This window comes from Mycoplasma sp. E35C (assembly GCF_019873825.1).
GTDB lineage: Bacteria > Bacillota_I > Bacilli_A > Mycoplasmatales > Mycoplasmoidaceae > Mycoplasmoides.
The window spans coordinates 749,730-807,400 of the sequence record NZ_CP068418.1; the positions used below are offsets into that span (position 1 = coordinate 749,730).

Consider the following 57,671-nt stretch of genomic DNA (forward strand, 5'->3'; position numbering starts at 1 on the left):
ATGTAGTAATGTTAAATCTTCTCTTGAAGCTAAATATTTTTCAATCTTTTTAAATAATTGGACATCTAGATTACTTAATGCTTCATCTAGAATTAAGAATTTATAGTTTTTATATAAATATCTAGCTAAATTGATTCGTTGTTGTTGACCGGTTGAAACACCCTTTTCATCACTACCTAAAATTTGATCATCATCGAGTGATTCTAATTCCAATAATTCAATGATTTCTTTATATCGTTTTTCATCAAAATTACCGTGATTTAATCAAATATTGTTCTTTAATGAATCGTTTAAAACAATTGAATTATTATCAACATAACCAATCGAATTATAGAACGTTTTTTTATCAACTCATTGATCATTAATTTTTAACATTTGATTATCTGTTGATAAATGATTTGATAAGATTTTTGTTAAAGTGCTTTTACCAGCACCAGACGGACCAGTGATTAAATATTTTTTATTAATTTCAAAATCATAATTAACATCTTTAAACAACACTTCTTCACGATCAGTTTGATAATTTAAATTAATCAAGCTTAATGATTTAATTAGATCTGAATTATAGACAACCTTATTTTGTTCATCAATTTTAACTAAATTATTTATCTTCTTCATTATTGCAGAAGCTGATTTAATATCACCTGTTGTGTCAAATAATGTAAATGATTCTCTAAAAAAGTTATTTGCTAATGAAGATACACTTAAAATAATTCCAGGAAGATTGCCAAACATCAATTGATTATTCTTATATAAATAACCTGATAAAAAGATTAAAATACTTTCAGAAATTACTAATGCAAAGCCATAAAAAATTAATCTTGATTTTTGATATTTTGCATATCTAACATTTGCTTTATAAATATCATGATTTGGTTTCTTTAATAACTTGTTTACAAACAAATCAATTTTGTTTGCAAAAAACAATGTATTTAATGCTTCTAAATGTTTTTTAGTTGTTCCTATATAATTAGCAGATGCTTGATTATATTCAAGTGTTTTTTTAACAACCATTTTGTTAAAAAATATTGAAATTACCGTAAATAATGCAAAAAAACCTAAACCAACTAATCCAATAATGTAATTAAATAAAAATAAAACAGTTCCCATTAAAACAATTGAAAAAATTGATTTAATTAATGATTGAATTTGTTCAAAACCTTTACTTTGAATTATTGATAAATCATTAATAAATAATGATTCTAAATTGTATTCATCACTTAGTATTTGTTGGTATTTTAATGATGAAATTTTATTAGTAATCAAAACCTTTAATTGGAATGAAATTTTGTTGTAAAGAATTTGGCTTATATAGTTAGTTCATATTGATAATAAAACCGCACTAACAATTGCTACTAAAATTGTTCCCGTTCAAATAAAGATTCAAGCAATATCTCCTTTTAGTGCTGCTTGAAATACGAACAATCCAGCAAAGAACGAATAAGTTGTGCTTGCTGAAACAATAAAAGTTAAAACAAGCACTAATGTTGTTAAGAACTTATGTTTAAAAAGACACTTTAACATATTGCAGCTCCTGTTAATTCATTAAAATTAATTACTTCATCATATTTTTTGATCTGTTCTTTATCAATATGGTGTGAAATATGAATAAATGTCAAATTAGGATTTTTTAATATTTGATTTTCAATTTCATTAGCATTGGTTTTATCTAAATGTGATAATGCTTCATCAAAAATTAATAATGGTTTAGGGTTATAGAAATGTCTAGCAATGGCAATTCTTTGTTGCTGTCCTGATGAAAAATTGTTTTCTAAATCAATTTGTTGATCATAATCATTAATGAAATCAAGTTTAGCCAACTCTTTTAATTCACCTAGTTTATTATCATCAACATTTTCTTTGAAATACGTAATGTTATCTTTAACTGTTCCTAAAAATAAATAAGGGTTAGATTGTAAGTAATTTAAGGTATTAAATATTTCTTTTTGATTAATATCTTTAATATCATTTTCATCCCATTTAATTTGACCTTCATAATCAGCATAATTACCCATTAATAAGTTAATTAACGTTGATTTACCAGAACCACTAGCACCAATAATTAAATACTTTTTATTAGCTTGGAATTGGTAATTAAAATTCGTTAAAATATCTTTTTCTTCGAATTTAAAATTTACATTTTCAAAACTAATTGCATTAAAATTCAACATCTTTGTGCTTGTTGGATCAAACTTAGTTTGTTTGGTTTCATTCAAGTTGGTTTTAATAATTTTCTTAGCAACAGATAACTTATTAACACCCTGATAAATACCACCAAAACTACCATACATATTACCAGCTAAACTAGTAACTGAAAACACTGCTGAAATGCCAAAATCATTCGGAATTATCGGATTATTTGCATATAATACTGCAAACATTAAAGCAAAAGTGATTAAGAGAATTTGCGAAAACGAACTAACTATACTAATGCAAAAAGCAAACAATGATTGCTTTTTTAAATAAATTAATTCTTCTTTTTGAAACCATGCAGAATTATCTTGCATCTTTTGGATCAATAGATCTAAACGATTTAAAAAGAATAGATTACTAACACCCTTATTTAATTTATTAATAGTTTGAATGTGTTTTTGATTAGCTTCACCATAATTTGATGAAATCTTTCTTAAGTATTTATTAAATGCAATCGGCACTAAGAATGAAAGAATTAAAAAGCCAATTGCTATCAAAGCAATCATCCAGTTTAAATATATTAAGAAACTTAATGAATAAATTGCCGTGAATGATAAATCAATCATGCTAAAAATAACACTCAATCCATATCGATCAAAATTATTAAGGTCATTATTAATCTGGTTATGTAAGATTGAGCTATCATTCTTCAAGATTTCTTGATAAGAATAAACATTAATCTGAGTTAAGAAGATAAAACGATATTCATTAAAACATGATTGAATGTATTTTTGCTTAACAATATGGTTTAAATAGTTAGTAAAATAACCAAACAATTCAGCCAATATCGTTCCCAAAATGAAATAACCAAATAATGCAAAATCATCTTTTAGCAATGAACTAATTGCATACGTTGGTAAAAAAGTTCCACCTACTAAAAGCAAGTTACCTAAAAATGACAAGAAAACGACCAGTAAAAACTTCGCAATATGTTTTTTAAAAAAGAAGTATTTCATATTAAACATTTATAAAAAAACTTAGTTATCTATTTATTATTGATTAATAAGTAGATAACTAAGTTGTCAGGGATTTAATTTAAAAATTAATTTAAGGTTAATTTATATAAGCACTTTATAATGGTTTTTAATGAATTCAACCCTATAATCTAACACTTGGTTATAACTAAAAATATTAATCTTATCACTATCATTTTGGATAACCCTATCCAAGATATTTTTAGTTCTAACGATTAATTGATTATTAAAATTATCTAATTGATTCTTGATAATGTTAATGTTCATTTTAAAGTGCTATATAACATTAGGTTTAATGTTATATGATTTATTTTAGCATACAAACCATATATAGAAAATTAAAATTTCAGAATATTGGTTTTAGATTTAAACGATTATTAATAATAAACATCATAAAGATACAACCCACTAGCAGGAGCCTTGGTGATTGCACTTCCTTTTTTAGGATTATCTAGCAACTTTTTTAAGTGATCTAGATCATATTTTTTAATCCCGATGTTATATAGCGCTCCGACGATCATACGCACCATGGAACGTAAAAAACCATCGCCAGTTACATAGATATAAATCTTATCTTCTTTGATTTGTAAATCAATTTTTTTGATCGTTCTTAATCCTTTATCTTCATTAGCTGTTGAGAACGATCAAAAATTATGAGTCCCTTCCAGGATTTTGATTGCTTGTTTAATGCGATCAAAATCTAACTTAAAATTAACAATTCAAGCGTGGTCATAAAATAACGGATTATTTGAACAATAATCAATTAAATAAAGATAGGTTTTTTCTTTAGCACTAAAGCGAGCATGAAATTTTTTATCAACTGGTTTAATCCATTTGATATGCCATTGATTAAGTCCATATCGGTTTAAGATTTCTTGTAGCTTTTCTAAACTAATTCTATCATCAATTCTAAAACTGATATATTGATTAATGGCATGAACACCCTTATCAGTGCGACCGCTGGCATTAATAATGATCTTTTTTTCATAAATCCATTCTAATGCATCTTGCAATTTAGATTGGACGGTTACATAATCTTTTTGAATCGCATAACCATGGAACTTATTTCCATGGTATGAGATGTTCATTAAAACATTAAGCTCGAATTTGGCCGACATTGTTTCCTAGACCAATTGTCATTCATTCAGGTGAACCAAAAACACCAAAAAAGACGCGACTAGCAGCTAAGAAGATGAAGAATCCTAAGATCATCATTAAGATTGCGTATAAAACTAAATCAAAGGTATGAATTTTGAAAATTCGATATCTAGTTCTGGCAAATCTTGGGTTATAACTTCTAGCATCCATTGCGTTAGCCAATTCACCTGCATTTCTGAATGCAATTGATACCATCGGGATAATTAATGACACCAAAGCACGCATTCTTTCGATGAAATTACCATTCTTAAAGTCAATTCCTCTAGAAGCTTGGGCATTTAGAATTCTTTGTGATTCTAATAACAATGAAGGCACAAATCGGATTGAAATACTAATCGTCATTGCTAATGAACTTACTGGAATTTTGAATAACTTTAATGGTGATAATAATTGTTCAATTCCAAAGGTTAATTCAATTGAAGTGCTGGTTGATGTTAAAATTGTTGCCAATAAGACCATCATGAAAATCTTAAAGACAATTGATAAGGTAATGAAGAATGTTTTAAAACTTAATGCGTATGGTTGAAAGAAGTATTGTGGTGTTAAGGTTAATAGGTTTTTATCAAAAACAAAACTTCTTAATTCAGCCCCTGCTACTTTTGGCACTGATAGTTCAAAGAAGTATTTATAATTACCATTTTGGATTAATGATGCAAACTTATCATCTTGGGATAATTTATCTTTTAAATCTTCTAGAACTTGATTAAAGCTAATTGGATTGTTCTTATTAAGTTTATCTAAGATGTTAATTTCAGGGTGGTTGATGAACCAATCATAATCATAAAGATTAGAAACATGTCGATCTTCAAAGTTACCAATAATAATGTAATTATGTTGGTGCGAAAACTCTGAGACATTTAAAAATCCAGGGTTACGATAAGTAAACCAGTTAATTAAAAACAAGAATAAAAACATTATTATTATTGTTTTTAAGGACGATCAATAAATTCTAAACGGTAGTTTAGAAATAAAAAAGATTATTGAGATGATTGAAAATACAATTAATTGAAATACCAATCCTGTCGGTAAAAAAACGATGATTACAAAAGCAATAAACATCATCAATTTGATTGATGGGTTGGTTTTATGAACAATTGAATTGCTTAAGATATATCCATTAATTGCGTTTTTCATGTTCTTTAATTACCGTATTAATTGCGTTGGCTAGTTCTTTGATATTTCGGGGTTTGTAATCATAAAGTTTTTTGAATATTGGATTTTTTAATGATAAATCATTAATCACTTGAATAACTTGCGGTAAAGCTATTGAGGTGTTTTTAATCACATCAGGATTGGTAAAGATTTCGTATGGTTCACCTGATGTTAAAATCTTACCATCATTTAATAAGATAATTTCATCAGCAATCTCTAAAACTTTTTCCATCTGGTGAGTAATGACGATTACGGTCTTATTTTCTTTTTTGGATTCTAAGATTAAATCAACCATTTCAGCTTCACCCTTAGGATCTAATCCAGCTGTTGGTTCGTCAAAAATGATGATTTCAGATTGGATGGCTAAAATTCCAGCAATCGCAACACGGCGTTTTTGACCACCTGATAATTCAAAAGGACTGACATCTAAATAAGAAGAATCTAGTCCCATTTTATTAAGATAAAATTTTGCTAACTTTGCAGCTTCTTCTTTATTAACACCAAGAGCAACAGGACCAAACATGATGTCTTTTTGGATCGTGTCTTTAAACAATTGGTATTCAGGAAACTGAAAGACCATGGAAATAATTTTTCTTAAGCGTTTAAAGTTTTTAATCTTCTTGGTTGAAGAAGAAATAACAATATCATTGTTATTCTTAAAATCACGGATTGATAAATTTCCGTATTTAGAAACTAACAAACCATTAAAGTGGGTTACTAATGTTGATTTACCACTACCTGAGTTACCAATAATGCAATAAATTTTGTTCTTTTCAAAAGTGCAATCTATTCCCTTAAGAGCTCAGAACTCTTCAGGAGAATTTTCATCAAATACGCACTTTAAACCTTGTGCTCTTAGCACTTGGTTATCAACTAACGGAGTAATATTGTGCTTTAATCTTTTTGATCAACTCTTGAACATATATTATCGATTAACTCATTATATTTTAATGTAGTATTGATTTTAGCATCCATCTCATTTAGTTGCATGGCTAAATCTAAACTAAAGGGAATATCTAAATTAATTTCTTTTAAAAACTCACGATCTTTGAATATTTCATTAGGATCACCTTGTTTGATTAAATTACCATGATCCATAACTAAAACACGGTCGCAATTAACCACTTCTTCCATATCGTGGGTGATTGAAATCACGGTTTTACCTTGATTTCTTAATTGCAACATGAAGTTTTTAATATCCTTTTTACCCTTAGGATCTAGCATTGATGTTGATTCATCAAATAAGATAATGTTAGGATTAATCGCTAAAACAGAAGCAATTGCCACTCTTTGTTTTTGTCCACCTGAAAGTTTGTGTGGTTCAAATTTTAAGATATTTGTAATACCCACTTGTTCAGCAACACTGTCAATAATACGTTTGATTTCACTTCTTGGGATCTTACGATTTTCTAAACCAAAAGCAATATCATCCTCAGCAGTAATCCCGATAAATTGATTATCGGGGTTTTGGAAAATAATCCCAACATTATCTCGTAAAAATTTAATATTTTCACGAGAAATCGCATAACCAAATAAGTAAATGGTGCCTGATAATGGTTTTAAGATTCCAGTAAGCAACTTAGACATTGTTGATTTGCCAGAACCATTATGTCCAATGATACAAACATATTCTTTTTCATATATTTCATATGAAACATTTTTTAAAACCTGCTTCTTACTGTTATATGAAAACGAAACATTTTCAAATTTAATTACGCAATTTTTATTATTCATTGATTAAATTTTAAACTAAATTAATGGTTCTTGGTCCATTTCAGCAGGAATTTCTACACCAATGTATTTCAAGATTGTTGGAGCAACGTTGGCTAGAATTCCAGTTTTCTTAAATTTAACCGATTTATCAGTAATACTAAATGGCACAACATTAGTTGTATGTTTGGTTACTTTTTGATTGTTTTCATCAATCATCTCTTCAGCATTACCATGGTCAGCTGTGAAGAATACAGTTACGTTATTTTTATTAGCATCTTCTAGTAATCTGCCGATTTCAACATCAAGAGCTTCTAGACCTTTAACTGTTGCTTCGTAATTTCCAGTGTGACCAACCATATCTGGGTTAGCAAAGTTTAAGATCGTTACATCATATTTAAGATAAACTTTTAATAATTCATCAACAATTGCTTTAGCTGACATTTCAGGAGCTAAATCGTAAGTTTTAACATCTTTTCTTGATGGCACTAAAACTTTATCTTCGTTTTTATAATCAACTTCCACACCACCATCAAAGAAGAAAGTAACGTGGGCATATTTTTCAGTTTCAGCAATTCTTAATTGGGTTTTGTTGGCATTTGCTAAAACTTCACCTAGTGTGTTTTTTTCAATTTTTGGTGGATAACAAACAGAACTTGGCACAATTCCTTCGTATTGCATCATTGTTACGAAGTATAAATTGTTTCTTCTAGTTTCTGGGTGGTCTTTGTAATAATCTGAATTGAAAATATAGTGACTTAATTGTCTAGCGCGGTCTGGTCTGAAGTTTGCAAACACAACTGCATCATTATCTTGGATGGTAATTTCTTCAGTTTTATAGTTCTTATTAAATCCAGGCACGATGAATTCATCAGTTATATTTTCATCATAAGATTTTTGAACATACTCACGAATGCATTCATAACTAACACCCTTATTAAATAATAAGTTTTGATAAGCTAAATCGATACGATCCCATCTTTGGTCACGGTCCATGGCATAAAATCTACCTGCAACACTACCAATTTTCGTATTAGTTTTTTTAGAACGATCAATTAATTCATCTAGGTATGAAGCTAAGCTTTTTGGCGGAACATCACGACCATCACCAAACACATGTAATACGGTTGAAATATTGTGCTTATTAGCCAATTCCATGATTGCATAAATGTGATTAATGTGAGCATGCACCCCACCTGGTGATACTAAACCTAGAATGTGTAATTTTGAATTATGCTTTTTAGCATGATCAATCGCATTTAATAATGCTTGGTTTTCAAAGAATTTTTTAGTTTCAATTTCTTTATTAATTAAAGATAAACCTGTATAAATAATTCTTCCAGCACCGATATTTAAGTGTCCAACTTCTGAGTTACCAATTTGATTTTTTGGTAATCCTACGTGTTCTCCACTAGCACCCAACATTACTGTTGGATTGTTTTTAATTAAATTATCTAAGTTTGGAGTGTGTGCGTTTTTTACCGCATTACCGTGGGTGTTGTCACTAATTCCATACCCATCTAAAATCATTAATAAAGCTTTTTTCATAACCACTTTTTCAATCCTTATTTTTATTTATTTAGCTTAATTTTATTTAGCTTCAATTAGCTTAATAAATTTAGTTGCATCTAATGAAGCACCACCAACTAATGCACCGTTGATGTCTTTTTGTGCTAATAATTCTGAAATATTATCAGGTGTTACTGAACCACCATATAAGATTGGCACATTGCTAGCAATCTCAGTTGAACTGATTTCAGCTAGAACTTTTCTTACAAAAGCAATTGCTTCTTGAGCCGTTTGACTTGATGCAGTTTTACCAGTTCCGATTGCTCATACTGGTTCATAAGCAACAATTAAATTAACGAACAATTCTTTGTTAATATCTTTAAGATCTTTTAATAATTGTTCTTTTAAAACATCATTAGTTTTATTTGCTTCGTATTGTTCTAATGTTTCACCAATACATAAAACAACAGTCATATTATTTTCTAATAAAACCTTAGTTTTTTGATTGATTAATTCATCAGTTTCATGGAATAAAGTTCTTCGTTCAGAATGACCAATAATCACATGATTAATGCCCATGTCTTTTAGTTGTTCATAACTAACTGTCCCTGTGTTGGCACCAGATTTAATGTAGTTAGCATCCTGAGCTAAGATAATGCATTCTGGTTTTTTTAATTGATTTGCTAAATCTAAATGTAAGAAAACAGGAGCAACTCCAAAACTAACATTTGATTGTTGTGATAAATCAGTTGCATTTAAAGTATTAAAGAATGCTTGAACTTCTTTAATTGTTTTATTTGTTTTTCAGTTACCAAAAATATATTTTTTCATCTTATTCTAAACCAATATATTGTTTAAGCGTTTTTGTAATTTGATCAGCTTCTTGTTTTAATTTATTAAGCGAGCTTCCATAAAAATTATAATAAAATTTAAACTTTGGCTCAGTGCCAGATAATCTGAATCTAATTCAACTATCGTTTTCTAAAATTCAATCTAAACAATCACCTTTGTTATTTCATTCAACTTTAACAATCTTACGATCACAAATTCTATCGGCTGTATAGTTAGCTAATTGATCACGTCAATTGATTGCTTTTTGTTTTCAATTTAGATCTTCAATTTTAATCGTAATCGTGTCATTGTGAATATAACCAAATTGTGGATAGATTTCTCGTTCTAAGAAATCAACCATAGTAATACCACGTTTTAGACAACTATCATGAATTTCTAATGCTAACGCAGCAGCTTGAAAACTATCTTTATCTAATGAAATTGTTGAAGTTAAAGCACCAATTGCTTCTTCAAATCCCACAATGAAATCTTGGTTGTCTTTATGCTTATTAATTTCATTACCAATCCATTTAAAACCAGTGCCAACGCGATAAACTACACCATTGTATTTATCAATAATTCGATCAATTAAATTCGTTGATACATATGTTGAAACAATGTAAGGAGTTTTATGTAATTTCTTGTGTTTTAAGATGTAATAAGAAAAGATAATTCCCATCTCATTACCATTTAGATATCTAAATTCGTTTTTATGTCTAACAGCAACCGCCAAACGATCAGCATCAGGGTCAGTTGCTAACATGATGTCAGCATTAAAGTGATTAGCGTATTTTAATGATAGTTCTCATGATTCAATTGCTTCTGGATTTGGTGATTTGGTAAAACTAAAGTTTTCATCATAATTACATTGTTCTTTAACAGGAATAACATTGTAATTAAAACGTCTTAACATCTCAGGTAATCAGTAAGAAGAAGCACCGTGTTGACCTGTAAAGATTATTGGAAAATCTTTATAAACATTTTTATCAGTTTTGTATAAATTACGATAAACACTCGTAAAATATGCATCATAAATTTCTTCTGAAATGAATTTAACAAGTCTATCGTTTGGTTGATATTCTAAGTTTAAGATTTCATAACTTTTTGGCATGAAATCAATTACTTTTTGACCATCTTCTTGTAATAATTGCGCACCTTTTTCGTTATATGCTTTAAACCCATTATCCGTTTTTGGATTATGTGATGCTGTGACATTAATACCACCATCAGCATGACATCTTGGAATTGCATAAGATAGCATTGGTGTTGATGTTACTTTGTTGCAATCAAATAAGAAAACTTCAATGCCCATTGAAGTTAATACATCTGTGATTACTTTGGCAAAATGAGCACCATCTTTTCTATTATCATGAGCAATTACACAGCGTGGTGAGTATCCAAATTTATCAATTAAAAAACGACCATAACCAAATGCCATTTGCGCATAAGTAAAATCATTTAAGTATTGGAATCCAGGACCCATTTTTTGACGAATTCCTGCTGTTCCGAATGCTAATGGTTTATCAGCAAAAGCATATTCTAATTCTTCTGCTGACATTTGTAGGATTTGTTGTTTTAATTCTTCACTTACTCTTGGATGAGCTAATCAGTATTTTACGCTATTCATAATGTTCTTATTGTTATTTAACGATTAATGTGTGGTTGGTATAATTACTTTTTATTATCTGCTATTTAGTGCTTTGTAATTAAAACCTAAGGGAATTAATTGTTTGAATTGATAGGTTTTTTTCGTATTATTTTTTGAATAAATTGTGATCAAAGTGTTATCATCACTAAATTCTCATAGTGCTTGACGACACATTCCACATGGTGATGAATTTTCATCAATCGAATCAGTCATTACATAAATATGACTTAATAAGGGAATTTCACCTGTTGAATCAACAATCATTCTGCCGATCGCATTACGTTCTGCACATAATGTAACTGGATATGATGCATTTTCAACATTAACTCCTTGATATTCGTTGTTATTCGTATCAACTAAGATACAAGCACAAGCGAAGTTTGAATAAATACAATAAGCTTTGTTTAGTAATTCAATTAGTTGGTTATATCGCATAAATTATTGTTGCATGAGCCTTTTTGATAATTGTTTCATCAATTGGTTTTGATGAATATAAAGTCATGATTAGTTCGTTGTTTTTCACTTCATCATAACTTTTTTTGTTTAAATAAATTCCAGCTTGAAAATCAATTGCTTCACCTTTGATTTTTCTACCAGCACCTAGTTCTAATGAAACAAGGGCTAAGTCAACTGGTGAAGTGTATTTGATTTTTGATGTTTGTGTTGCTTTAATTTCATGCTTGTATTTAGGCATAAAATATTGGTCATTAACAACTGCTTGTCAATCACCTTTCTGAGCTTTAATTCAACTTACTAACTGTTCAAATGGTTTGTTGGTTTTTAATAAATCATCGATAGCTATTTTTGCTTGTTTTTTATCGTTAAATTTGCTAGTTTCTACTAAAATTTCAACTAACAAATTATCCATTAAAACTTTGAATGAATTATTGTTGTCTAATTCATTTTTTAAATAAGCAACTGCTTCTTTAACTTCAATTGCATTACCAATACTATTACCCAACACTTCATTCATATCATTTAGTTCACAAACTAGATGACGTTTAAAGCGTTTAGCTAAATTTAGCATCAGTTGTTTTAATTGATTAGCTTGTTCAATGGTTTTACAAAAAGCACCTAAACCATATTTGATGTCAATAAAAATATGATCAGAATTAACAGCAAACTTCTTTGAAATAATTGAAGCTGCAATTAATTCCAAGCAATCGGTTGTGGCCGTAACATCTCTTAATTCATACAAAATTTTATCAGCCACAACAAGGTCTTTGGTTTGAGCCATAATGAACATATCATTTTGATCTAAGATCTTTTTAGCTTCATCTAGTTCAATGAAACAATCAACACCAATTGATTCTAGTTTGTCAATTGTTCCACCAGTATGACCTAAACCACGACCTGACATTTTAGAAATCTTGAAATCAAAACAAGTTAATACAGGAGCCAGAGCAATTGATACCTTATCACCAACTCCACCAGTTGAATGCTTATCAATTGATTTTTTATTGTTGGTATCAAAGCTTAATGTTTTACCTGATTTGATCATGAAATCAGTTAGATAATATAATTCATCTTCATTCATGCCATTAAATCAGATTGCCATTAACAACGCACTAATTTGATAATCAGGTATTGTTTTATCAACGCATCCATTAATAAAAAAACCGATTTCATCTTGATTTAATGCTTGTTTGGTTTTTTTCTTTTCAATGATTTCTACAATGTTCATAATTAATGATTAAGCTAGATTAATTGTCTTTAATTCTTGCATTAATTTAACAGATCTAGAAGTGCCAATTCGATCAGCACCTGCTTTAACAAATTCCACTAAATCTCTAGCATTACTAATCCCACCACTGGCTTTAATTAAGATCTTGTCTTTAGCTGCTTCTTTCATAATGTTGATGTCATTAAGTGAAGCACCACGAGTTGAAAAACCAGTTGAAGTTTTAATAAAATCAGCACCACCATCAATACATGCTAATGTTGCTTTTTGAATTTGTTCATCAGTTAATAAGGCAGTTTCAACAATTACTTTTAATACTCTTTCACCACAAACTTTTTTGATCTGGCGAATTTCATCAATCACACAAGCACAGCTGTTAATTAATTCAGGGATATTAATCACCATATCAATTTCATCAGCACCTGCTTTGATTGATGTTTTTGCTTCATAAACTTTTTGTTCAGTAAACGTTTGACCTAACGGAAAACCAACTACTGTGCAAACTTTAACATCAGTTTTTTCTAAGATTTTTTTAGCAGTTTTAATATATGCTGGATTAACACAGACACTAAAGAAATCATATTCGATTGCTTCATGACAAAGTCGTTCAATTTCTTCGTATGTTGCGTTGGGTTTTAGTAATGTGTGATCAATTAGTTTATTAAATTTCAGAATACTCATAAATTAAAGTTTAATAGCCACATTAAGTGCTAATTCAATCATGTCCTTGAATGAAGTTTGACGTTTTTCTGGACTCATTTCTTCGTGGGTAACTAATGAATCTGATACTGTTAAAATCGTCATTGAATTTTTCTTAGCTTTTTGTGCATTAGCATTTAAAGCAAAACCTTCCATCTCAACAGCAATTGCTTTTCAATTTTCATATGCTTGTTTTGGTGTGTATAAGGTTTGATAAAAAGCATCTTCACAAATCACTAAACCTTCGTGGTATTTGATGTTTAGTTCTTTAGCTGTTTGTCTTGATAGTTCTAAGATTTTTTCTGAAGGATAATTGGTTTTGTTTTTAACTTCCACACCAATTAATTTTGCATATGGTGATTCACTGAATGCTTCACTTTCTAAAATCACATCACCTAACTTAATGCCTTCAACTAAAGCACCACAAGATCCAACCCGAATAATGTTATCAACATCATAAACATTGTAAAGTTCATGTGAATAAATTCCGATTGACGGATTACCCATACCATGACCCATTACTGTAATTGGTTTATTTTTATATGTGCCAGTAAATGCATACATATTTCTTACTTCGTTTACTAGTTTTGGATTTTCTAGAAATGTTTCAGCAATTCATTTAGCACGTAATGGATCACCTGGCATTAATACTGTTTTAGCAATATCTTCTTTTTTTGCTTTAATGTGTGGAGTCATGTTTTAATATTCCCTTCTGTGAGTTGTATATATTCTTATCTTATAACTAAATAAAAACTAAATAACTAAAAATTTTTTAAATGTAATTTAACGCAATCCTTTATCAAAATGGTTCCCTGCATTTTTAGGTCCAATCGAGAAATTACCTAATAAAACCATCGTTAATAAAGTTAATGCGTATGGAATGATTCTTAATAAATAACTTGTTGAGTTGTCTGCTAATGTTGATGTTGAATAAATCAATAAAGCACTGAATACTAAACCGATGATTGTGATTGGTAATAATTTTCAACCACTAACAATTAAGATAGCAAGAGCAATAAACCCAACACCATCAACATCACCAGCAAATGAACGTCCAGATTGGTAATAAGCAAACAAGCCACCGCCTAATCCAGCAATTGCAGTTGCTATAAGAATTCCAATTCATTGGTATAAAGTTACATTAATTCCTTGTGAATCAACTGCGTTAGGATTTTCACCAATTGCACGGTATCTTAAACCAACTCTTGAGAAATTCATGATTAGATAAATTATTGCAAACAATAAGATAAACCCAACCATAACAACAATTGCTTGTGTGCTTACTTGATTATCAGTTGTTGTTCTGATGTAAATATTTCTTAAACTAGTTTCGCCAAATAGAACAGATGAACGGTTTGATAAAATTTGACCAAATCCTGTTGCTAATAAATTAATTCCTGTTCCTGCAATTACATGATCAGCTTTTAATTTAATGGTTGCTAAACCAAATAATGCTCCGATCGGAACTGATAATAATGTCGAAATTAATAATGAAACAACAAATGTTCATTGGTATGCTGTGCTGGTTGATTGCGAATTAAACACCTTATTAAAGATATTTGAAAACAACACAAAAAACGTTGCACCAAATGTCATGGCACCGTTGATTCCAATATTAACAATCCCAACTCGTTCACTTAAATAACCACTAAAAACTCCAAGAATTAAAGCAGGAGCTAGGATTAATCACATGTCTAATTGTGATATGCTAAACATTATTTAACTCCTTTCAATAAATTTAATTCTTTTAGTTTAGTTTGAATATTAGCAATATGATTATCAACTTGTGGTTTTAATTCATCTTGCAATGAAACAACTAATCGTTTAATTAATTTTTCATTTTTATCCCATTTATTTAGTGATAATAAAAGTTTGCTATTTCTTGAGTGTTCATATTCTCTAATATTAGTTTCAGTTTCAAGAATGATATCAAACACACAAGCATGATAGAATTCATTAACATTTTCAATACGATCATTGATGTATTTTTTCTTATACTCAACGATTGAATTTTTATATTCATCTAACCATCAAACTTTAAATCATCCAGCAAATTTAGCTCAATGTTTTTGTTTGCTATTTTCACTTAATTTAGATATTAAATCTTTTCTTAACTTCTTGACTTTAAAGATGTAATTTTCATTTAAAGCCGCCATGTTATTCTCGAGGTTTTGGTAATTGGTAATGTTGTTTTTACCATATAAAAACATCATTAGTCAGCGTCATGGTTTTAAGTATGCAACTAATCCGAAGATTGAAATCATATACATTAAGATACCTAATGTTAATGATAATGTTTGAGGGTTTGGTAGGTTAGCTGATAATTGACCAACTTGAATTAATGAGAATAAGATTGAAATAACACCAATTGCTCAAGGATTGTTTAGAGCGATCAATGAAACTGCAATTCCATTAAATCCTTCAGATGGCACAGCACTTAAATTGAAATCACCAAGTGAAGTAAAGCTGATTGCTCTCACATATCCACTTGTATAAACAACCACACCTAAAATTCCTGCAATAGCACCTGAAATTGCAAATGATGATAGTTGTAATAAGTTTTTGTTATACCCAAAATATTCAGCAGAAGTTGAAGATAAACCAGTTGTTTTTAGTTTGTGACCAAATACAGTAAATCTTAATAATATTCAAACAACAATCACACAAACAAGTGTTATTGCAATTGATCAAACTCATCCAGTGTTACTTGTAAAAGAAGAAGATCCTCTACTTACATAAAATGAATATTCTTCTGCAAACGGTATTGATGAAAATTGCCCGTTTCTTCTAGCGTTAGCATCTATGAACATCGGGGTGTTAATCATAATCGCCCCAAGAATTAATAAGATAATTCAGTTTAATAAAATTGCTGATACAACTTCATTAACTTTTAAGTAGATTTTTAATACCCCAGTAAATACCGAAACAAACGCAGCAGCAAACATTGCTAAAAGAATAGTAATAATTTGACCACCTTGTTTTGGAGCAAATCCTGCTTTTTGTAAATAATATGTAATAAAGAAAGCAAACGATGCACCTGCAAGCATTTGTCCTGATATTCCAATATTAAAGATTTTTACTTGCATAGCAAACCCAAAAGATAGACCTGCTAAAGTAAAGATTGCGATGTTGGTAATAAAATCTTTTTGTTGTTGTTGACCTTTTAGTCCTTGACTGAATAATGATCAAAACGCATTAGCTCTTACTTGTGTTGCTAATAAAAGCAAGAAAGTAATAAAGATAGCAATAATTACTAAAAAGATTACACTTAGTGATCTTCTTAAATTATTTTGATTTTCTTTTCTATAAAAAAGTCGATCAAAAAAGATTAAAAAACCTGGGCTGTTCTTAAATCTGTTCATTCAATGACTCCCCTGCTAGTAATTGACCGATTCTAGATCTTGTCATTTCTTCTTTTGGTCCAATTCCGATAATATTATTTCTATTAATGACAGCAATCGTATCAGCTAGCGCCATGATTTCATCAAGTTCGTAAGATACTAATAAAATTGCCTTGCCACGCTTCTTTTCTTCAATGATTTGGTTATGAATGTATTGAATAGCACCAACATCTAAACCACGAGTTGGTTGGGCTAAAATTAATAACTCATGATCTTTTGTCATTTCTCTTCCAATAATCAACTTTTGTTGATTACCACCAGATAATGAACGAGAGTTGGTTGTTCCATTAGCCGTTCCACGCACATCAAATTGATCAATAATTTTTTGAGCATAACTAGCTATTTCAAATGGCACAACCATTCCCATAGATGAAAACGGTTTTTTATCAATTAAATTATTAACTGAATTCAAACGCACACTTTGATCTAAGGTTAAACCATGTTTGTGACGATCTTCTGGAACAAAAGACATCCCCATTTTTGCTCTTGTTTTAATTGATTTATTTGATACATCAACTAAACCGTTTTTATCTCTAAATAAGATGGTGTTTGGAAATGATTTTTTTAATCCCGAAATTAATTCAATTAATTTCGATTGTCCATTACCTTCAACCCCTGCAATTGCAAAAATTTCACCTTTTCTGATATTAAAATTAATGTTAGAGTGTGATTTAGTTTTTGATAAGTTTTTATAAACATTTTTAGCAGCATTAATCCCTTTTGTTACTGCTGTTTTTGCTCAAGCGCCAGCTTTATTAACTAATTCATCATATTGTTCTTGAGCGTTTTTGGTATTTAAATTGAGATTTTTAACAGACAAAACAACATCATCACTAGTTATAGGATTATTGTTAATCGAAGGAACCACAGTGCGACCAACCATCAATTCTGCCATTTCTTCAATCGATTTATCTTTTACATCAAAACTAGCAATATATTCACCTTTTCTGATAACAGTAGCACTATCTGCTACAGCTTTAATTTCATGAAGTTTGTGAGTAATAATTAAGATCGTTTTATTCTTAGCTTTAAATTCTTTCAGAATTTCTAAAAAGCTTTCAATCTCATTATCTGACAATACTGCTGTTGGTTCATCAAAGATTAATAAATCTGCATCTCGATATAAAACTTTTAAGATTTCAACTTTTTGTTGTTCACCAACTGTTAATGAAGAAACTTTAGCATTTAAATCAATTTTGAAATTATATTCATTGATTAGTTTTTTCAGTTTATCAGCAGCTTTTTTATAAAAGATAATCCCACCTTTTGTCGGTTCATTACCTAGGATGATGTTGTCAATTACTTTAAAATTTTCAATCAACTTAAAGTGTTGGTGCACCATACCAATTTTGGCTTTTGATGCATCTTTTGAAGACTTAAAATTTACTTCTCTATCCCAAACAAATATTTGTCCTTTATCTTGTTGATATAAACCAAACAAGATTGACATTAAAGTAGATTTTCCAGCTCCATTTTCACCAATAATGGCATGAATTTCATTTCTTTTAACATTCAAATTAATTCCAACATTGGCCTTAATCTGTCCGTTATTAAATGACTTATGGATATCTACCATCCTAAGGGCGTATCCTTGATCTTCCAATTTTTTGCCTCCTTTTTATTTAGTTAGTTGGTTTTAAATTATAAAAAGAAAAATAACGGGCTGTTATTTTTCTTTTTAGGGTTTTATTTATTATGCTCTTTTAAATTCAAACGGTAATGTGCTTTGGTTCAGTAATTCACCTTTTGCTTTTTTGTATGATTTACCGTCTTTAAAGATTGCAGAAGCGTGGCTTCATTGTTGTAAATCTTCATCCGTTGCGTTAGCAGGTTTTAGAAGAGGGATTAACTTAGCATCTCCATTTACTTTTGTTGCGAACGTGTATAACTCTGTTCCTTTAATGTGTCAGCGAGTTTTTTCATTTTCTTCTGCAAAGAATGGTGATTTACCAGCTAAAATTTGGATGTATTGTTCGATAATTGATTTTCTGCTTGCTTCTTCTTTTGCAGTTTTTAAATTAGCAATTTCAATTGTTTTAGAACTTGTTCCGTATTTAACATTTAGACCTTTGTCTGCTGGTGCTGTTTCTGTTGATGCTTCAGTTTGCTTATCTTCAGTCATCTTAGAACCTTGTTGTTCTTTAGGTTGTTCTTCAGATCCTTCTTTAGTTTGAGTGAATAAATCGTTTAAGTCTGGTAAGTATTCTAATCCTGGATTTGATAATGAAACCCCACCGTTAGATAAAGTCGCTCAGTTATTTCATCCATAACCATAAAAACCGTTAAATTCTTTACCAGTTTCAATCGCTTTAAGAACTGAATATACAGCTGTATCAAGAGCTTTAACTGTTGAGAAAGCAATTGTCTTATTACCTGGGGCACCTTCTAATCTTTCAGTAGATGATAGATCTTCTTGAGCAGTATCAACACCAATGATTTGAACGTGCTTGTCTTTTTTAGCAAGAATTGAAGCTTGAGTTAAGCTTGTTTGTGGTCCTGCTACTGGATAAATTAATGATGCACCATTATCAATTAAAGTATCAGTTATAGTTCTAGCTCTTTGTTCAGTATCTTTGAATGATCCAGAAACGTCAGGAACTAAAGTATCACGACTTCCTTTATTGCTATCATCAGAAACAATTCATGAAAGTTTTTTAGCATCTTTAATTCTTGGTTGAATGTATTCGTTAAAGAAAATAGCACCTAATCTAAATCCGTTTAAGAAATTAGTTGTTGAAGGTAAAGCTAAACCAACATATCCAGAAATACCGAATGTGTCTTTTTCATCAACTTTAACAGTATGGTATCAATCTTTGTGTTTATTAAGAAGAACACCTGATGCAATACCTGTTAAGAATGCAGCACTTTCAGTTTCAAAAGTAACTGAAGAAATGTTAGTTCCGTTTTCAGCAGATTCAATTAAACCATCAACAAAAATGAAACCAAAGTTTTTGAATTCATTATAAAGAATTTCGTCCTTTAAAATTGTGTTTAGCGCATTATCTTGATTAAAACCAGTAGCTACTGCAACCTGAGAGCCATCTGTCATAATTTGTCTATAAGAGTTAATTCGATCTTGGTCTGATTTTCCAGGACGTTTTCATAATCCGTTGTTTTCAGAAATGCTGTTATCACTAGCTTCTGGAACACTATAACCTTTATCACTAAAGAATTTTCTAATTCCGTTAAATGTGCTTTCAGAGAATGATTGGTCAGCTAATGTTGATCCAGCATCTGAAACAACTAATTGAACTGAAGATTGGAATGCCAATGAACTTCCACAAGAAGCTAGAGTAGCACTTACGATTGATAATGCTCCTGCTAGTCCTATGCTTTTTGTTATTTTTTTAGCTCTCGATTTAGATTTCATGTTTAATTGCTAATTTCCTCAAAAATTATATGTATCTAACTATATTATATTATGAAAGCTATAAAAGAAAATTATTAAAAATTTTTATAAATCTGGCTAACAAGATTTTATTTCTTAGACTTTATGATTGTTTTGTTATCAAAAGCACCCTTCAAACTGAATGCATCAGCATAATCAATTGAAGAATTATACGGCAATCCCATACCCAGTCTGTAGATTTCGACATCATGATCTGCTAATAATAATTGGATGTAATTAGCAGTAGTTTGTCCATCTTGGGTAAAGTTGGTAGCAATAATTATTTTTTTAATCTTTTCTTTATTAATACGATGGATTAATAAATCAAAATTAATTTCATCAATAATTTTTTTATTCTTACGTGATATTTCGTTGTTAAGAATAAAATATTTACCATTGTAAACTTTAGCTTCTTCAATGACATGTAAATCATCATAAAAGCTAACTATACAAAGCTCATCACTGTTTCTTGATTCGTCTAAACAAAGATTACAAACTGATCCCTTTGATCAACCCTGACAAAGCTCACAAACTCTGATGGCAAACTTTGCCCGTTTGATTGTTTCAATCAATTCATAAACATAACGATCAGATTTCATTAATAAATGTTGGGCAATCTTTTTAGCATGCTTAGCACTTATTTTAGGCAGATCGCTAATTTGTTCGACTAGACTATTAAACTCATTCAGATCTCAATCTGACGACATATTATTTAAGCTAAACTAATTAAAATCCTGGAAAAGGCATTGGTGGGGTAATTGAAGATGTTAAACCATCTTTTTGTTTTTCAACATCAGCTACTGCTTCATTGATTGCTTCTGCCACCATTTCTTGTAAAGTAGTTGGATCTTCTGGATCAATTAGATCTTTATTGATTTCAATCTTAACAATCTTTAAATTACCTTTGATTGTTGTGCTGATTAGTTTTTTGTAATCGTAATTAAATTCTTTTTCTTCAAATTCTGCAAGCTTCTTTTCCATTTCGCGTTGCATTTTTTTCATTTGGTTAGCTAAATTTTGGAAGTTCATAATTAGTATTATTTAGTCTTTTTTAGTAATAAATCTTTAAGATTTTCAGCTTGTGTTTTTTGTTTCTTAATCTTTTTTAAGATCTTTACATCAAGCGAATCATACAGATTCTTATAATAATTTATTTTATCTAAATCTTTTTTATCTGTTGGTTTTAGTTGTTGGACTTTTTTGAATTTCGGACCTAAAATTTCTTTGGTTGTAGCAAAGACATAGATTTCACGATTAAAGATGTAATTAATCGTATGAACTTTGTTATTGTCATAATCATGAGCATTGATGATGGCTGCATCTTGTTCATCGTCCTTAATTAAAATTGCAGCTTTATTCGTGATTGCAAATGGTTTAGCATTTGTCAGGTATGAGTCTGAATTTTTGTATAATGCCATTTCTTTATCATTACCTTGTTGGAACTTTTTTTGCATGGCATTAAAACGCTCCGTGCCATCTTTAAGCATTAAGCTTTTATCATTAAATACGCAATAAACAATTGCATCTAAATATTCATCAATTTGTTCATCACTAAATGCTTTAAACTTATCAACAGCATTAATTTCAGCCGTGCTAAATTCTTCAGTTAGTTCTTGGGTATTATTTTCAACAATAGGTTGTTCAATCAATTCGGGTTCAGATGGTTTTTTAGTTTTTGATGCTCTGGTTTTTTTAGTTATTTGTTCTTGTTGTTCTGATTGAATAAAATCTTGTTTAATTGGTTGATCTACTTGTTTAATTAATTCAACGTTAGGTGATTTAATTGGTTGAATAAGATCTTGTTTAATCTGTTGATTAATCTCTTGTTTTTTAATCTCAACAATAGGTTTAATTTCTTGTTGTTTATCAACTTTATTAGTTCTTGTTTGATTAGATATATTTTCTTGTAATGCTAGATAATCATATCTAAAATTATTGTATTCATCAAAGTATTCAAAAACTAATAAAATTAAACTTTCTTTTAGGTTATTATGAAATGTTTTTGTTGCTAATAAATTGTTAATTTTTTCGCATAAATTTGATAAATTAACACCTCTGTAATTAATCTTTCTAACTTGATTTAAATCCAAAACTTTTAATAAGTTTTCTTTGCGGGTTCGATCAAAAATATATAGGTCTAATAAGATAGCAAAAAAGTCTTGAATAAATAAAGCAAAATTAATTCCTTTAGTTTCTACTTCATTTAATAAATTAACAATCCCTTCATAATCTTTTTTATTAATTAAATCTAAAAAACTTAGCTTGATTTCTAAATTAATTAAACCAAAAGTTTCATTAATTTTATCAAGCGTTATTTCATTGTTTTTATCATAAGCTAATTGTTGCAAAATACTTAATGAATCGCGAGCTGAACCAGAAGCTAAAACAGCAATCTTACTAATTGCTTCTGATTGGATTTTTAATTCTTCATTCTTAACAACATTATTTAAAACATCAATAATTTCTTGAAGTTCTAATTTCTTAAAATTAAAGCTTTGGCATCGTGAAACTACGGTTAAAGGGATCTTATGAAATTCAGTGGTGGCAAAAATAAAAGCAACGTGTTTTGGTGGATCTTCTAAGGTTTTTAATAAAGCATTTCAAGCACCCGTGCTTAACATATGAGCTTCATCAAGAATATAAACCTTAGTTTTTAAATTCATTGGAGAATAATTGATGGTATCAATTATCTTTCTAATTTCATCAACCCCGTTGTTGGTAGCTGCGTCAAGTTCATAAACATCTTGTGACTTGTTTTCATCAATCAATTTACAAGCAGAACATTGGTTGCAAACATCACCATTTTTTTTATCAAGACAGTTATATGCTTTGGCTAAAATTTTGGAAATCGAAGTTTTTCCAATCCCTCTTGATCCTTGAAAAATATAAGCATTAGCCAACTGATCATTAGCACTGGCTTTTAATAAAATCTTAGTAACATGAGATTGTCCAATGATTGTTGATAAATTTCTTGGACGGTATTTTTGATAAAAATTAATCATATTAATTTTTAAGATCCTTTAAGTGTTTTTGCACTAAGCAATAAGCGTTCAATAAACTGGTTAAATAAATTTCTTTGTTCTTAAACAAGATGTCTTCGACTTCAGATTGAGTCATTCATTTATTAATTGAAACCGATTCAAAAAGTGTTCCATCTGTTTTTGGTTCTTCTTGTTCTAAATTAGTTACATCAAAAATAAAACAATAAACAATCTCATTCATCTGGGTTGAAGGAACAAAATAAATCTGATCATGAAATTGGTTTAAATCAACCTTGATTCCACCTTCTTCATAGGTTTCTCTGATTGCTGCTTGTAGGGGTGTTTCGTTGGGATCAATCGCTCCTGTAATCGGACAAGGATATAGATCGTTTCAACACTTCTTACTTTTTAATTCTGGTTGTGGTTGGTAATGAATTAAATACATTACTTCATCACCAACATGCTTAAAACATAATGAAGCAATGCTATTAACTGATTTTCTTTGAGCATAGATAAACCCTTTATCAGTTTGATAAAGGTTTAATCATTCAGTTTCATGCAGCAATTTATCTTTCATAAGAACTTTATTGTTATTGATATTATTTTAATTTTGTTGTTTTGATTTTAATTTATGTTTTTGTTGTGTGAGTAGTTTGATAAACAAAACAAGAACATTATGGCTCTAATGTTCTTGTTTATTTGTTTTAGTATGTTTATGATTATTGAATTAATTTAAGGGTTTTTGAAATTCTTGATAATGTCAATGGATATGAGATTAGAGCAAAGAAATCAAAGAAAATACTTAATGATAAAACTACCTTTAAAGAATCAAAATCATAACTGTAGAAGTTTTTCTGGCTACTGATCTGACTGCTAATCAAGATGCTTGCTAATGCAAACGATCGATAAATCGAACTGAAAATAATATAGACGATGATAACAGCAACGAAGATTGCATTATATAGGTTTTGAGAAATACCAATTTTTTCAATGCTTAGTGTTTGTGTTGAATTAAGAATTCAAAGCACAGCTAATCCTAATGCACCTAATGCAATGATTGTTGATAATAATCCTAGAACAGTGTTGGTAATACTGAATTTCTTTAAGCGTGATAATGTTCAAGTATCATACTGTAAAGAAAATTCTCCTTCGGTTGGTTCTTGTTCTTCTGGTTGATAATCAGGGTTGCTATCAGCCAGAGCATTTGCGTCTTTTGCTTCTTGTTGTTTTCTTAATGTTTCTTCATCAACAACAACTAGCTTTGTTTCTAGCTTCTTACGCATATACTCTTCAAGAGTCATGCCAGAAGGATGCATTGCTGGTTGAACTTGTGGTTGTTCTTGTTGTGGTTGCTCAGCTTGGGTATTCTGTGCTTGAGTTTGTGGTTGTTGTTCTACAGCAGGTTGTTGGTTTGCAGCTTCTTGATTTGTTTCTTGCTGAACATTATTGTTTTCATATGTTTGTTCAGCTTGTGGTTGTTGATTGTATTGTTGGTTGTTAAATTCTGTTGTTTGAGTTGCTTCGGTTGTTGGTTGAACAACTTCACTATTGAAATTAGTTGGTTGTTGTTCAACAGGTGGCACATTCATTTGTGCTTGATTGTTGTTGTTATTAACTTGATTATTGTTGTTAATTGGAGCAACTGGTGGCTGAACTTGTTGGTTTGGTTGTTGGTTTTGTAATTGAGGTTGAACTCTTTGTTGAAGATTTTGATTTACTGGTTGTTGGGGTTGAACTCTTTGTTGAACGTTCATTCCCTGTTGGTTCATTCCTTGTTGGTTAACAGCTCCAGGTTGTTGAATATTATTTCTTTGTTGTTGAGGCTGTTGGGGTGGTTGTTGATTTTGATTCGAATTAGAAGCTGATCTTTGATTATTATTTTGTTGATTATTATTTTGAGCGTTATTTTGAACGCTATTATTATTTAAATTTGGTCTAGGTGTATTAGGCCCCATAACAGGCGGTGTTTGCATCCTGTTTGGTTGTTGGGGTTGTTGCGGATTTACTCTTGGCGGCATTTTAGGAGGTTGCGCAGCTGCACCTTCTTTTTTAGCATGCATGCCAATGATTTGTGCCTGAGCTTGATACATATTGTTATTAGCTCTTGGCTGGTTATTATTAATATTTACAGCGGGCCTAATTGCTTGCTGCAAATTGTTATTTTGATTTGGTGGTAGATTCGGCTTCTGGTTCATAGTTTAAACTATTTAAGGCTTACTTCTATTAATTTTAATAGAATATAAAAAAATAAGACAATTAGAATAAACTAATTATCTTCTAGGTATGTCACAGCTTTATTAGTAATCTGACGTCCTTTTAGGGTCTTTTTAATTAAATTCAGTTTAATTAAATAAGGCTCAATTTTCGATTCAATGGTAAACGGATCAATACCACTAATTAACGATATTGATTTCAATCCTAAATATAATTTAGGGTTATTATCAAAGGCTTTTAGATATTCTAAATCAAGGTTTGATAAACCGTATTTATGAATATTAAGTTTGTTAAGAATGACATCAATTTTTTCATTTGGATTAAATAATTTAAAATCCATAACTCGTTTATAAATTCTTAATGCATTTCTTGGTGTGCCTTTGGAATTAATCGCAATCGTTTGACACTCATGATCATTTAATTTAATCTTATCTTTCAGATTAGCTGCTTTTATAATTTCATAAATTTCTTCATCTTGATAATAATCAAGTTTTAATAAAATGCCAAAGCGTTCTTCTAATGGATCAATAATCCGACCATACATTGTTGTTGCTCCAATTAAGGTGAATGGTGGTAGCTTCATTCTGGTAAATTTCGAATTAAATTCTTTACCAATTAAAATGTCAACAACATAATCTTCCATGATCGGAAATAATAGTTCCATTATTGTTGGGTTTAATGAATGAATTTCATCAATGAATAAAACATCATTTTTAGATAATAACGAAAAAGCGTTGAGTAAATCAGCAGGTTTTTGAATTTGTGATGCTTGTAAGATCTTGATTTTGGATTTTAATTCATTTGCAATAATTTGCGCCAATGATGTTTTGCCAACACCAGGTGGTCCATAAAATAAGACATGATCAAGAGCTTTATTTTGGTTAATCGAAGCATTAATAAAAGTTAAAAGTTTTTGCTTTAACTCAACCTTACCAATAAACTCATCAAAATTTTTTGGTCTAGCTAACTTCATTGGTTCTTAAACCAATTTGTTTAATAATCATGGCCACTAAATCAGCTGAGTCACTAATTAAATTTTCATTTAAATCAATTTGACACAAAGCATCTTCAATCTGTTGTTGCTTATAACCTAATGTCAATAAACAATCAACAGCTTCAACAATTAATTCTGATGATAGTTCATTGTTTTTATTTTCATCATCAGTTTTATTGTCATCAGATTTGCTATCAAAATTATCTTGTTTTTGATTATTAGTTTCACTTGGGAAATAATTCTTATTAGCAAGATCTGACATTAATAAAATTGTGGCAACTTTTTTATTAATGTTTTCAAGTTTCATCAAACCATTAAGATCATTGTTTTTAATTAGATCAATAAGCTCATTGGTTGGATTTGCCATAATGTTAATTGCTGTTTTTGGACCAATACCATTAATTGTTAATAAACTCTTGAAAAACTCTTTTTCTTTAAGGGTTTTAAAAGCATAAATTTCATTGCTAATCATATTATTTTGATTAACAACGCTAAGTTGATGAATAAAAATTAAAGCATTGCTTTCAGTTCTACTAAAACCACTGTTAGGTTTTACATTAACTCAATAACCTCAGTTATTGGATACAAACAACATTTTTGTGTCTGTTACATATTCTATTTTTGCATATACAGAAGTAATCATATTTAACTCCTGTTAAAGATATGTCAAAAACTCTAAGAAAGAACAATTTGATTTTCTTTAGCTACTTGTTTCATCTTAGTTAATAAGATGATTAGTTTATTTAAACACTCTTCATACAAACCGTTATCATATAGTTGTTTGTAGAAATCACTAGCATATTTTCTAATGTCTTCTGCTTCATAAATATATTTATTTAAGAACATAAAACACTGATCACATAACTCTTTTAGAGCCACTTCTTTCATTAAGGTTGTTAGTGCTAGAATAAAACTCTTTTCAATGTTTTCATGTAAAGCATCAAACTTATTAATATTTTCTTTGTAATTCTTATATAAGTTTGATTCGATCTGAATTAATTGATTGTTATTTTCTGAAATCATTTTGTATAAATTATCATTCTTGATTTCATTATCTTGGTAATAATTCTTAATTAATGCAAATTGCAGTTTTAAGTTATTCGTATTAAATAAGAAGTTTTCATAAATTGCAATATTATCAGCAATCGTTTTAATTAAAACTTCCAAACTATCATTTAATTTAGATGCTTGAATGGCAATATTGTTGATTAGTTGTAAATAATTCTTATGCGTGATTGTGCGTTCGTTTTGATAATTAATCTGTTCAATCAGCATTCTTAAATGTCCAGATTTAGTCGTTAATTCTTTGATTTGTTCCATTAACATTAAATCTTTAGTAAAGTTATTTAATAACTTATCTAATTTGGTTTTTAATTGATCAAAGTTGTTAACAAAGTGACTAATTCAATAATTAAATGATTCTTTAATGACGCTAATTGTCGCTTTTGATTTGGTTTCGATTTCTAATTCTTTTCTTAATGGAGCAATCAGATTTAACTTATCATCCAATACTCTTTGAGCGTCTTTAAATTGACGGTTCATTAATAGATCAAAAACATTTACTAGATCTTTGTTAGCATAATTAACTTTGATTAGAATTTCTTTCTTTCTTAATTCACTAAAGTTAGCATCTTTTTCTAGAATACTGCATGAATAATTAATATCACTTAGATAGTATTTTAATCTTACTCTTAACTTGTTAAGTAAGAAGTAAGTTTTACACATCTTAATTAATGCTGGTAGATTGTTTAATAAGTGATCAACAACGGCTAATAAACGTTTGTTTAATAACATTGTGGCTGAATCTTCTAGTTCCATTAAACATTTAGAAAAACTATCTACCATTCTTAATAATTCTTCGTTATCAAATGTTGGTAAGATGTGACGTTCTAAGAATTTATTTAATTTATCAAGCAATTCTTTGAATTGAACAATTAAAGCTGATGAATTATTTTTATATCCAGATATATCACCTTTGATTTCAGTAAAAGAACGATCTAAGCTTTCAGCTTTATCTAAATAACGGGTGATTTGTATGCTGGCTTTTTTGGTATATTCAAAGTCAAAATGATAATCAAAATTACTTAATTCTTTGATTGGTTCATAAACTGATTCAATCTGTTCTCGATAAAATTTATTGAACTTATTAACATATTCAACAACATACTTTAAATCTGATCTGCGATCGGCTAATTTAGTTAGTTGTTGAATTGTTAAACTGTAATTTTTTGCCGATAAAACGTTATATTTTTCTCTGAATTTATAGTTGCGATTTATTGAACGACGAACTCTTAAAAAAATAACAAAATAGGCACCATATAATACAACAACAATTAGTGCAACAATGCTTAGCACTATGATCAAAATTGATTGTATGTTTAGTGATCCTATTTGTCTATTCATAAATAATTATTGATGGTGTTTTTTGATTAATTCATCTAATACTTGAACACTGATATTTGGGTTGGCTTGACCGTTAGTTTTTTTCATTAACAAACCAATTAATAATTTTTCAACGCGTTCTTTACGAGTGTCATAATCTTTTAGAACTGAAATATTTTCTAATAAGATTGGTTCTAGCAATTCTTTGATCTGACCTGGATCTTTGATTTGCTTCATGTTTAATTTATTAGCCACAACTGATGGTGATTCATTAGACTTAATCACTTCATCTAACACGGTTTTTGCTTGTTTTTGGTTAAGATCTTCATTTTTAACCATTAATAATAGTTCGGCTAAATATTCAAATCAAGCATCTGAAATTTCTTCGATTTTTAATTTTAATTTATTGGTTCTACCAATAAATTCAATTAATAATCATTTAGCAACAAAACTTAGATCATTCAGTTTTTCATTAATCTGATTTAGCTTTTGATAAAGTAAGCTGTTATCTAATAATAAATCAACAAACTGAGCATCAACACCACTTTGAATTAATGTGTTTTGTAATTCTTGAATATCAATTACTTTTATAGCATTAGCTTCATTCAAGAATTGTTCGTCTAACATGATGCCTAAGATGTTAGGTTCTAACATGTAACGATAATCAACAGCATCAGTTTTTTCACGCATGAAGATTGTTTCATTAAGTTGATCATCATAACGCATCGTTGCTTGAATTACACCTTGGTTTGATAATAATAGTTGTTTTTGCCGTTCAATTTCAAAATTTATGGCTTTTTCAACATTATTAATTGAGTTAATATTTTTAATCTCAACTCTGGTTCCATATGACTTAACACCAAACGGACGAATTGAAACATTCACATCAACACGCATTGAACCTTCTTCTAATTTAGCATCACTGATGTCGTTAAAAATTAAAATTCTTCTTAGGTTAGTTAAGTATTCTTTAACTTCTTTTCCACTTTCAAAAACAGGGTCAGTAACAATCTCAATTAAAGGTGATCCTGCACGGTTGAAATCTAATAAAATTTCATTATTTTGGTTTAGTTGTTTAGCAGTATCTTCTTCAATATGAAATCTTTGAATCGGAACTTTTTTATTAGTAATTTCAATATAACCATCAGTGGCAATTGGATGGTGTTGTTGGGTGATTTGATAGCCTTTTGGTAAATCTTGATAGAAATAATTTTTTCGATCAAATTTTACGAAAGTATCAACATTTTTCATATGTAAAGCTTTAGCTAACACTAAAGCTTTTTTAACTACCAAAGCATTGGGTTCAGGCATTGTTCCAGGTAAACCTAAATCAATTGGATGAACGTTGATATTAGCAGCATCGCTGTGTGAATTTGCAGCTGGTGAAAACATTTTAGTTTTTGAATTAACTGCAACATGGACTTCAATTCCAATAATTGGTTCAAAATTACGCATTGATGCTGCCTCCGATTTTATCTAATTCAGTTTCAATTAAATATGCTGTTTGTAAAACTAAATCATCCTTAAATTTATCAGATACTAAGTTTAGTCCGATTGTTAAATTATCAGCATTTTTAATCATTGGAATTGTAATTGAAGGATGACCACCAAAGTTAGCAACACACAAGAAATCATCGATCACGCCGTTGGTATAACTACCATCTAAAATGTCTTCAATTGGTGCAGCAAAATCACTAGAACCTAATGAGAAAATAACATCAACATCTTTTTTAGTTCTTTCGAATTCTTCAACAATTAAACGACGAACTTTTTGAGCTTTTTTAAACAATGGTTCGTAATTTTGCGCTAAAGTGATGTATGCTCCAATGGTAAATCTTCTTTTAATTTGATTACCTAAAAATTGGCTTCTGGCATTAATTGTTTTTTGTTCATAATTTTCACCATCAGCTTTTTGTCCAAAAGTAATACCTGATAAATTTGCATAACAACTATTAGCTTCTGGATAACTGATCATCTGATAAACAGGACCAATTGCTTTTAATAAATCTAGATTGAATTCTAATTCAACAATTTCAAACTTATTAGTTTTTCTTAAAAAATCAAGTGTTTGTTTTCAACCAGTTAATACGTGTTCATACATAAATGGTTCTAGATTTTTGTAATATCCCAATCTGATTTTTTTATTATGATCAATTTTTAGTAATTGATCTAATAACTTCAAGTTTTGTTTTTGTGATGTGAAATCTTTGGTATCAAATTGGTTTAAAGCATCACTAACAATTGCAATGTCAGTAACAGTTGAAGCAAACACACCAACATGGTCTAATGATGGTGCATAAGGATAAACTCCATAACGTGAGATTAATCCATAAGTTGGTTTAAAACCAACCACCCCAGTTAAACTGGCTGGTCTTCTAACAGAATCACCTGTGTCTGTTCCAATACTAAAAGCAACCGAACCATTGGCAACACTAATCGCACTTCCAGAAGAAGATCCTCCTGGTGCATATTTTTTAGATAACGGGTGGTAAGTATAACCAAAACCTGAATCTAACCCTGTGCCACCTAGACCAAATTCATCCATATTAGTTTTAGCAATCATCAAAGCACTCATGCTATCTAAAATCTTGTATACGGTTGCATCATAAGTAGGAGTATATTCTTCTAAAAAACGTGATCCGCCTGTGGTAATCATGTTTCTTGTTGAAATATTGTCCTTTAAAGTATAAGGGATATATGCTAATAATGAACTATTAAACAATTCATCATTATGGTGTTGAGCCTTATAAATTGAGTTGTTATCATTAACATATAAATAAGCATTCGTTCAACGATACTTATCAATTAATTTTAATGATTTATGCACTAGATCAGAAGGAGTGATTTCTTTATTTCTTAATTGTTCATTAAGCTTTAAGATAACTGATTTCATAAGCTATACCTTAACAAAGTCTCCTTTTGTTTCTTTTGCTGTTTTTTTAATAATATCTTTGTCAGTGCTATAAACATCATTATCATTTCTTAAGGTATTTGAACTACTTTCAATTGGATAGTTCATTGCTTTAATGTAGGTAGTATCAATCTTTTGCACTTCTTGGAAGTTTGATAAAATGTCATCAAATTCTGATTGTAGTTTGTTAATTTGTTGATCATCTAATTCAAACTTAACCAATCTGGATAAGCGTTTTAATTCTTCTTTATTTATCTTCATATCATTGCCCTTTTTCTTACTTGTTCATTTTTTAATAAATAATGGTGTATTTAGATCTTCAATTAGTTCGTCTTCATAATTATATTTCATAATCGGTTGGATAATCATGATCACAGGATAAATCACGATGATATCAATTAAGAATAGTGATGGTGATACGATTAATCTAATTGAAATTCAAAAAGCATAAGGCTGACCAGTAATCTCCTTATCAAAAATTGGTAAGAAGAATAAGTTAATTAGTGTTGCGTTGATGGTGGCTAGTGATACCAATGAAACCAATGAAGAATATCAGTTTTTTCTAGCATCAATCCGAATAATACTCTTATGGTTTGAGTGTGGTTGAGTTTTGTGAGAAAAACCACTTAAGTTGTTGGAATGATTAAATGTGGTTAAACGATAAACTAAGAAAGTAACCCAGATAAAGATGATCGTGCTGATGCCAAATCCAATGATGATTCAATTAAAAATTGTTGATGAAATTTTGGTATCTGCAATTCCTGGAATTGATAAATCAAAGCCATTTTTTGCCACAATTTCAGGCATTGATGAAATCAAGAAGGTGGTGGCAAAAATGCTAATTAATACCAATACACTTAAATAAATTGATAATGAAAAATTACGGTATTTTGAATATTTTGATGTGGTTAATAATGCTCTGATCATTCCTGAAATCAAACCAGTTAGCACCGCTACAACAAAATATCCATAATGGAAAAATCCAGCTGATAGTGTTACTGCTAACAGATCAATAATCACACCAGATATCATTCCAATGATCGGGCCGAATAGTAATCCTGAAATTTTTACCAATACAGTCTCAATAGAAACCCGTGTTCCTGGATAAACTCTGAATAAGATTGAGGCCAACCCACCAGTAACAGCACTAATTAATAAAATGATCGCCACAGCAATCGCAATTACCATCGCAATGTTCGTCATACCAGTTACTGATACTCTGGGAATTGTATAGTAGCGTTTTTTACGAACAAAAAAATAGTAGAGTTTTTTAGCCATTGCTAAAAATACTACTAACCCAACAATAATAGCAAATACCGCCATAGCAAAAGAACTATTTGGCTGGATAAACTGTTCAGTCATAAAGCTTTATGTTATGTGATATTATAAATTATCGAATTTTAAACTGTTTAATTGGCTAAATAATTTCTTTGTTATTTTTTACTTATTTAAGATCTAAAACCACTTAATTGGTTTTAGATTGTTTTTAATTAAAAGTTCATTAACAGTTTTAAAGTGATTGTTGTTAAAAAATTGTTTGGCACTAAAAAAGCTTGGATGAGCTGATTTAAGTTGATAATCAATCTTTAAATCAGCAACAAAGTTTTGGGCTTTTGTTCCTCATAATATAAAGATTGGTTGGGGGTTTAGGTCTAATAATTTTATTATTAAATCTTTGATTAAAAATTCTCAACCTTGATTAATATCACTTAATGGTTTTTTATTTTGCACGGTTAAGATCGTATTAATTAATAAAATATCTTGTTTGGCTCAGTTTGTTAATGAAGCATCAAATTGTTTAAAATCAATTGCTTGATTAAAGTTATTTGATAGTTCTTTAAGAATATTTCTTAATGAAACAGGGATCGTTTTATTATAAGTTCCAAAACACAAACCATTGGCTTTATTAATGTCAGCATAAGGATCTTGACCGATGATTACTACTTTAGTTTTTTGATAATCAAAATAGTTAAAGGCATTAAAAATTAATTCCTGTTTAGGAATTAATTCGTTATTTTTATTTCTTTTAATCAACAATTCATTCAGAGTTGAATAAATATGTTTGTGATTGTTAAAAAAATCAAGAATTAGATCTTTTCAATTGGTTGATAATTGATTGATTAGTTGATCTAACATGATTATTAATTAGCTGGTTGTTGTTTAAACTTAGCAAGATCTTGGTCTTGGTTTGGTAATTTTTGCACGATTTGTTCGTAATTATTAATTGAACTTAAATCTTCAAAGTATCAAGAATAGAATGTTAATAAGTTAGCATTAAGGTTATTTTTTTCATTAACCACAGCATCTTTTTCAATCGGTTGGAAGTGGGTTTGTTTTAAGAAGTCTAATAATTGACCGTTAGTGTTTTTAATGTTTTGGTTTTGGCTATAAAAAGTGCTAACTGTTGTATCAGTATTTGAATATTCTTCTTCACTTAAAACTTGGTTAAAATCAGTTAGTTTACTAATTCATTCTTTATCAAAACCAACAGGTTTATTAGCTAAATCACCAGCTTGGTATGTTAGGTTTGAATCTTTAATTAGACTTAATGGAATAATACTATCAATTGAATTTGGTTTGATTTTATCTTCGCCATCAATGACATAATTCACTAACACACCTAGATCTTTTAGTTTTAATTTAAAGACAGGATTATTTAAATCAAGCTTGTAATAATGTTTGAATTTTGTTGCTAAATTATCAAAAATTTCTTTTTTAGCTTGGTTGTTTTGTTGATTTGAATTTTCATCAGTTTCATTATCACCTTTGGTTGTAACAAAATCATCACGAGTTGGGGCGTTATCATTATTTAAACCAACTAAATAAAAACCAAAATATAATTCAATATCTGAAATTACGAACAATTTAGTTAATTTTAAAGCCGTTTTAGCTTTGTCATTTTTTTGTTCATCAGTTAATGTCAATTTATTGTTATAAGCTCTGATGTCAAAAACCTTATTTTGTTTAACTAAATCACTTGATACTTGTTCAAAATGGAATTTTAAATCAATTGGTTGAAAGATAAAATTATTATTTTCATTACCAGTTAACAATCCATTAGAAAATGCTGAATAAAATTCTTTTTGAACTGTTGGATTACTATCTTTTTGTGATGATGGGAATAAACTTTCTGATCAGTTTTCAGTATCTTTTGATTTTAGATAACTATATAAATGTGTTGCATAGTTAATTGATGGAATACTGATTGAAGCTAATAATGATTTGAAGGTTTGCTCGTATAATTGTTTAAAACTAACATCGGGAGTGTTTGTTTCAAACATTGGTGTTGAATTAGAATTATAATCACCAAAAGCGTATTTAAATGTTCCAGAATTATCGTTATTACTAGAACCTGTAATACTTACGGCTGAAAAATTAGTTTTACTTGATAAATAAACAACTTGCTTTTCAGAATTACCTGGATTAGATGGGTCTTTTAAGATCTCAGCAAACTTAGAATAAGTTTCAACATTACGATTAAAAACTGCAGCTGAACATGAGCTGAGAATTAAACCAGAGGTTAATACAAAAGTTGGAATTGTTAATAATTTCTTTTTCATTATGATTCCTCTCTGAATTTTGAGTGTTTTTTATCAAATTCAAAATTAACGGTGCCAGTTGGACCTGAACGGTTTTTGGCAATAACGATTTTTACATCAATAATATCATCTTCACGTTTTTCTTCTTCGTCTTTTTTATTCGGATTGTTGGAATGAATAAACATTACGATGTCTGCATCTTGTTCGATACTTCCACTTTCACGCAAGTCAGATAGAATTGGAACAGCATCTGAACCCTTACGTTCTTCAACCTTACGTGATAATTGGGCTAGTGCGATTACTGGAACTTTATATTGTTTGGCAATTCTTTTTAAACTACCTGAAATATAACTTACAGCTTCATGACGGTTTCTAGCTCTAATATCATCAATGTCGTTGGTATTAATTAATTGTAAATAATCGACAATGATCAATCTTGGAATAACATTTTTGCTGGTTAAATAATGCAAGTCGTTATAAATCGTTTTAATTGATGTTTGTGGTGAAGCATTAATAAAGATCGGTCAATCATTGGTAAAATCACTTGCACCTTTTTCGAATGATTTAAACTTAACTTGATCTTTTTGATACATATTAAGTGCTGTTGAAATCTTAAAACTAATATTGGTATGTAAACTTGCTAGTCTTGAAAAGATTTCTGTATCACCCATTTCAATCGAATACATTAAACAAACTTCTTGGGGTTTATCTAGATCTTGTTGATAATTATCATCCCATTGGGCTTGTTGGTTTTCGTATTCTTCGATTTGTTGCTCACGTAATTTTTGAGCAACATTATATAAAATGTTTAAAGCAAAAGCGGTTTTACCACGACCAGGACGAGCTGCGATTACTAATAAGTTTTCAGCAACCAATCCACTTAAATATTGATCAAGTCGGTAATAACCTGTTGAATATGATTGTTGGTTTTTGTTAGAAATTAAGTTGCCAATTTTAATTAAAAAGTTATTGGCAATATCTTTAATTGTGACTAATTCACTTTGAACAGAACGGTTTACTACTTCATTAATAATCCGTTCAAAATTTCTTAAACGATTTGAAGGTGTATATTTACTAGTTTCGTCATAATCAATGTTTTCAAAAAAGTTATATGAAGCATAAAACACTGAACGAAACTTACTATGTTCAATTAAACTATCTAAAAACTTTGAAAAGTTTTCAGAACTGATGTTATTATTAGCCCGAATATAAGCACAAACTCGGTCTAAAACGTCAAGTTGAACTTTATCTAAATTGAAATTATTTTGTAGCCAAATTTGAATATCATCAATTGACCCATCAGTTTGATTTAAATATAAATCATTGGTTAAGCATTCAAAAATACGGCGGTTTACTCCCATGAAATCACTAGGAGTTAGCATTCTTTTTGCCACTTCATAACCACTAACACGATGAACAATACAACTTAAAACATACAGTTCTAAACGATAACATTTATAAAGAAACATCGCATTCTTACGATACAGTTCTTGTTCACCTGGATTGAAAGAAATAATGTCCTTGTTATAAATTTCTGACAAAGCTAAAATTTCTTCTTCAGCAACATTATCATTGTCAACTGCAGAAATGTCTGTTGATTCGTTTAGTTCATCATTGTTAATTTCATCATTGAAATTATCATCAAACTGATTAATAGACATGTAATTAAGCTTTTTGAACTTTTACTAAGATAGTTGCTTGAACTTGTTCAAAGATTTTAATAACAACATTATGTTGTCCAATATCTAGCTTTATCTTAGTATCAAGCATATCTTTGGTAATTGGAATGTGCTTTTTGTTTAAATCATCAACAATTTGCTTAAATCCAATTGTGCCAAAGGCTTTGTTTTCTTCATTAGTTTTAATGAAATATTCTAAAACCACACCTTCTAATTGGTTTTTTAAATTCTTAGCTTCTAAAACTAATAATTCGTGGTTTTCGTTACGTTTAGTATTTCTTAAATCTAATTCTTTTTGTGTTTCTGGTGTTAGTGCTACTGCTAAGTTGTTTTTAAATAAAAAGTTCTTAGCATAACCATTTGATACATTAACTACGGTGTCAGCTTTACCTAAGTTCTTAACATCTTTGATTAAAATGACTTTCATAAATATAACCTCGTAGTTTTATTGTAATGTAATTAATCTTTAACAAAAGGAAGTAATGCTACGATTCTTGCTCTTTTGATTGCGTTAGAAACATGTCTTTGGTGTAAGCTACAGTTTCCAGTTTGTCTTCTTGACACGATTTTAGCGTAAGAGTTAATGTTTTTTCTTAAAGTGTTTACATCTTTGTAATCAACTTTTAAGATACCCTTAGCACAGAAGTGACAAAGTTTTCTTGTTTTGTTTTTGAAGAATTTCTTCTTGTCAAAACCTGGTTTAGTTGTTGCTGGTTTAGCTGTTGCTGGTTTTTTGTCTTCACTAATGTTGTTAGCTGGTAATTTTGTAATGTCGCTCATATTAATTCTTCCTTAATAATATTGATATTAATTATTGATTTTCGTTCATTCAGTCATCCATATCCATAGATAGATCTTCTTCGTTATCTTCATCGATTAAACTATGGTTAGCTTTATATGATGATGGTGTGCTGAATTGGGCAAATTCTTTTGGTTCTACTTTTTTGATATCTTCTAAATCGTAAGATTCACGATAACCCTTGATTTCAGTTGTTGCTGGTGGATCAAACGGTTCATCATCAACATCAAACGGTTTATTAAATCCATTATTAAATCCATTATTGTTGTTTTGATTATTAAAAGATTTGTAATCAATTCGATTGTTAAATCGGTTTTGATTAGGCACATAACGGTTACCTGATTGGTTGAAGGCTAATGGAATTTTTTTAACACGTTCAACAACAATTGATATTCTGAAATAATCTCTACCGTTACTGCTTGTTTGTTGTTCAGATTTTAAGTATCCTTCGATTGAAACTAAATCACCTTTATCTAAGCTATTTAGAGCATATTCAGCGTTTTTGTTCCAAAGATTTACAGTAAAAAAGTAAGGGTCTCTCGGATACATTGTTTGTTGCATATCATTTGTTTGAACAACAAGTTTTAACTCACAACCTTTGTTATCGCGAAAAACGAATTCTTTTGGTATATCTGTAAGGACTCCGACAAGAATTACACGATTCATTGTTCTTTATTAAGCTTCTATTCAGCTTTTGGTTTAGTTTCACCAGCAGGTTTTTTAGCTGCAGCTGGTTTTTTGTTTAAGTTGATTTTTTTAAGAACTGGGATTTTTTGTTCTGGTAAATCATCACCAAATTTTTCACGAAGAATTCAAGTTTCTTTAGCAGATGCTTTTTCAACTTTTGAATTTCTTCTAGATCCTTTGATTTGGAAGAAACCATTTTCTTGAATTTGTTTCATGATTTCTTCATATCTTGCTTGTTTTTGTTTAGCAATTTCAACTTTTTTCTTGTTTTGAGTTGCTCTGTAACCAAAGTCTTTTTCAGTATTAATAATTAATGTTCTAAGAACATCTTTTCTAATACCAGCTAAACGCTTATATTCGTGAATTACATCAGCACCACTTGTGAAAAATAGGTTGTAGTAGTGAGCTGTAACTTCTTTATTAATTGGATATTCTAAAGTTTTTTGACCTAAGTATTCTTCAGTAATATCATTTGTTTTTAAAATAGCTTTTAATTCATCATTAACAGCTTGTGCTTCTTTTTGGTTAAGCTTTCCGCTTACCAATAGCATAATTTCATATTTTGCCATTTGTATTTTTTTAATCCTTGGGTATGAAAATTTAAAAATTGACTTATTTATTTTCTGATTAATTTTATTCTTAATTAGACAAAGCAAATATGTCTTATATATTTTACCATTATTTGGCTATTTTTATACATCAAACAATCATTGATTTTATCACTCATCAACTCAAATTTGAGTTGGTTATCAATCAAGGTTTAATAATAATAAATAAGGACATAAAACTTTATAGTTTCATGTCCTTAAATTAGTTTAGTTATTTTGTTGGTGGATTAATACCAGGTTTTGTTGCTGGTCTTAAAGGTGGTAAAGCGTTTGGTTGGTTAGGTGCTAAATTGCCAGGTGGTAATGGGTTTAGTTGTCTAGTGATTACTCTTCTGGTAATTTTTACAATCTTTTTAGGTGGGACTGGCACTTGTTGAACTGGTTGTTGAATGCGATTAACCACAATTGGATTAGCTAAAACCTGTGTTTTTTGTTGGCTAATTAATTGAATATTTTTTTGGTGTTCAGCTTTTAGATTTGAAATTTCAATAGTTAATAATCTAATTTGTTCAATGTGTTCTTGATTATCAATATTTAATTTTTCAATGTTTCTTTCTAATTTTAGATTTGATTTTTTCAACAACTTAACTTCATCTAATAGTGCTTGGTTTTGTTCTAATAATTCATCAATATCTTCTTTTTGAATACGATAAATTTTAACAATTAAGATTGCTGAAATGATTGCTAAAACAATTGCCAAAATAATTAAGAAAGCACCAAGCCCAATCATTACATAAGAAATCTTAGCTAATGAATGTCCAAACACTGACGCAAAATCAGTTAATTGATCTGGGTTGAACTCGTTGTTATCACTAACTCTTTGGTTAGCAGAACCAACAACGTATGAAATTAATCATGTTCCGATACCAAAACTAAAAACAGCAATTATCAATAAAATGATTGAAATAACTGTATAGCTTTTAGCTCTCTTTCTTCTTTCATAATAAGAAGAAAGTTCTTCTTTTTTTATTATTTCTTGAATTTCTTCTTGTTCAACAGTTTTTGTTTTCTTATTAGCTTTTTGTGCTTCCATCTTCAATTAATAAATATTTATTTAATTAGTTCAGAACTTTTCAATCAGTTTATCTCTTTAGATAATTCTTTAAATGTTCTTGTGAGTCGAAGTATATAACTTTACCATTAGGTAATTTAGCTGGATAAAGTGTGAAAGTAATGTTCTTAACTTTTGTTACTTTATCTTCACCTTCAATGTAGAACTTGTAATTATTATCTGTTGGAGGGTTAAGTTCAACTAACGCTCTCATACGTGATCTTTGTTCTAATTCTTTAAGGTTTTTGTGGTTACCTCTAACTAGCCCAACGTTTTTATTAGTTGCATTGTTGTAATACAACACGATTTCATAATTATCATCAACATTAACACTGCTTGATAATTGTGAGTTGTAATACTTCGTAGCTTCACGTTTTAATACTGAGTCAAAGAATAAGTTATGACTAGTAAATGAACTGTTGATTGCTAAATTCACATCATCACCAGTAACATTGAAGTATTTACCAAATCTTAAATCGTAGTATGAATTAATGCTTCCTTCTAAAACTAAAATGTCATCAGGATTACTAATTAAATTATCTTGTTTGATCTTATCTTGTGATAGCTTACTTAATGCTTGTTCATAGAACTTCCACATGTAAGTAATTGCATATCATGTGCGATCATCAGTAATTAATCTTGCGTATTGGTTAGCATCAACGTTTCTTGGTAATAGTGGTTGTCTTACTTCACTATTTGTTTGATATTGAGTTTTTAGTTCAACTTTGTTTTGTGAGTTTAAAGCTAAATATCTTTGTGATTTTAAATCATAAGTATAAGTTGAGAAATCAATACCTTCAACTTGATAGTGGTTTGATAAGTTAATTAATGTTTTTTGTAACTCATCTTTTGGTAATTGAGTAACTAATGATAATAATGCTTGTTTGAAATTGTTTTGGTTTGTTTTTAAGTTTTCAACAAGTAAGTTCTTTTTATCAGCAGCTAAATCAATTTCAAATAATGGTTGTTTATTATTACCAAATGTAATTACTGGTTTAATATCTTTATTATCAAAGACATGTTGAACTAAGAAGTTAGCATTATTAGTTCCAGAAATATTAATTGAGTTGTATTTTAAGTTTGAGTTAGCTTTTAATAAGTCGTTAAATGTATTTAGATAATCAGCAAATCTATTATCTTGACCATTACCTAAGCTGAATGTTGCTGTAGTTTTGTCATAGAAATCAGAGAATTTTTTAACTTGAGCCTTAGCAACAGTTAAGAAGTTTTCATCTAATGCTGCATTAACTGAACTGAAGTTATTTAAACCAGCTAAGATTGCATAAGTGTTAGCACCATTAACATATGATTGACTTAAATAATCTTTATAGAATTGTGAATCTTTATCAATAGTTAATTGCTTGTTTTCTTCTTTTAATCCGAATTGAGATGTAATTTTTTTAATAAATTCATCTTTATTCTTAACTAATTGGTTTTCGTATTTTCAATCAACATTTACATTTAAGTAAAGTTGTCTGTTTTGTGGGGCAATTCGGTATGATTCTCAATAGCTTGGTAAGAATGTTAATGATCATGATCAAGCATCTTGTCGTTTACCTAGATGTCTAATATCATTAACAATTCCAGATGCATTTCTTCTACCAGTTGAAAGGTCAAAAATATCAGCACCTACATGGATTGTGTCATTACTAATACCAACACTTTCTGGATATGTTCCATAACTAGCATTAGCATTTTCTAAATTACCAAAACCAAAGTAGTAAGGTGAGTATTTAACAAAGTTTTCTTTGTTAAAGTTACCAGCTTTTAATCATCATGAATCGTTGCTGAATGTATTGTGGTAGTAGAATACTTTGTCACTACCAGAACCACCTTTAGTATAGTTTTCTGCAACTGATGGATCACCATGAACAGTGTATCCGTATAAGTTACCTTTATAGATTAATCCGATTTTTTGACCGAAGAAATCAGCACCATCTTTGGTTACAAATGAACGGTTATTGATGTATGCGTGAGTTTTTAAGAATTCTTTATCTAAAATTCCTGCTACTTCGCGATCAGATTTGTTTTCGTATTGTTTAGTTGTATTGTAATTAGCAATTAAAGGTTTTAAATTTTCTTGTTCTTGATCAAGACCTAAACCATAAGTGCTTTGATCTGGTGATAACGAATAAGTTGAAGGAACAATTTCTCCGTTTTTGTTTCTTTCATATCTAGAGTTAAGCTCAACAGAGTTGAATGTTTGAGAAATTTGATCAGGTGTTGAAATTTTTCTTAGATTATCAATTAAACTATTGATATTTACACCTTGTTCAACTTTAATGCTATTTGAAATATTTACATTATTTCAATCTTGTTCTTGATTTTTAAAACCAATACCAAAGTATTTATCAAATCCGTATTCTGGAGCTTTTGGATAGTCTAAATAAATACCAGCACGTTTTTCAACTGGAATTGCTTTAGTTGGTAAGCTGATAGTTGGTAAGAATGAAGATTGACTAAAGATTTGATTAACTTTTTGGCTAAATAATTGGTTAATCTTTTGGTCAAAATTCTTACCTAAGTTAGCATCAGCATTTAAAGTTAAATTACCTTGATCACTGAAAACAGCAGAAGATTTTGCTAATGAAACAAAGCTTGAGTTGTTAGATTCATTGTTATACGGAACGTAATAATCAAGTGAGAATTGGTTTTCACCATTAATTACTTGAGTGATTACGAACTCTTTAAACTTCTTAACATCTTCTTTGTTTAACGGGTTGAAATAATGTTGTTGATTATCTTTATCTTTAAAAGCATAGAAAGCTAATGGGTTTTCAGCAATACTATCTCAGTAATTTTCTTTTAATTCAGATAATGAATCATATAATGCTTCACTATTATTGAATGTGTATTTCTTAATTAATTTGTATTCTGGTAACAAGCTTTCAGCTGCTTGTTCTTTAGTTAATAATTCACCATTAGAACCAACATAAGCATCACTTATCTTAGTTTGATCATATGGTTTAATTTGTCCAGAGTTGATATCAACAATACCCTTGTCACGGTCAGCATAACTAGCAGAAAGATCACCAATGAATGAATTTGAGTTTTTGAATATGTCGTTAGCTACTGAAGAAGGATTATTAGGATTCACTCCACCATTAATAGTATTAACTAGATTAGAGTTGGTTTGAACTACTGATGTTAGTTTTTCTCCAGAAGCATCAGTTGCACTCACTGAAGCAGCAATAATTCCAGAAGCTAAGGCTACTGAACCAAAAGCTACTGTTCCATAAATTATTTGCTTTTTAAATTTAGTTGATAGGCTCTTTTTGAGTTCGGCTATCTTTTTTGGATTAGTTTTATTCATTGTTGATCGATTTGACTCTGGGTCTGTTATTCTAATAATTATAAATTATTAATTGCAATAATGGAAGTTAATTAGTCTTACTAACTGATTACTACATGTGATAATCTACATAATTGTAAGCATCTCTTAGTGATAAGAAGTATAACGTTTTGCCAAGTTTGTTATCAACTAGACTAAATAATTCTGAACGATAAATTAGTTTTGTTCTTGATCCAACGCTGTCTAGATAAACAGTTTGTCTTAGTTTTAATAATTCGTTGAATTTTTGTTTTAATGCTTTGTGATCGGCTGTATTTTTATTTTCACTGTTGTAGAAAATAAATTCAGAAGGGTTTTCACCAAATTTACCTGTTCCTTTGGCAATCCCGATCTTAGTTTCAGGATCATAACTAGTAATATCAGTGATGCGAATATCCTTAGATTGTTGGTGTAAATATCCACCAGTTTCATTGTTAGGTAATTGCACGATCGTTCAGTTTTGTGATTTTGCCAATTCATCTGAAACTACTGCATTTTTAATATCGCCTTGAATGTAACTACCACGAATTGAAGTTGCTACTGTGTGAGGGATTGTGATTAAAGAATTAGCTAGCAATGTGCTTAAAAGGTTTTGGTATAAATCAACTAAACTACGAGAACTATAAACACCAGATACACTACTATTTTTTACTGAGTTATGTAAAGAATAAACCTTATTTACATTCTTAATGTAATCTTGATCGATTGCATATAAGTTTTTGTTTTCAATTCATTCTTTTAATTGTAATTCTCTAATGTTTTCTACTTCACTTTGAGAGAATTGTTTTTGGTTGTAGTATAAGAATGATTTATTTTGCGGTCTTGTAATTTGAATTGGATTAATTAACTTAATGTCTTTGATTGTTCTTTCTTCTAATGTTTTTAATCCTAACAATCATGACTTACGATAACCGCCAGTTCAAACATATTCAGCATTACCTGCTTTGAATACGTAATAACTAACTTCTTCTGATGGATAGAAGATATTAATTAATAAAACAGCAATTTGGATCGCAATTGTTAAACCATAAAAAGCAGGAGCAACTGAATTAACTACGGCTGCTGCTTTTTCAACATAGTTAGCAAACTGTTGACCCATTGATAAAACTACTGACGTAATAGAACCAACGGTTTGTAATGCAGCTACTACTAAGTCTTTAGTGTGGTTAACTAATTTCGGATTAACTACTAATGAATTAATTGTTACTGCTGATGTTAATGTTGAAGTAAATCCTTCAAAAATCGCATTAATTAAAAGAACAGATTGTAAGCTCTTTTGGTCTTTTTTAAGTTGATCAATTGCTTTTAGTTCATTAACATTAATTTCTTTTGGATCTTGTAAGATTGCAGGAGTTCCTGGTCTTTTAGATGTTGATAATGTTGATGAGTTACTAATAATTGAAGCAATTGCATCATTGTTAGTATTATTTTCAGGAGAATTTGCAACATTCTTATCATGTAATTGAAGAATGAATTCACTTGAATGATTTTGTAATCTTAGATTTTGGTTATTGTTGTTTTTAACTACAGACGGGAATTGCGTCATGTATGTTAAATATAAATCAACGTATTGATCTTCTTTAAGTGATTTTAAGAAAGCATTAACTTGTGATAAGTATTGTTGTGCTTTTGCTGGATCAGTTCTTAGGGTTTGGTTGATTTTCTTATAAATATTACGAATGTGAATGATTGTTCCAAAATCAACATTGATTCCTTGTAAGTATTCAAGAACTGATGTTGGAATGTTTTCAAATAATTCTCTTACTTTTGGTCTTGATGTTGGAACGTTTCTAATAACTTGTGGTAATTCTTCTTTAATTGCATTGATTGCACTTGTTTGTAAGAATTGGTTACGAATTCACTTGATGCTTAATGCGTCTTTTAATCCAAGGATGGTTTTTATTGTTTGTTCATCTAACTTACCCTTAGTTACATCATCAGCTGAAACACCAATAACATATAAAGCTTGAGTTAGGTTTTGTGATGATATTAATCATCATAAAGCTTGGATTGCTGGTCAGTTATTATTAACACTGCTACCAAAAATTTCATCAATTTGCTTATCACCTAATAAACGGAAGCTCTTGATTGTTCTAATCAAGCTTTCTTGATCTAAGATCGCACCAGGAGTTACAGCAACAATGTTTGACAACATTAAAATTGTCATTAAAATTGTTAGATTTGGGAATTGTTGGTATAAGTTTGGAATTAAATTCTCAAGACTTGCTGATACATCAAAGTCATTATTACCAATTCCAAAATAGTATTTAAATGAAAATGGTAAGCCGTTTTTATCTTTATTTGCTAAGATGTCAAAACCACTAGCTTTTGAGTATTTGTTTAATACGCTTAAAGCATTGTCAATCTTATCAGCCAACTTAATAAAGAAATCTTTTAGACCAAAAATTAATTCTTCTTTAGCATTATTAGCAACTAATGCATCAATTAAGTAAGAGTATAAGATTGGAATTTTATAGAAAGAACTGTAACGTTTTGATTTATTAAACTTTTGTGTAGTTTCTAAAAGATTTTTATAAACACTTTGTTGTTGTGTTTTTAATTGATAAATAAAGTTAGCTCAACTTAAATTTAAGTTTAAGTTAGTTGAATATTGGTTTGTTTGAAGTTCTTTTTCGTTATAAGGGAAGTAAAAGATAAAATCAGTTTTACTTAAATTACGGTTTAAAACTTTAATATCACGTTCATTAGTAATATTTGTTTCGCCTAATAAGAAGTCAAATGCAGATGTTGCAATATCAGTAGATATTGAACGGTATAATCCAACTGGTAAAGTTGAAGTTTTAGTTCAGTTATTTGGATTAGTTATCGCATTAATATCAGCACTACCTTGGTATAATAACGGACCATAAAAGTCATACTTATCATCTTCTGTAGTGTCAATGAAGTATTGACCTTGGTTGTTGTTAGCACTGATTTTTTGATAATGCACAGGGATGTCTTTTGAAGCAACATTAGATTTAATTGTGCTAATTGTGCTACTAATGTTATCTGAATTTACATCAATAGTTTGAACATCATCATTACTCTTATTAATTTGAACTTGAAGTTTAGAGTTTTGCGTAATGAAATTAAACAGTTTTAAACGTTCAGTTTGACTGTTTTTTCTCAATTGATCAAGATCAATTGGTTCAAAATTACTGCCATTACTATTACGTAGAATAACTACTTTTTTGTTTTGTTCTGATAATAATTCTTTTTTAGTTTCAATATAACGTTCTAAATCATATTTAGATCTAAATAAAGAACCATCATAGAATAGTGCGTTATTTTCTTCGTATAGTGAATCTTGGGCTTGTTCTTTGGTTGAATAAACGTTTTGATTAAAGCCTACATAACCCTTCTTAAGTGCTTCTGGTTGAAAAATGTTTTTTGCTACAACGTTATCGTATAAGTTCTTGTTTGTTGGATCAGTGTAATTTTCGTAATTTTGGATCAATTCACTTGAAGATAAAACAGAATAATACTGACCTTTATCAATTTTTACACCTTTATAGTCTTGAGAGGCAGCAGAAAAAGTAGGCACATCATTTTGTGATGAACTTAAATCAACTCCCTTAAAGGCTGGTGCGACATTAGAGCAAGATGAGAAGATAACTGCCGGTAGAACGAACAGTCCTATCGCCAGTTGCTTCTTTAACATTTTTCGTTTATTCATATAAATTTATTTTATTTAGGCTTTGAACTTGAAGAAACTATTGAATCTAGTTTTGATTGATGAACTTCAAGAAGATAAACGGTTCTTAATTGATTTTTGACTAGATAATTTAGTTGATTCGTAAATCTTATCTAATTCAGATTGACTTCACATTTCTAGGTGTGATCTGTATCAAGGGAATGTTTGTTTTACATCATCACCTGATTTTTTGCTAAATAATTTCTTGAATGAAGAACCGAAGTTACTTAATTGGTCTAAAACTGAAGTTCTAAAGCTTGAAGCTTGCTTAGAATTTAAATTCACACTGTAAGATAATTCAGATCCAGGTGTTTTTGATTTGTTAGATACTAAATCATCTAAGTTTCTTTCAGGTAATGGGGGAGGGACTTCTGCTAATTCTCTTAGCGCTTGTTGTCTTCTTCTTTGTTCATTAACTTCATTAATAGTTGCTTCTGAAGCTAATGCTGGTTTTCTAGTTTTATCAATCTTAGCGTAGATTGAATAATCAGTAGGAGTTTTTTCTTTAGATTTGTCATCAGTTACTAAGATGATTGAGTTTTTAGCATCATCATAAACTGATTGGTAATCATTAAAGCTACCGTATAGATCAACTTTTTGCACTGGGCTAACTGGTCTTACTGTTTCATAAATGTTTTCAGTAATTAAAGCAGCAGCATAAACTGATGGGTCAGTTGAAGAATTATTCTTGTTTGAGAATAAGCTCTTTAATGAAGCAGCTGTTTCATATTTATTTTCATCATTTAAAGCACTTACTGGTAAGAATACTGGGCTTACTTTTCTTTGGTTATTGTGATCTGTGTAAGTAACTTGAGCTAAGTAGAAACCTTCTTCAAATACTTTTTTGCTATCTTCACGAAGTAATTTCTGAGCCACAACATTAACTGGTTCTGAAATTAATGGGCGACCTTGACTATCTCTTGGAACGATGCGTTTTTCAACACGTTTACCCATTGTACCTTCAGCTAATACAGTTAATAAACTTAAATTGCTAGTTTGGCCACGTGAAGGTTGTGGTCTAGTTAATTCTTCTTCAATATCCTTAATTGAATATTGTCTTGAAACTCCTGAACCAGATAAGATTGAAACCTTATCATCGTTTGATTTTGAAGAAACTGTGCTTACACTTGGTTTTTGTAAGAACTTCTTAGCTTGTTCTTTTTCTGAATTAGATGGTTTTGAAACTGTTGAATCAGCTTTTTCATTAAATAATTTATCTAAATCATAGCTTTCTCATTCATCTGAATTAGAGCTGTTTTGTCTGAAAGCGTTTGGCGCAGTAATTTTGGCACTTGTGTCTTTGTTTTGGTCTAAATCTAAATCACCACTATTTTGTTTAGCTAAATAGTTAAGGATTGAGTTTGGATTGCCCATTTCACTTGGGTTTTCATTTATGTAACGTAAGAATGATCTGAATTCTGGGTTAGCAACATAATCACCACCTACAATACCAGTGTTACGTCTGTCTTTATCAAATCATGATTGAGGAGCTCAGAAAGCACCACGGTTACCATTCTTATCTTTAATTTCGATTAAGTCGAATTTTTCAAGAGAAGCACTAGCTAAATCACCAATGTTTGATTTAGTCAAGTTAAAGTCTCTTAAAACTACACTCTTCTTAACAGGTTGAGTTGAAGGAGTTGTTGAAACTTTGTTGCTATTAAATGTGTTTAGTAATAAACCAACACCAGCACCGATAGCACCAACAGCTGAAATTCCTCCGATTACTCCACCAGCAACTGCACCTGCATTTAAGTTAGGTGATAAATTACCTTGTTCTGATTGAGTAATAATAGTTCCTGGAATTGCCACACCTGGTGACATACCATCCATACCATTATTTAATTCTGGATTTACTACAACACCTGGGGTTGATGTAGTTGGTCCATTTGGATTAACTTGTCCGTTATTATTAATTGGACCATTAACTGATGGTGTTGATTGTGGATTTGTCACACCATTAGTTGCTGGATTGTTTTCGTGATCAATAACACCAGAAGGATTCACCATATCTTTGTGTTCTTCTTGGGTATTGTTTTTAGCTTGAAGTGGATCAATAACTGGATTGATATTAGCTGATGTTAAAGCAATTGGTAAACCAACAGCCACAGCTCCAGTAACTACACCTAGTGTAGATAAAATAATAGTTTTTTTCAGTGCCATAAATGAATTTTGTTTATTTATAAATAAGCTCTAATAATTATAACCTTAATTATTATTTTAATAATTACTTGTAATTATATTAAATGTTATTTTAAAGTTGCTATAAATCAATAGATTATTAATCGTATTGCTTAGATAAAAAAAGAAAGAACTATTTAAATTAATTCCTTCTTTTTGAATTAGTAACTAAATTATCTGCGTAAAAAAGCGAATTTTGTTTTAAAGAAATTAGCAGTTGAACTAAAGAAGTTAGAAACACGGTTTCTTAATTTTTTCAGCACACCTGTTTTAATTACTGTTGATTTTGATACGCTGTTTTTATCAACAGTCGGTCTAAATAAACCTTTAAGTTTTAAGCTAAGTTTTGAACTAATTGAAGTTGTGTTTGATTTAGCTAATTCGGAAGCAATTGATTGTGATTGTTTAGAACCAATTGAACTCTTAGCACTTAAATTGATTTCTGAATAAGGGTTTTCTAATTCAATTTGTCTTCTCTTAATGATGTCATCATTAGTTGAGAATAGTTTAGAAATTGATGAAACTGTTCTCTTATCAGAAGTAATTGGTTTAACTTCAACTTTGTTATTATCAATTTTAATTGAACTATAGATTGTTTCAGATGATCTATTCTTTAAAGCTTCAGCAACTTTTGCTCTTGTATTAGTATCTTTGAAAGTATCAAATGATAAAGAAGCATAATTTAAACCATCTTCATCAATTACATCATATTTCGGAAGGATGTATTGGTTTGGATTAACTCTTTTAATTTCATCAAATTTTTGAATGAAACTGTATGGATTATTCTTAGTGCTTGGATCAGTCCATAGTAGTTTTAATGAAGTTTCAAAGAATGGTTTATTTTCTTTTGATAATAGTGATTCAGGAACAAAGTATGAACGAACTTCTCTTTTTTGAGTAATGCTATTATCTCTTGTTGTTGTTACATAAATGTAACCTTCACTTAAAGCATGTGGGTTAGTTGTTAAGAATGAAGTAGCAACTAAGTTGAAAGGATCTGAGATGATTGGTCTTCCAGATTTATCTCTTGGAACTTTCTTATATCCAGCTGCTGATTTGATTGATTCATCTTCATTAACAAGCTTGGTTAGATTTTCCACATTAGCATAAGATAAGTGGTTTGGTTTAGCTGCTACTGGATCTTTTCAAGCAAGAGCTGTTTTTAGTTGTTCGCTAATATTAGTAATCTTATTAGCTTTAATTTTTGAAGAAGAACCATCGCTCTTTAATTCATCAAATACTTGGTCTAGGTTTAATTTAGAACTTGATCGAGAATTATCTTTAAGAGTTAAGAAATCATCAGTTGAACTTTCTTTTGATTTAGATACAAAGCGGTAGTAGTTACCAATCAATGTATTAACATCATCACTGCTTACTGTTCCCTTGTCAGATTTTGTTGTATAGTTCATGTAACCTTTAACTAAACGGTTAGCAGCATCTTCAAGTTCATTACTACTTGTTAATACAGGTTCTTTTTTAGGGTCTTGAATTTTTTGACCTAAGTATTGTTCGTAAGAAGCATTTAAAGCTGTAACTGGGTCTTTAGTTGCTTTTCTTGTTTCTTTTGTTGATCTGATTGAGATGTTGTTGTCTGCATCTGGTTTTGAACTTAAGTTAGGAACTCTTACTGAGTTATTCGCTGAAGTGTTGTTAGATTTGTATTTCTCATCATCTAAGAAAGAGAATAATTTTTCAATTTCTTGATCAACATCATTAAGGTTTGATTGGAAGTGTTTTGGAGAATTTGGATTCTTATCAAGGTATGTTAAGAATGCTAATTTGTTTTCAAGTTGATCTGGATTAGCTCTTAGATATTTAACAAAATCGTTAAAGTCAGTATTAACAATACCAGAGTTAAAACCGTTGTTCATAGAAACAAATCAGTCAGAAGGTAATAAGTATTTTCTTGATTTGTTTTCTTTACTAAAGTTAATTTCTAATTCTTGTAATTCTCTTCCTTGAGTTAATAGTGAATTAGTTGTTGAAGGTGATTGAATTGGTAAGTTTGACAATTCAACTTCATTTGGTCTATTTTTTAAATCAATTGAAGTTGGAACCTTAGCTTTATTTGATGGATTTTTTCAGTTGTAAGCTAAAACTGAAATTCCAGCAAGTGAAGCACCTAAAACTGTTCCTACTGTTGAACTAATAATTTTAGCTAAATTACCTTCATCGATCTTAGCAACTGTTGAATTATTATTAGTTAAGAATGGATTTTTACCATTAACTGAATTAATTGGTCCACTTGAAGTTGGTAATCCTGGAATAGCAACTCCATTTTCTTCTTTATTATTTTCAGATACTGGAGTAACTGTTGTAGTTGATGGTTGTTTTTCACTTTCAACAACGATAACTCCTTCTTTAGAATTATCATTATCACCTAATTTAGGTAAAAAAGAAGAATTTTCATCTAATCCATTAGGCCCATTTAATGAAGGATCATTGATTGCTGGATCTGAAAGATCAGCGTTTTTCATATCCTTTTTAATCTTTTGAGTTGGTTCTGTATTTTTAGAAGCAACTGCTAATGGTGTGGCAATAGCTGTTGCAGTTACAGCAACAGCACCAACAGATATTAGAGAAATCTTCCCTTTAGAAATTTTTTTCATAATAATGCAGACTTTCTATATAGATATATCAAAATATCGTATGGCTAATATTATAACTTAATTTTTGTTGATTGTGCACGAACTGAATAAACAGATTGGTTATTAGCTGGATATGCAGCTCTATTGTTTGGTTGATTATTGTTTATAACTGGTGCAACTTTTTGTGGCATTGCTTGTTGATTAGCAGACACAAAACCATTGCTTGGCATCATTCTTGGTTGGTTTTGAATTACTGGACGATTGATAGTTGGCACATTTCTTGGCTGAACAACATTAGCAACTTGAACTGGTTTTTGCATCACTCTTGGTTGTTGAGGTTTAATCGTAGTATTGTTTGGATAATTGTTATTAGCTGCTACATAAGTTGGTTGTAAGTTTTGATTTAACATATTTGCTGGTTGTAATCTTACAACTGGTTGTTGAGCATTATTAACTACTGGTTGATTGATCATTGGTTTATTTTGATCAATCTTATCAACTTCAACTTTTTGGTTATTTTCTTCAACCTTATTATTAGAATTCGAACTTGAAGCTATTAATTTTATATTTTCATTTCTTTGGGTTTCTTTAATCAGTTCTTTTTCCATTTCTTCTAACAATGCTTTTTTATTATTATTCTTAATAATCGATAAACTGATTGCACTGATTAAAAAAATTAATCCAAATAAGGTTCCGGCAATACCTAAAATTAATAAGAAAACTGCTGTTCCACTAAGTTCGATATCTGGATTATTTGCAACTTGTCTTAATGTTCTAGAAACAATTCCCAGCCCTAAGATTCCAAAAAAGATTGAAACACAAGCAAGGATAAAAAAAATCACAATTAAGTTAGCTTTTTTTTGTTTTTTAAATTGTGACATAGTTTAGATTAATATTAATATTGGTTTTCACTACTTTAATAATATAAATAGTATAAATTTTGAAATTAATAACTTAATAACTGAATACGTTAGTTTTTCTTATAATAAATAATCAAAATTTTATTAGCATCAAAATTTTTAATTATTTAATATGTCTAAAAATAAATAAGGGTTATATTAATTTAATAAATACGAACTAATTTGTCACTGAAAAAACGACCAGTTAATGATTGTTTTGATTGATCTGTTTTTGGTGTTTTTTTAATATTGAATCATTCAAAATTACCGTCTATTTCTTTTTGAATTGCAGTTAATTTAATGACAAATCCAAGAGTGTCTCTGGTTAGTCCTTGATAAGTTGTTGCACCAATACCAAAAACGATATTGCTAGAAGCATAACCTTGTTTTTCTAATTCTTTAAGAATCATTTTAATTCTTGTTAAAGTGATCGCATCACCATAAATGATTCCGACTTTATCATTTAATTCCTTATAACCTTTAGAATTAACTGTGCTGCCAAAATGATGGTCTAAATAATGGATCGTCCCTCATGTTGATTTATCATTTGGATCATAATTTTTACCACAGATAACTTCAATTGGATCACCACTATCAGGACGAACTACTAATTTACCATTACGAGATAAAATTTTATCTTTATAACTTGGAATAATGTTATCTAGAACATTTCAAATATCTCATGAATCAACAACTAAAGATAAAACACCTTCTTTAAAAATATCTAACAATCGTTCGTATGTTTTTGCTTCGTTTTCAATACCATCAGCGCACATCACACTGTGTTCAGAAGCAATCACTGATTCAGCATTAAATCCACCTAAAATTGAATCGCTTCCATTAAAGAATTGTAGATGAGCATTGGCTGAATAAATTGATGATCTAAACGAACTCATACCACGCATTGAAAAATCATGACATTGATACTTAATGAAATCTGTAGAATTGGTTGTTTTTATCGCATAATTCGTGCATAAATCATAAAATTCTCTCGCCATGGTTAATGATGTTTGATATTGTCAAATATTTTGTAAAATAATTGTTTCAAAATAGTTAATTAACCATACATGATTTTTATCAATTCCTTCTTCTCCACAAATGGTTAATAAGGGTTGATTGAAATCTAAATAATTATCAGATTCATGCACTGAAATAATTAATGGTAAGCGATTGTGTTTGGCTGCATATTTTGCTAAATCTAATAACGCAGCAATAAAATCATCAGTAAATTCTTGATTGCTAAATACACGGTTTAATTTATCTTCAACTAAATTTTTAATCTGATGATCAGTTTCATTATGTAATGCAATTAGTGATGAAACAAATCGTTGCATGATGTCTTGCACAATTTTGGTAGTAAACTCTGCATTTCATGCATGTGTAGTAAAGTCTTTAAGTGATGTTTTTCTAGCCGTTAGTGTTGAAAATAAATTCGTCGTGTTGGCTGGATACATCATTCTGTGACATAACTTATAAGCATCAACTGGAATTAAATTAATTAAATGTTGATTTATCTCATCAGTTATTAGCACGCTTTTTTCGCGTTTCATTATAACTTTTAGTTTTATCGGTTTTATCGTAAATATTATAATAATTAAAAATTATGGCTAAAGAAATAAAAGGCATTGATCTGCAACATTTAGATGTCAAAAAATCGATAAATAAAAACAACAATGTTAACTTAATTTTTTGTCATGGTTTAGCATCAGAGCCAAGAATGCATCATGATATTGTTGCTGATTTAAAGAATGTTAATTATTACGGATTAGGTTTTCCTGGTCATATTGATGTTGAAGCAAAATTTAGCACCAAAGAGTTAAATATCGTTTATTTTGCTAGATTGCTTGTTGGTTTTTTAAGAAAAAACAACAAGCTTAATAATATTATTTTAGCTGGACATTCAATGGGTTGCGCTGTGATTATGTTGGCCTTAAAAATACTTAGTCCATCTGAAAAAAAGAAGATTAAAAAAATTATTTTAGCAGCACCATTAACGATTACAACCGCTTTTACTGCATTAGGATTTAGCAAATATTTATTTACGGATGCTAATAAAATTAAAAGAAAAGAAATTAATAAATTTTTAAAAGATCTTTTTTATAACCATCAATATTATGTTGATCATTTTGAAGATTTTTTTGATTTAGAGTTTTATAAAAAACACCAAAAAGAACAGAAGAAAATTGTTTTATCAATCTTAAAACCAACAACAATTAAAAAGGTTATTGATGCTTATCATAAGTTTGATCAATACGAAAAAGTTACATTCATTACAGGCGATAAAGATCGTTTAGTTCCGTTTACAATCATTCATGCTTATATTAAGAATTTCTTTAAAAAAGCCAAGCATATTGAATTTTTAAAAGCAGGACATCTTTTGTTATTAGAACACAAAGATAAATATTTAGAATTAATTAATCAAGCAATCAACGATGTCAAATCTTAATTTATATATCAAGAACTTAAAACTATTATTAGATAGTATCAATCTAGAAAAACTAATTGAGAACTATAATAAAATTTTAGATAACTCAATGCATACTAGAATTTTGTACGACGATGATGAGTATGCTGAAATTGATTTTTTTGAAAAACCAATTGAAGGTGAAATTAACTTTGTTAAAAACCAATTAATTATTGAAGTTGATGAGCACATTAATGACATTTTAAAAACTAAGTTTAGTGAACAAAAAAAATTAGCACTATTACAAGACCAGTTTTATAATTTGATCCAAGCAATAGCACTAACTAAAAATTTAAGTTTAAAAAGAATTAATAAATTATTACAAAACGAATAATTCAATTGCGTCAGCAACAACTTGTGATGCTTTAGCATCTAGAATATTGGTGGCGTTATTTTGCACTTCTTTATGCGATGATTCTAAACTAACACTCACTCCAGTTACTTGAAACATTGAGATATCATTGAACGAATCACCAATACTCATTGTTTTTTTCAGATCCTTTTTAAGGATTTTATTTAGTTGTAAAATCGCATTACCCTTAGAAGTGTTGGCTGAATTTAATTCAAATGACATTGGCGAAACTGCAATACAATCACTTGAATCTAATTTAGTTAAACTAATGAATTTAGCTAAATAATCATTAATTGTTTCTTTCATCGTTTTACGATTAAAGAAGAAGATTAATTTGATTAAATCATCGTGGGCATTTAAATCATCGATTTCAATATAATTGTTCGCTGAAAATTCCCCTTCGTATAAAAACAATTCTTCGATGGTTTTTTTATCAAATTTCTTGTCCTTATCATATAGATAAATATTGTTATTAACATCATAAGATAAGACAATGCAATCTTTTTTAGTTTCTTTTTTGAATTCATCGATTGCTTTCATAACTTTGGTTTTAACTGATTTAGTTAAAAAGTTATTTTGAATGATTTCATTTTTTTCTAAATCATAAATAATTGCACCATTACAAGCAATGATGTATTTGGTTTTATCAGCTAAATCATACTTGTTAATAAAGTTAATTACATCCGAATGCTTTCGACCAGTAGCAATCGTAAAAGTAACATTTTTAGCAACAAGTTTTTCAATTGCACGAATTGCGTCGTCTTCAACGATATGTTCGCCGTTTTCATAACGAAGTAAAGTACCGTCAAGATCACTCAGCACTCATTCAATATTATTTTTAACCATGATGTTTATTATTGCATTTGACTTAAAGCTTGAGTTGCAGTAATAATAGCAACACTGTAAATTTCATTAGCATCAGCACCACGGCTTAGGTCATTAACAGGTTTAGCTAATCCAGTTAGAATTGGACCGATTGATTCATAACCACCCAATCTTTGGGCAATTTTATAACCAATATTTCCAGCATCAATGTTAGGGAAAACAAAAGCGTTAGCACCTTTTTCTCAATTTAAATGAGGAGCTTTTTGTTTTCTTACTTCTTCAACATAAGCAGCATCAAATTGCATTGGACCACAAATTGAAGCTAATTTAGCAGCTTCTGATTCTTCTAAAATCTTAGTTGCAGCTTTAACTTTATCAACAGATTCACCAGCACCTGAGTTCATTGTTGAATAACTTAGCATCGCTAAATTAACATTTTTAGTGTGTAAAACTGATTTACTGAAATTAATAGCAGCCTTAGCAATTTCAGCTAGTTCTTCAGCTGTTGGATAAATATTAATAGCACAGTCAGCAAATACTAGTTGTTCTTCGCCTTTTTCCATAATATTTACTGAAGCAACAATCTTAGCATCTGGTGCAGTTTTAATAATTTGTAAAGCAGGACGAAGGGTGTCTTTTGTTGTGTATTCTTTACCACACACTTCACCATCAACTTCTTGTAATTTAACTAATAAAGCAGCTAAAACATTTGGTTTTTTCACTTCTTCATTAGCAACTTCTAAGGTCATACCTTTCTTTTCACGTAACTTAAATAAATAAGTTGCGTATTTTGATAGATCCATTTTTTCAATTACATAGCGTTTGATAGTTGGATCAAAATCAGCTGGAATTTCATCAACTGTTCTAAAAATTAAAACTGGTTTAATTAATTTTTCAGCTACTAGTTTTTTAGCAGCTTGTTGAACATATGGATGTCATCCTTCAACCAATAAGATTTCTGGAGTTTTTTTAGATTCTCTGATTGTGTTCTTTAATTGTTCAATTAGTATACTCATAGTTTCGCGTTTGCTAAAATTATAAAAAATATTATTTTTTTTCATAATTTAGTTTTGTGATTTTACCTAATGAAATATCTTTAAAAAAATTCATGTAGGTGGCATTAAAATCAACTAAATTACCTTTATTTA

47 protein-coding genes (2 of these 47 cut by a window edge) are annotated in these 57,671 nt (G+C 29.5%); 2 read left to right on the top strand and 45 right to left on the bottom strand.

All coding sequences use genetic code 4. From position 1 onward, the window contains the following. The 42 genes from JJE79_RS03070 to JJE79_RS03275 all read right to left on the bottom strand — a co-directional run. On the bottom strand, positions 1-1,524 hold the 5' portion of the coding sequence (locus JJE79_RS03070; protein ID WP_222926160.1) for an ABC transporter ATP-binding protein. The gene continues 90 nt to the left of window position 1, outside the view; only the first 1,524 of its 1,614 coding nucleotides appear in the window; it begins with the start codon at positions 1,522-1,524; its stop codon lies off the left edge, out of view. After that, positions 1,518-3,149 carry an ABC transporter ATP-binding protein gene (locus JJE79_RS03075; protein ID WP_222926161.1) on the bottom strand — a complete coding sequence of 544 codons (1,632 nt, stop codon included), beginning with the start codon at positions 3,147-3,149 and terminating at the stop codon, positions 1,518-1,520. The genes JJE79_RS03070 and JJE79_RS03075 overlap by 7 nt, the downstream gene beginning before the upstream one ends. A 395-nt stretch (positions 3,150-3,544) precedes the next feature. After that, positions 3,545-4,285 carry a tRNA pseudouridine(38-40) synthase TruA gene (truA, locus tag JJE79_RS03080; RefSeq protein ID WP_222926162.1) on the bottom strand — a complete coding sequence of 247 codons (741 nt, stop codon included), beginning with the start codon at positions 4,283-4,285 and terminating at the stop codon, positions 3,545-3,547. Continuing rightward, positions 4,263-5,459, bottom strand: a complete 1,197-nt coding sequence (locus tag JJE79_RS03085; RefSeq protein WP_222926163.1) for an energy-coupling factor transporter transmembrane component T — start codon at positions 5,457-5,459, stop codon at positions 4,263-4,265. The genes truA and JJE79_RS03085 overlap by 23 nt, the downstream gene beginning before the upstream one ends. Further along, a complete protein-coding gene (locus tag JJE79_RS03090) occupies positions 5,443-6,399 on the bottom strand; it encodes an ATP-binding cassette domain-containing protein (protein WP_222926164.1) in 957 nt (318 codons plus the stop codon). The genes JJE79_RS03085 and JJE79_RS03090 overlap by 17 nt, the downstream gene beginning before the upstream one ends. Then, positions 6,372-7,211: an energy-coupling factor transporter ATPase gene (locus JJE79_RS03095; RefSeq protein ID WP_222926166.1), complete on the bottom strand. Its 840-nt coding sequence runs from the start codon at positions 7,209-7,211 to the stop codon at positions 6,372-6,374. The genes JJE79_RS03090 and JJE79_RS03095 overlap by 28 nt, the downstream gene beginning before the upstream one ends. 15 nt (positions 7,212-7,226) lie before the next feature. Beyond that, positions 7,227-8,735, bottom strand: coding sequence for a 2,3-bisphosphoglycerate-independent phosphoglycerate mutase (gene gpmI, locus JJE79_RS03100; RefSeq protein WP_222926168.1), 1,509 nt, complete (start codon positions 8,733-8,735; stop codon positions 7,227-7,229). Positions 8,736-8,777: 42 nt separating this feature from the next. Further along, positions 8,778-9,527 carry a triose-phosphate isomerase gene (gene tpiA / locus JJE79_RS03105; RefSeq protein ID WP_222926170.1) on the bottom strand — a complete coding sequence of 250 codons (750 nt, stop codon included), beginning with the start codon at positions 9,525-9,527 and terminating at the stop codon, positions 8,778-8,780. 1 nt (position 9,528) lies between these two features. Continuing rightward, positions 9,529-11,154 carry a phospho-sugar mutase gene (locus JJE79_RS03110; protein ID WP_222926172.1) on the bottom strand — a complete coding sequence of 542 codons (1,626 nt, stop codon included), beginning with the start codon at positions 11,152-11,154 and terminating at the stop codon, positions 9,529-9,531. A 54-nt stretch (positions 11,155-11,208) separates the two neighbouring features. After that, entirely contained in the window at positions 11,209-11,610 is a 402-nt protein-coding gene (gene cdd / locus JJE79_RS03115) for a cytidine deaminase (RefSeq protein WP_222926174.1), read from the bottom strand. Next, positions 11,600-12,859, bottom strand: a complete 1,260-nt coding sequence (locus JJE79_RS03120; RefSeq protein ID WP_222926176.1) for a thymidine phosphorylase — start codon at positions 12,857-12,859, stop codon at positions 11,600-11,602. Before JJE79_RS03120 ends, cdd begins: the two co-directional genes overlap by 11 nt. A gap of 9 nt (positions 12,860-12,868) precedes the next feature. Then, on the bottom strand, positions 12,869-13,537 hold the full coding sequence (gene deoC, locus JJE79_RS03125; RefSeq protein ID WP_222926178.1) for a deoxyribose-phosphate aldolase: 669 nt from the start codon (positions 13,535-13,537) through the stop codon (positions 12,869-12,871). 3 nt (positions 13,538-13,540) lie between these two features. Then, positions 13,541-14,251 carry a purine-nucleoside phosphorylase gene (deoD, locus tag JJE79_RS03130; RefSeq protein ID WP_222926179.1) on the bottom strand — a complete coding sequence of 237 codons (711 nt, stop codon included), beginning with the start codon at positions 14,249-14,251 and terminating at the stop codon, positions 13,541-13,543. An 87-nt stretch (positions 14,252-14,338) separates the two neighbouring features. Continuing rightward, the gene (locus JJE79_RS03135) at positions 14,339-15,271 is read right to left on the bottom strand and encodes an ABC transporter permease (RefSeq protein ID WP_222926181.1); all 933 of its coding nucleotides are present in this window, start codon (positions 15,269-15,271) and stop codon (positions 14,339-14,341) included. Further along, positions 15,271-16,917: an ABC transporter permease gene (locus JJE79_RS03140; protein WP_222926183.1), complete on the bottom strand. Its 1,647-nt coding sequence runs from the start codon at positions 16,915-16,917 to the stop codon at positions 15,271-15,273. The genes JJE79_RS03135 and JJE79_RS03140 overlap by 1 nt, the downstream gene beginning before the upstream one ends. After that, positions 16,904-18,532: an ABC transporter ATP-binding protein gene (locus JJE79_RS03145; RefSeq protein WP_255565831.1), complete on the bottom strand. Its 1,629-nt coding sequence runs from the start codon at positions 18,530-18,532 to the stop codon at positions 16,904-16,906. Before JJE79_RS03145 ends, JJE79_RS03140 begins: the two co-directional genes overlap by 14 nt. A 117-nt stretch (positions 18,533-18,649) precedes the next feature. After that, entirely contained in the window at positions 18,650-20,326 is a 1,677-nt protein-coding gene (locus JJE79_RS03150; RefSeq protein ID WP_222926186.1) for a BMP family ABC transporter substrate-binding protein, read from the bottom strand. A gap of 107 nt (positions 20,327-20,433) precedes the next feature. After that, entirely contained in the window at positions 20,434-21,051 is a 618-nt protein-coding gene (recR, locus tag JJE79_RS03155; RefSeq protein WP_222926188.1) for a recombination mediator RecR, read from the bottom strand. A 19-nt stretch (positions 21,052-21,070) separates the two neighbouring features. Continuing rightward, positions 21,071-21,373 (bottom strand): YbaB/EbfC family nucleoid-associated protein, encoded by a 303-nt coding sequence (locus JJE79_RS03160; RefSeq protein WP_222926190.1) that lies wholly within the window; start codon positions 21,371-21,373, stop codon positions 21,071-21,073. A gap of 8 nt (positions 21,374-21,381) precedes the next feature. Beyond that, positions 21,382-23,346: a DNA polymerase III subunit gamma/tau gene (gene dnaX, locus JJE79_RS03165; RefSeq protein WP_222926192.1), complete on the bottom strand. Its 1,965-nt coding sequence runs from the start codon at positions 23,344-23,346 to the stop codon at positions 21,382-21,384. A gap of 1 nt (position 23,347) precedes the next feature. Continuing rightward, positions 23,348-23,902 (bottom strand): NUDIX domain-containing protein, encoded by a 555-nt coding sequence (locus tag JJE79_RS03170; RefSeq protein ID WP_222926193.1) that lies wholly within the window; start codon positions 23,900-23,902, stop codon positions 23,348-23,350. Positions 23,903-24,044: 142 nt separating this feature from the next. After that, the gene (locus JJE79_RS03175) at positions 24,045-25,520 is read right to left on the bottom strand and encodes a hypothetical protein (RefSeq protein ID WP_222926195.1); all 1,476 of its coding nucleotides are present in this window, start codon (positions 25,518-25,520) and stop codon (positions 24,045-24,047) included. Between the two features lie 71 nt (positions 25,521-25,591). Then, positions 25,592-26,512, bottom strand: coding sequence for a Holliday junction branch migration DNA helicase RuvB (gene ruvB / locus JJE79_RS03180; protein WP_222926197.1), 921 nt, complete (start codon positions 26,510-26,512; stop codon positions 25,592-25,594). Then, on the bottom strand, positions 26,499-27,176 hold the full coding sequence (ruvA, locus tag JJE79_RS03185; RefSeq protein ID WP_222926199.1) for a Holliday junction branch migration protein RuvA: 678 nt from the start codon (positions 27,174-27,176) through the stop codon (positions 26,499-26,501). Before ruvA ends, ruvB begins: the two co-directional genes overlap by 14 nt. A 32-nt stretch (positions 27,177-27,208) precedes the next feature. Next, a complete protein-coding gene (locus JJE79_RS03190; RefSeq protein WP_222926201.1) occupies positions 27,209-28,936 on the bottom strand; it encodes a hypothetical protein in 1,728 nt (575 codons plus the stop codon). A gap of 6 nt (positions 28,937-28,942) precedes the next feature. Further along, positions 28,943-30,370 (bottom strand): Asp-tRNA(Asn)/Glu-tRNA(Gln) amidotransferase subunit GatB, encoded by a 1,428-nt coding sequence (gatB, locus tag JJE79_RS03195; RefSeq protein ID WP_222926203.1) that lies wholly within the window; start codon positions 30,368-30,370, stop codon positions 28,943-28,945. Then, positions 30,363-31,808: an amidase family protein gene (locus JJE79_RS03200; RefSeq protein WP_222926205.1), complete on the bottom strand. Its 1,446-nt coding sequence runs from the start codon at positions 31,806-31,808 to the stop codon at positions 30,363-30,365. The genes gatB and JJE79_RS03200 overlap by 8 nt, the downstream gene beginning before the upstream one ends. A 3-nt stretch (positions 31,809-31,811) precedes the next feature. Then, positions 31,812-33,188, bottom strand: coding sequence for an Asp-tRNA(Asn)/Glu-tRNA(Gln) amidotransferase subunit GatC (gatC, locus tag JJE79_RS03205; protein ID WP_222926207.1), 1,377 nt, complete (start codon positions 33,186-33,188; stop codon positions 31,812-31,814). Positions 33,189-33,281: 93 nt separating this feature from the next. Next, entirely contained in the window at positions 33,282-33,962 is a 681-nt protein-coding gene (locus JJE79_RS03210; RefSeq protein ID WP_222926209.1) for a uracil-DNA glycosylase, read from the bottom strand. Between the two features lie 5 nt (positions 33,963-33,967). Beyond that, complete coding sequence (locus JJE79_RS03215; RefSeq protein WP_222926211.1) at positions 33,968-35,386, bottom strand: hypothetical protein; 1,419 nt, start codon at positions 35,384-35,386, stop codon at positions 33,968-33,970. Next, a complete protein-coding gene (locus JJE79_RS03220) occupies positions 35,386-37,026 on the bottom strand; it encodes a DnaB-like helicase C-terminal domain-containing protein (protein ID WP_222926213.1) in 1,641 nt (546 codons plus the stop codon). Before JJE79_RS03220 ends, JJE79_RS03215 begins: the two co-directional genes overlap by 1 nt. Positions 37,027-37,030: 4 nt before the next feature. Then, the gene (rplI, locus tag JJE79_RS03225; RefSeq protein WP_222926214.1) at positions 37,031-37,471 is read right to left on the bottom strand and encodes a 50S ribosomal protein L9; all 441 of its coding nucleotides are present in this window, start codon (positions 37,469-37,471) and stop codon (positions 37,031-37,033) included. 32 nt (positions 37,472-37,503) lie between these two features. After that, entirely contained in the window at positions 37,504-37,824 is a 321-nt protein-coding gene (rpsR, locus tag JJE79_RS03230; RefSeq protein ID WP_222926215.1) for a 30S ribosomal protein S18, read from the bottom strand. A 31-nt stretch (positions 37,825-37,855) separates the two neighbouring features. Continuing rightward, the gene (locus JJE79_RS03235; RefSeq protein ID WP_222926216.1) at positions 37,856-38,509 is read right to left on the bottom strand and encodes a single-stranded DNA-binding protein; all 654 of its coding nucleotides are present in this window, start codon (positions 38,507-38,509) and stop codon (positions 37,856-37,858) included. A 17-nt stretch (positions 38,510-38,526) separates the two neighbouring features. After that, entirely contained in the window at positions 38,527-39,099 is a 573-nt protein-coding gene (gene rpsF / locus JJE79_RS03240) for a 30S ribosomal protein S6 (protein ID WP_222926218.1), read from the bottom strand. 250 nt (positions 39,100-39,349) lie between these two features. Next, complete coding sequence (locus tag JJE79_RS03245; RefSeq protein ID WP_222926219.1) at positions 39,350-40,171, bottom strand: hypothetical protein; 822 nt, start codon at positions 40,169-40,171, stop codon at positions 39,350-39,352. Positions 40,172-40,220: 49 nt separating this feature from the next. After that, positions 40,221-43,502, bottom strand: coding sequence for a hypothetical protein (locus JJE79_RS03250; protein ID WP_222926221.1), 3,282 nt, complete (start codon positions 43,500-43,502; stop codon positions 40,221-40,223). A gap of 91 nt (positions 43,503-43,593) precedes the next feature. Continuing rightward, positions 43,594-47,196, bottom strand: coding sequence for a hypothetical protein (locus JJE79_RS03255; protein WP_222926223.1), 3,603 nt, complete (start codon positions 47,194-47,196; stop codon positions 43,594-43,596). 15 nt (positions 47,197-47,211) lie between these two features. After that, the gene (locus JJE79_RS03260; RefSeq protein WP_255565832.1) at positions 47,212-49,377 is read right to left on the bottom strand and encodes a hypothetical protein; all 2,166 of its coding nucleotides are present in this window, start codon (positions 49,375-49,377) and stop codon (positions 47,212-47,214) included. 191 nt (positions 49,378-49,568) lie between these two features. Next, positions 49,569-52,004: a hypothetical protein gene (locus JJE79_RS03265; RefSeq protein ID WP_222926225.1), complete on the bottom strand. Its 2,436-nt coding sequence runs from the start codon at positions 52,002-52,004 to the stop codon at positions 49,569-49,571. 50 nt (positions 52,005-52,054) lie between these two features. Beyond that, positions 52,055-52,864, bottom strand: a complete 810-nt coding sequence (locus JJE79_RS03270; protein WP_222926227.1) for a hypothetical protein — start codon at positions 52,862-52,864, stop codon at positions 52,055-52,057. A 182-nt stretch (positions 52,865-53,046) separates the two neighbouring features. Next, positions 53,047-54,432, bottom strand: coding sequence for a nicotinate phosphoribosyltransferase (locus tag JJE79_RS03275; protein ID WP_222926228.1), 1,386 nt, complete (start codon positions 54,430-54,432; stop codon positions 53,047-53,049). Positions 54,433-54,485: 53 nt separating this feature from the next. Between JJE79_RS03275 and JJE79_RS03280 the strand changes: the two genes are divergently transcribed. Beyond that, positions 54,486-55,328: an alpha/beta fold hydrolase gene (locus JJE79_RS03280; RefSeq protein WP_222926229.1), complete on the top strand. Its 843-nt coding sequence runs from the start codon at positions 54,486-54,488 to the stop codon at positions 55,326-55,328. Next, the gene (locus JJE79_RS03285) at positions 55,315-55,680 is read left to right on the top strand and encodes an MG296/MPN423 family protein (protein WP_222926231.1); all 366 of its coding nucleotides are present in this window, start codon (positions 55,315-55,317) and stop codon (positions 55,678-55,680) included. The genes JJE79_RS03280 and JJE79_RS03285 overlap by 14 nt, the downstream gene beginning before the upstream one ends. On the opposite strand, the gene JJE79_RS03290 is transcribed toward JJE79_RS03285, so the two are convergent. The 3 genes in view from JJE79_RS03290 to ylqF are tightly spaced (at most 31 nt apart) and all read right to left on the bottom strand, a layout consistent with a single transcriptional unit that may run on beyond the window. Continuing rightward, entirely contained in the window at positions 55,666-56,544 is an 879-nt protein-coding gene (locus JJE79_RS03290) for a Cof-type HAD-IIB family hydrolase (RefSeq protein WP_222926233.1), read from the bottom strand. The genes JJE79_RS03285 and JJE79_RS03290 overlap by 15 nt on opposite strands. Positions 56,545-56,552: 8 nt before the next feature. After that, positions 56,553-57,539, bottom strand: coding sequence for a phosphate acetyltransferase (pta, locus tag JJE79_RS03295; protein WP_222926235.1), 987 nt, complete (start codon positions 57,537-57,539; stop codon positions 56,553-56,555). Positions 57,540-57,570: 31 nt separating this feature from the next. Continuing rightward, positions 57,571-57,671, bottom strand: partial view of a ribosome biogenesis GTPase YlqF gene (gene ylqF / locus JJE79_RS03300; RefSeq protein ID WP_222926237.1) — the end only. 724 nt of this gene lie beyond the right edge of the window; only the last 101 of its 825 coding nucleotides appear in the window; its start codon lies beyond the right edge, outside the window; its stop codon occupies positions 57,571-57,573.